Source organism: Aeromonas sp. R6-1 (genome assembly GCF_040908165.1).
Lineage (GTDB): Bacteria > Pseudomonadota > Gammaproteobacteria > Enterobacterales > Aeromonadaceae > Aeromonas > Aeromonas caviae.
Map to the genome: position 1 here is coordinate 171,167 of NZ_JBFODF010000046.1, position 57,202 is coordinate 228,368.

General features: G+C 63.7%; 46 protein-coding genes (1 of these 46 only partly in view). 19 read left to right on the forward strand and 27 right to left on the reverse strand.

Annotation, left to right across the window (positions count from 1 at the left end; all coding sequences use genetic code 11):
- Positions 1-1,048: the start of an FAD-binding and (Fe-S)-binding domain-containing protein gene (locus AB5Y68_RS15810; protein ID WP_039038764.1), read on the reverse strand. It extends 2,009 nt beyond the left edge of the window; the window shows 1,048 of its 3,057 coding nt (coding positions 1-1,048); the start codon lies at positions 1,046-1,048; its stop codon lies beyond the left edge, outside the window.
- Between the two features lie 169 nt (positions 1,049-1,217).
- Here AB5Y68_RS15810 and AB5Y68_RS15815 point away from each other — a divergent pair, with 169 nt between their 5' ends.
- The 4 genes from AB5Y68_RS15815 to AB5Y68_RS15830 all read left to right on the forward strand — a co-directional run bounded on the left by AB5Y68_RS15815 (position 1,218) and on the right by AB5Y68_RS15830 (position 6,397).
- Positions 1,218-2,144: a cation diffusion facilitator family transporter gene (locus AB5Y68_RS15815; RefSeq protein WP_039038765.1), complete on the forward strand. Its 927-nt coding sequence runs from the start codon at positions 1,218-1,220 to the stop codon at positions 2,142-2,144.
- A gap of 299 nt (positions 2,145-2,443) precedes the next feature.
- Positions 2,444-3,985, forward strand: coding sequence for a TerC family protein (locus tag AB5Y68_RS15820; RefSeq protein WP_368207339.1), 1,542 nt, complete (start codon positions 2,444-2,446; stop codon positions 3,983-3,985).
- A gap of 175 nt (positions 3,986-4,160) precedes the next feature.
- On the forward strand, positions 4,161-5,270 hold the full coding sequence (locus tag AB5Y68_RS15825) for an alkene reductase (protein ID WP_039038767.1): 1,110 nt from the start codon (positions 4,161-4,163) through the stop codon (positions 5,268-5,270).
- Positions 5,271-5,410: 140 nt separating this feature from the next.
- Positions 5,411-6,397 (forward strand): zinc-binding dehydrogenase, encoded by a 987-nt coding sequence (locus AB5Y68_RS15830; protein ID WP_039038768.1) that lies wholly within the window; start codon positions 5,411-5,413, stop codon positions 6,395-6,397.
- Positions 6,398-6,471: 74 nt separating this feature from the next.
- Here the strand turns inward: AB5Y68_RS15830 and AB5Y68_RS15835 are convergent, their stop codons facing one another.
- A complete protein-coding gene (locus AB5Y68_RS15835) occupies positions 6,472-7,491 on the reverse strand; it encodes an adenosine deaminase (RefSeq protein WP_039038769.1) in 1,020 nt (339 codons plus the stop codon).
- Between the two features lie 201 nt (positions 7,492-7,692).
- Between AB5Y68_RS15835 and AB5Y68_RS15840 the strand changes: the two genes are divergently transcribed.
- The 5 genes from AB5Y68_RS15840 to AB5Y68_RS15860 all read left to right on the forward strand — a co-directional run bounded on the left by AB5Y68_RS15840 (position 7,693) and on the right by AB5Y68_RS15860 (position 12,246).
- The gene (locus AB5Y68_RS15840) at positions 7,693-8,442 is read left to right on the forward strand and encodes an HAD-IIA family hydrolase (protein ID WP_010675115.1); all 750 of its coding nucleotides are present in this window, start codon (positions 7,693-7,695) and stop codon (positions 8,440-8,442) included.
- 141 nt (positions 8,443-8,583) lie between these two features.
- Positions 8,584-8,952 (forward strand): cupin domain-containing protein, encoded by a 369-nt coding sequence (locus AB5Y68_RS15845; protein WP_039038770.1) that lies wholly within the window; start codon positions 8,584-8,586, stop codon positions 8,950-8,952.
- A 206-nt stretch (positions 8,953-9,158) separates the two neighbouring features.
- A complete protein-coding gene (asnB, locus tag AB5Y68_RS15850; RefSeq protein ID WP_010675117.1) occupies positions 9,159-10,823 on the forward strand; it encodes an asparagine synthase B in 1,665 nt (554 codons plus the stop codon).
- A 170-nt stretch (positions 10,824-10,993) separates the two neighbouring features.
- The gene (locus tag AB5Y68_RS15855) at positions 10,994-11,494 is read left to right on the forward strand and encodes a thioredoxin family protein (protein WP_039038771.1); all 501 of its coding nucleotides are present in this window, start codon (positions 10,994-10,996) and stop codon (positions 11,492-11,494) included.
- 128 nt (positions 11,495-11,622) lie between these two features.
- Positions 11,623-12,246, forward strand: a complete 624-nt coding sequence (locus AB5Y68_RS15860) for a glutathione S-transferase family protein (protein ID WP_039038772.1) — start codon at positions 11,623-11,625, stop codon at positions 12,244-12,246.
- A 72-nt stretch (positions 12,247-12,318) separates the two neighbouring features.
- On the opposite strand, the gene maiA is transcribed toward AB5Y68_RS15860, so the two are convergent.
- From maiA to AB5Y68_RS15890, 6 genes are all read right to left on the reverse strand, one after another.
- Positions 12,319-12,957, reverse strand: coding sequence for a maleylacetoacetate isomerase (gene maiA / locus AB5Y68_RS15865; protein WP_010675120.1), 639 nt, complete (start codon positions 12,955-12,957; stop codon positions 12,319-12,321).
- Positions 12,958-13,026: 69 nt separating this feature from the next.
- Entirely contained in the window at positions 13,027-14,025 is a 999-nt protein-coding gene (locus AB5Y68_RS15870) for a fumarylacetoacetate hydrolase family protein (RefSeq protein WP_039038773.1), read from the reverse strand.
- Positions 14,026-14,035: 10 nt separating this feature from the next.
- Positions 14,036-15,184: a homogentisate 1,2-dioxygenase gene (locus tag AB5Y68_RS15875; protein ID WP_039038774.1), complete on the reverse strand. Its 1,149-nt coding sequence runs from the start codon at positions 15,182-15,184 to the stop codon at positions 14,036-14,038.
- Entirely contained in the window at positions 15,177-16,331 is a 1,155-nt protein-coding gene (gene hppD, locus AB5Y68_RS15880) for a 4-hydroxyphenylpyruvate dioxygenase (protein ID WP_039038775.1), read from the reverse strand. Before hppD ends, AB5Y68_RS15875 begins: the two co-directional genes overlap by 8 nt.
- Before the next feature lie 239 nt (positions 16,332-16,570).
- Complete coding sequence (locus AB5Y68_RS15885; protein WP_039038776.1) at positions 16,571-17,224, reverse strand: HAD family hydrolase; 654 nt, start codon at positions 17,222-17,224, stop codon at positions 16,571-16,573.
- Complete coding sequence (locus AB5Y68_RS15890; protein ID WP_039038777.1) at positions 17,221-17,865, reverse strand: TIGR01621 family pseudouridine synthase; 645 nt, start codon at positions 17,863-17,865, stop codon at positions 17,221-17,223. The genes AB5Y68_RS15885 and AB5Y68_RS15890 overlap by 4 nt, the downstream gene beginning before the upstream one ends.
- A gap of 88 nt (positions 17,866-17,953) precedes the next feature.
- Here AB5Y68_RS15890 and AB5Y68_RS15895 point away from each other — a divergent pair, with 88 nt between their 5' ends.
- Complete coding sequence (locus AB5Y68_RS15895) at positions 17,954-19,546, forward strand: GGDEF domain-containing protein (RefSeq protein WP_039038778.1); 1,593 nt, start codon at positions 17,954-17,956, stop codon at positions 19,544-19,546.
- A 103-nt stretch (positions 19,547-19,649) separates the two neighbouring features.
- On the opposite strand, the gene AB5Y68_RS15900 is transcribed toward AB5Y68_RS15895, so the two are convergent.
- From AB5Y68_RS15900 to AB5Y68_RS15910, 3 genes are all read right to left on the reverse strand, one after another.
- Positions 19,650-21,203, reverse strand: a complete 1,554-nt coding sequence (locus AB5Y68_RS15900) for a PAS domain-containing methyl-accepting chemotaxis protein (RefSeq protein WP_039038779.1) — start codon at positions 21,201-21,203, stop codon at positions 19,650-19,652.
- Between the two features lie 121 nt (positions 21,204-21,324).
- Positions 21,325-22,983 (reverse strand): fatty acid--CoA ligase, encoded by a 1,659-nt coding sequence (locus AB5Y68_RS15905; protein ID WP_039038780.1) that lies wholly within the window; start codon positions 22,981-22,983, stop codon positions 21,325-21,327.
- A gap of 59 nt (positions 22,984-23,042) precedes the next feature.
- Positions 23,043-23,624 (reverse strand): alpha/beta hydrolase, encoded by a 582-nt coding sequence (locus AB5Y68_RS15910; RefSeq protein ID WP_039038781.1) that lies wholly within the window; start codon positions 23,622-23,624, stop codon positions 23,043-23,045.
- A 298-nt stretch (positions 23,625-23,922) separates the two neighbouring features.
- Here AB5Y68_RS15910 and AB5Y68_RS15915 point away from each other — a divergent pair, with 298 nt between their 5' ends.
- Positions 23,923-24,975 carry an AraC family transcriptional regulator gene (locus AB5Y68_RS15915; RefSeq protein WP_042882909.1) on the forward strand — a complete coding sequence of 351 codons (1,053 nt, stop codon included), beginning with the start codon at positions 23,923-23,925 and terminating at the stop codon, positions 24,973-24,975.
- 238 nt (positions 24,976-25,213) lie between these two features.
- Here AB5Y68_RS15915 and AB5Y68_RS15920 read toward each other — a convergent pair whose 3' ends face one another.
- From AB5Y68_RS15920 to AB5Y68_RS15975, 12 genes are all read right to left on the reverse strand, one after another.
- Positions 25,214-27,748 (reverse strand): RND family transporter, encoded by a 2,535-nt coding sequence (locus AB5Y68_RS15920; protein WP_080769866.1) that lies wholly within the window; start codon positions 27,746-27,748, stop codon positions 25,214-25,216.
- Between the two features lie 71 nt (positions 27,749-27,819).
- Positions 27,820-28,905: a YCF48-related protein gene (locus AB5Y68_RS15925; protein ID WP_039038782.1), complete on the reverse strand. Its 1,086-nt coding sequence runs from the start codon at positions 28,903-28,905 to the stop codon at positions 27,820-27,822.
- A gap of 142 nt (positions 28,906-29,047) precedes the next feature.
- A complete protein-coding gene (locus AB5Y68_RS15930; protein WP_231959455.1) occupies positions 29,048-30,409 on the reverse strand; it encodes a DUF1329 domain-containing protein in 1,362 nt (453 codons plus the stop codon).
- Between the two features lie 26 nt (positions 30,410-30,435).
- The gene (locus AB5Y68_RS15935) at positions 30,436-32,367 is read right to left on the reverse strand and encodes a DUF1302 domain-containing protein (protein ID WP_052258778.1); all 1,932 of its coding nucleotides are present in this window, start codon (positions 32,365-32,367) and stop codon (positions 30,436-30,438) included.
- Positions 32,368-32,925: 558 nt separating this feature from the next.
- Positions 32,926-33,555 carry a CoA transferase subunit B gene (locus tag AB5Y68_RS15940; protein ID WP_039038783.1) on the reverse strand — a complete coding sequence of 210 codons (630 nt, stop codon included), beginning with the start codon at positions 33,553-33,555 and terminating at the stop codon, positions 32,926-32,928.
- A 187-nt stretch (positions 33,556-33,742) separates the two neighbouring features.
- A complete protein-coding gene (locus tag AB5Y68_RS15945) occupies positions 33,743-34,444 on the reverse strand; it encodes a CoA transferase subunit A (RefSeq protein WP_039038784.1) in 702 nt (233 codons plus the stop codon).
- Positions 34,445-34,645: 201 nt separating this feature from the next.
- Positions 34,646-35,665, reverse strand: a complete 1,020-nt coding sequence (locus AB5Y68_RS15950) for a YeiH family protein (protein WP_039038785.1) — start codon at positions 35,663-35,665, stop codon at positions 34,646-34,648.
- The gene (locus AB5Y68_RS15955) at positions 35,653-36,633 is read right to left on the reverse strand and encodes a DsbA family protein (protein WP_080769867.1); all 981 of its coding nucleotides are present in this window, start codon (positions 36,631-36,633) and stop codon (positions 35,653-35,655) included. The genes AB5Y68_RS15950 and AB5Y68_RS15955 overlap by 13 nt, the downstream gene beginning before the upstream one ends.
- Positions 36,630-37,949 carry an MFS transporter gene (locus AB5Y68_RS15960; protein WP_039038786.1) on the reverse strand — a complete coding sequence of 440 codons (1,320 nt, stop codon included), beginning with the start codon at positions 37,947-37,949 and terminating at the stop codon, positions 36,630-36,632. Before AB5Y68_RS15960 ends, AB5Y68_RS15955 begins: the two co-directional genes overlap by 4 nt.
- 204 nt (positions 37,950-38,153) lie before the next feature.
- A complete protein-coding gene (locus AB5Y68_RS15965) occupies positions 38,154-39,203 on the reverse strand; it encodes a 3-keto-5-aminohexanoate cleavage protein (protein ID WP_039038787.1) in 1,050 nt (349 codons plus the stop codon).
- A gap of 52 nt (positions 39,204-39,255) precedes the next feature.
- Positions 39,256-40,104, reverse strand: a complete 849-nt coding sequence (locus tag AB5Y68_RS15970; protein WP_039038788.1) for a TauD/TfdA family dioxygenase — start codon at positions 40,102-40,104, stop codon at positions 39,256-39,258.
- Positions 40,105-40,178: 74 nt separating this feature from the next.
- A complete protein-coding gene (locus AB5Y68_RS15975; protein WP_039038789.1) occupies positions 40,179-41,159 on the reverse strand; it encodes a quinone oxidoreductase in 981 nt (326 codons plus the stop codon).
- A gap of 381 nt (positions 41,160-41,540) precedes the next feature.
- On the opposite strand from AB5Y68_RS15975, the gene prpB reads away from it, so the two are divergent.
- From prpB to prpF, 4 genes are all read left to right on the forward strand, one after another.
- Positions 41,541-42,425, forward strand: a complete 885-nt coding sequence (prpB, locus tag AB5Y68_RS15980) for a methylisocitrate lyase (RefSeq protein ID WP_039038790.1) — start codon at positions 41,541-41,543, stop codon at positions 42,423-42,425.
- Between the two features lie 64 nt (positions 42,426-42,489).
- Positions 42,490-43,647, forward strand: coding sequence for a 2-methylcitrate synthase (prpC, locus tag AB5Y68_RS15985; RefSeq protein WP_039038791.1), 1,158 nt, complete (start codon positions 42,490-42,492; stop codon positions 43,645-43,647).
- A gap of 58 nt (positions 43,648-43,705) precedes the next feature.
- Positions 43,706-46,324, forward strand: coding sequence for a Fe/S-dependent 2-methylisocitrate dehydratase AcnD (gene acnD / locus AB5Y68_RS15990; RefSeq protein WP_200886003.1), 2,619 nt, complete (start codon positions 43,706-43,708; stop codon positions 46,322-46,324).
- A 157-nt stretch (positions 46,325-46,481) separates the two neighbouring features.
- On the forward strand, positions 46,482-47,681 hold the full coding sequence (gene prpF, locus AB5Y68_RS15995; protein ID WP_039038792.1) for a 2-methylaconitate cis-trans isomerase PrpF: 1,200 nt from the start codon (positions 46,482-46,484) through the stop codon (positions 47,679-47,681).
- Between the two features lie 104 nt (positions 47,682-47,785).
- Here prpF and AB5Y68_RS16000 read toward each other — a convergent pair whose 3' ends face one another.
- The 3 genes from AB5Y68_RS16000 to AB5Y68_RS16010 all read right to left on the reverse strand — a co-directional run bounded on the left by AB5Y68_RS16000 (position 47,786) and on the right by AB5Y68_RS16010 (position 51,473).
- Positions 47,786-48,046, reverse strand: coding sequence for a DUF6719 family protein (locus AB5Y68_RS16000; RefSeq protein WP_039038793.1), 261 nt, complete (start codon positions 48,044-48,046; stop codon positions 47,786-47,788).
- Positions 48,047-48,181: 135 nt separating this feature from the next.
- Complete coding sequence (locus AB5Y68_RS16005) at positions 48,182-49,228, reverse strand: alpha/beta hydrolase (RefSeq protein ID WP_039038794.1); 1,047 nt, start codon at positions 49,226-49,228, stop codon at positions 48,182-48,184.
- Between the two features lie 97 nt (positions 49,229-49,325).
- Positions 49,326-51,473, reverse strand: a complete 2,148-nt coding sequence (locus AB5Y68_RS16010; RefSeq protein WP_200886006.1) for a TonB-dependent siderophore receptor — start codon at positions 51,471-51,473, stop codon at positions 49,326-49,328.
- A 139-nt stretch (positions 51,474-51,612) separates the two neighbouring features.
- Here AB5Y68_RS16010 and AB5Y68_RS16015 point away from each other — a divergent pair, with 139 nt between their 5' ends.
- The 4 genes from AB5Y68_RS16015 (at position 51,613) to AB5Y68_RS16030 (ending at position 56,244) form a co-directional block, all read left to right on the forward strand.
- A complete protein-coding gene (locus AB5Y68_RS16015; RefSeq protein WP_039038796.1) occupies positions 51,613-52,551 on the forward strand; it encodes a helix-turn-helix transcriptional regulator in 939 nt (312 codons plus the stop codon).
- 163 nt (positions 52,552-52,714) lie between these two features.
- Complete coding sequence (locus AB5Y68_RS16020; protein WP_010675134.1) at positions 52,715-53,371, forward strand: Bax inhibitor-1/YccA family protein; 657 nt, start codon at positions 52,715-52,717, stop codon at positions 53,369-53,371.
- A gap of 264 nt (positions 53,372-53,635) precedes the next feature.
- On the forward strand, positions 53,636-55,777 hold the full coding sequence (gene yccS / locus AB5Y68_RS16025; protein WP_039038797.1) for a YccS family putative transporter: 2,142 nt from the start codon (positions 53,636-53,638) through the stop codon (positions 55,775-55,777).
- A 122-nt stretch (positions 55,778-55,899) separates the two neighbouring features.
- Positions 55,900-56,244: a TusE/DsrC/DsvC family sulfur relay protein gene (locus tag AB5Y68_RS16030; protein ID WP_039038798.1), complete on the forward strand. Its 345-nt coding sequence runs from the start codon at positions 55,900-55,902 to the stop codon at positions 56,242-56,244.
- A 105-nt stretch (positions 56,245-56,349) separates the two neighbouring features.
- Here AB5Y68_RS16030 and dedD read toward each other — a convergent pair whose 3' ends face one another.
- Entirely contained in the window at positions 56,350-57,153 is an 804-nt protein-coding gene (gene dedD, locus AB5Y68_RS16035) for a cell division protein DedD (protein WP_029314728.1), read from the reverse strand.
- Between the last annotated feature and the right edge of the window lie 49 nt (positions 57,154-57,202).

The window sequence follows — 57,202 nt, forward strand, 5'->3', positions numbered from 1 at the left end:
TGTTGAGCCCCTGCAGATCCTTGCCCGGCACATCCTGGATGAGATCCTTCACCGAGTGCCAGATGATGTCGGCGCGGGCCAGTCCCAGCACCCGGGAGTCCACCGTTTCCACCGACAGCGCATGGGCCTGTACCATAAAGGGGGCGTTTCTGAGCGCGGAGGGGAAGCTGTCGTACTTGACGTTGACGAGCGTGCGGTAGCGCGGGATAGGGGTGATGTTGAGCCTAGCTTCGGTGATAAAACCCAAGGAGCCTTCCGAGCCGCACAGCACCCGGCTGACGTCCAGGGTGTCGCTCTCGGGTTGATAGAGGTGCTTGAGATCGTAACCGGTCAGAAAGCGGTTGAGCTTGGGGAAGGTGGCTTCGATGTCGGCGCGCCGCTCGCGGCCGATGCGATAGAGGGTGCGATAGATCTCCCCCTCCCGGTTCTCCAGCGCCAGCTTGTCCGCCAGACGCTGGCCGGTCACCGGCTCGGTGGCCATGATATCACCGTTTTCCAGCACGGCCTTGAGGCCGAGCACGTGATCCGAGGTCTTGCCGTACACCAGCGACCCCTGCCCCGAGGCATCGGTGTTGACCATGCCCCCCAGGGTGGCCCGGTTGGAGGTGGAGAGATCCGGCGAGAAGAAGTAGCCGTGGGGCTTCAAATAGGCATTGAGCTGGTCTTTGACCACCCCGGCCTGGGCCCGCACCCAACCCTCTTCCAGATTAATTTCCATGATCTGGTTCATATGGCGCGAGAGATCGACGATAATGCCGCCGCCCAAGGATTGGCCATTGGTGCCGGTACCGCCGCCGCGAGGGAAGAAACTCAAGGTCGCGTACTCAGGCCCCTGGGCCAACTTGAGCATCACTGCAATATCGTCCGCACTGCGCGGATAGAGAACCGCCTGAGGTACGACCTGATAGACGCTGTTATCCGTCGCCATCGCCAACCGGCTTGCATAAGACTTTTCGATATCACCACGAAATGCTGATCGCGCCAGCAACTCAAGAAACTGCAGGGTTGTAGGTGACAAACTGTCCTGGTAATCGAGTCTCGGGATCATGAATCCTTGTTCCCATCCTTTGCTTGATGCCGGCATTCCGGCGACAACGACCGTTCGGACCTGCTTCTTTGCGGGTGTCCGAACCAGTCCGCTCACATGTGAGCGGGCAGTATATCAGCTAGAAAACCGCTTGCGCGCGCAATCTTCACCATTTGAAAGGAGGACTTTTATGGCTCACTACAGCCATGTTATCAGTACGCTTATTCGCACCGAAAAACAGGCCCTGACCCTGTCGCTGTTTGGTTGCATCACCTTTGCCATTTTCGGGATCGGCTATGGTCTGTTCGTCGGTTCCAACGCCATCATGCTGGACGGCATCTTCACCCTGTTCAGCATGGGCATGACGGGCCTTGGGCTCATCACCGCCTACCTGGTCACCCGCCCCTCCGACGCCCGTTTCCAATACGGCTACGCCCACTTCGAACCCATCGCCAACGTCATCAACGGCGCCATCATTCTGCTGCTCTGCCTCGGCGCCCTCTATGGCGGCATCACCTCCCTGCTGGCAGGAGGACGGGAGATCGATCTCGGCCACGCCCTCATCTATGCCGTCGTCTCCACCTTCTTCTGCGGCATCCTCTATCTCATCGAGGCCGACGTGGCCGAGCGGATCAACTCCGAGCTGGTGCGGGTGGACTCCAAGGAGTGGCTGGTGGATACCCTGCTCAGCGCCACCCTGCTCATCGGCTTTCTGGTCGCCATCGGGCTCGATACCCTGGGTTACGGCCACTACAACCGCTACATAGACCCGGTGCTGGTCTCGCTGCTGGCCCTGTGTGCCACCCTTATTCCCATCAAGGTGCTCGGTCGCAACCTGCGGGAAGTGCTGAAGATTGCCCCCAAGGGGGGTGTCTCCCGGCTGGTGGCCAGCGAAGTCGAGGCCCTGCGCCTGCGCCATGGGGTCGAGTGCTACAGCCACCTGGCAAAAAGCGGCCGCCGCTTCGATCTCGAGCTCAACATCCTGGTGGCCCCCGGCCAGGAGTGGCCCGTCGAACGCCAGGATGCCCTGCGCCAGGAGCTCTGGTCCCGCCTCGGCGATACCCTGGGGGATGCCTGGCTCTCGGTCTGCTTCACCCGGGAAAAACGCTGGTTGTAAGCCGCAAGACGGGGCTTCCCTGGCAAGCCCCGCCTGTCCCTGTTGCCCTGTTGGGCGAGCGCCTCCCCCTGCGCGTCCAGACCCCCTTGCCAAATGGCGGCGAGTCGTTATCATCAGGGCTCACTTTTGACCCGAGGTTTTATTGCCCATCATGGACAATCCCCGAAGTAGCTCTTCGTCTTTTCCCATCAAAGCCTATCTGTACCTGCTCAACCAACGCCTCTGAAGCGATCGTCTCCGTCACCACGGCCACGCCGTGACCACGATTCACTGCATCTGTCTTCATTGAGGTCAATCACATGGAATTCTTGCTGGACCCGTCAATCTGGGTCGGTCTGCTTACCCTGATCATCCTGGAAATCGTTCTCGGGATCGACAACCTGGTCTTCATCGCCATCCTGGTGAAAAAACTGCCCCCCGCCCAGCGGGACAAGGCGCGCATCATCGGTCTCTCCCTGGCCCTGCTGATGCGCCTGGGACTGCTCACCATCATGTCATGGCTGGTCACCCTCACGGCGCCTCTGCTGCACATCTGGGATCACCCCTTCTCCGGTCGGGATCTCATCCTGATGGGAGGCGGCCTCTTCCTGCTGTTCAAGGCCACCTCCGAGCTGCATGAGCGACTCGAGGCCAAGCCCGAGGAGCAAGGCGGCACCGGCGTCTATGCCGGGTTCGGGGTGGTGATCGCCCAGATCTTGGTGCTGGATGCGGTCTTCTCCCTGGACTCCATCATCACCGCCGTCGGCATGGTGGATCACCTCGGCGTCATGATGGCGGCCGTGACCATCGCCATGGTAGTGATGGTGCTCGCATCCAAGCCCCTGACCCGCTTCGTCAACGCCCACCCCACTGTGGTGGTGCTCTGCCTGAGCTTCCTCTTGATGATCGGCTTCAGCCTGGTGGCGGAGGGCTTCGGCTTCCACATTCCGAAGGGCTACCTCTACGCGGCCATCGGCTTCTCGGTGCTCATCGAGTTCTTCAACCAGCTCGCCCAGCGCAGTGCCCTGCGCCATGAGGCGCGCCAGCCCCTGCGCGAGCGCACCACCGCCGCCATCTTCAAGCTGATGGGGGGGAACAAGCGCTCAGCCCACCCGCAGGAGGACGAAGAAGAGGTGCAGGCTCAGCCCCTGCCCCCTGGTTTCGGTGAAGAGGAGCGTTACATGGTGAGCGGCGTGCTGTCGCTGGCCGAGCGTTCCATTCGCACCATCATGACCCCGCGCTCCGAGATGGAGTGGATCGACGTGAGCGACAGCGAGGACGAGATCCGCGCCCTGCTGCAACGGGCCCCCCACAGCCTGTTCCCGGTCTGTGACGGGGAGCTGGACGAGATCATCGGGGTGGTCAAGGCTCGGGATCTGCTGTTTGCCCTCAACGAGGGGCAATCCCTGGCAGCACTAGCCAGACAGAACGAGCCCGTCATCGTGCCCCAGACCATCAACGTGATCCGGCTGCTGGCGGAGCTGCGCCAGGCCAGGGGCAGCCTCATCCTGGTGGCGGACGAGTTTGGCGTCATCCAGGGGCTGGTCACCAACCACGATCTGCTGGAGGCCATCGTCGGAGAGCTGCCGGACGAGGACGAGACCCTCGATGTGGTGCGCGAGGGCGAGCATTGGCTCATCCACGGCACCACCAACATCCATCAGGTGGAGCAGGCCCTGAACTGCGACGGTCTGGTGAGCGAGAGCGACGAGTACGTGACCCTGGCGGGCATGCTGCTCTCCCACTTCGGCAGCCTGCCCGACGTCGGTCAGCAGTTGCACCTCGGCCAGTTCTGCTTCGAGGTCATGGCCGTGAGCGAGCGGCGCATCGAGCGAGTACGGGTCACCCCACTCTCCCCCTGATCATCGGTGGCAATGCAGCAAAAGAGGGCCTTTGGCCCTCTTTTTTCTGGCCCGAGCCCGGCCCCTCCCGCGCCATTGCTGCGATAACGGCAATTCTCTTCTGCAATACCCCCTCTTTTTCACAATAACAATCCCCTCTAAAGTCACCTCACTCCCAAAGATTGAGGAATCCATCATGCACCACGATCCCCTGTTCTGCCCCCTTCGCCTCGGCCAGCTGCACCTTGCCAACCGCATCGTCATGCCCCCCATGACCCGCTCCCGCGCCAGCCAGCCCGGGGACGTGGCCAACGCCATGATGGCGACCTACTACGCCCAGCGTGCCGGGGCCGGCCTCATCATCAGCGAAGGCACCCAGATAGACCCCCTGGGCAAGGGCTACGCCTGGACGCCGGGCATCCACAGCGCCGAGCAGGTGGCAGGCTGGAAGCAGGTAACAGACGCGGTCCACGCCGAGGGGGGCATCATGTTCGCCCAGCTCTGGCACGTGGGCCGGGTCACCCATCCTGACAACATCGGCGGCGCCCAGCCCCTCTCCTCCTCCGCCATCCAGGCCAAGGGAGTGAAGGTGTTCGTCGACAACGGCAGCGATGCCCCGGGGTTTGTGGAGACCGTCACCCCGCGCGCCATGACCCAGGCCGACATCGACGCCGTGGTGGGGCAGTTTCGCCAGGCCGCCCGCAACGCCATGGAGGCGGGCTTTGACGGCATCGAGTTGCACGCCGCCAACGGCTACCTCATCAACCAATTCCTCGACTCCGAGTCCAATACCCGCACCGACGGCTATGGCGGTTCGCTCGAAAACCGGCTGCGTTTCCTCAAAGAGGTGACCGAGGCGGTCTGTGACGAGATCGGTCCCGACCGGGTCGGGGTACGCCTTGCGCCGCTCACCACCCTCAACGGCACCGTGGATGCCAACCCCCAGGAGACCTATCTGGCCGCCGCGCGCCTGCTGGGCAAGCTCGGCGTGGTCTATCTGCACGTCGCCGAAGCGGACTGGGACGACGCCCCCCTGATGGCGGAGAGCTTCAAGCAGGGGCTGCGCGACGCCTTCCCCAACACCCTCATCTACGCCGGCAAGTACGATGGGGAACGCGCCCGCGCCGCCATCGAGGCAGGCTGGGCCGACATGATTGGTTTCGGTCGCCCCTTCGTGGCCAACCCCGACTTGCCGAACCGCCTGCGCCACGGCCATCCGTTCGCTCCCCATGATCCCGCCACCCTGTTTGGCGGCGGCGAGAAAGGGCTGACTGACTACCCCGTCTATGGGGCAGAGCGGGCATAAGGCGGCTCGCGCCGAACGCCTTACCGGGCGGCCCCCACCAGCGTGGGGTCCGCCTGGTTGTCTTGCCAGTGCAACAACAACTCAAGACATTGTTACGCCATATGACTCAATCTGCGCTCCCTCTCTTTCAAGGAGTCACCATGACCCATACCCAGGCCTGGTGCTGGCACGCCCCCGGCGAACCGGACCAGCTCACCCTCACCCGGCAAGCGCTCCCCGCCCCCGGCCCCGACGAGGTCCTCGTCGCCAACCGGATCATCGCCGTCAATCCGGTGGACTGGAAACTCATCGAACAGGGTCATCCCCACTGGCAGCCAGGCCATGTGCCCGGCGTCGATGGCATGGGCACCCTGGTGGCACTGGGGGCCAACGTCACCCACCTGCGCCCCGGCACCCGGGTCGCCTATCACACCGACTTGCGCCACGGCGGCAGCTTTGCCCGCCACACCCTGGTGCCGGCTCGCGCCCTGATGCCGGTGCCCGATGCCCTGAGCGACGAGGCGGCCGCCGCGCTCCCCTGCCCCGGCCTCACCGCCTGGCAGGCGCTGGCCAAGCTGCCTCACCTGCACGGGGAGGCCCTGCTCATCACGGGGGCTGGCAGCAGTGTCGGCCGCTTCGCGGTGCAACTTGCCCTTAAGCAGGGGGCCCGCGTCTTTGCCAGCGCCAGCCCGCGCCACCACCAGTGGCTCAAACAGCTAGGCGTGCAGGGGGTGGCGGACTATCGGGATCCCGACTGGCTGGCCCAGTTGCAGGCCGCCAACGGCGGTGAACCCTTCGAGGGGATCATCGATCTGGTCTCCAGCCAGCAGGCAGAAGCCTTGCTGCCTGCCCTTGGCTATTACGGCCACATGGTGACGGTGCTCGGGCGCATCGCGCGCAACCCGCTGCCCGCCTTTAGCCATTGCCACTCATTGCACGAGATTGCCCTCGGCGCCCAGCACGCCTTTGGCTCGGATAAACAGTGGAGCCGTCTGGTGGCGGCCGGTGTCGCCATGATGGCGCAGATGGCGAGCGGCGAGCTGACCCTGCCGCCGCTGGTGGTGGGCGACTTCGACGCCCTGCCCGCCCTGCTCACCCACGTCAAGCAGGAGGGACAAGGGGAAAAGTATCTGGTGAGGGTGGGTTGATACCCGCCCAACGATGGCACAAAGAGGCCCGCCATGGCGGGCCTCCTCCATTCAAGGTGTGCAAGGCGGCCTGCTCAGTGCAGGCTCACCCCGTGCAGGGCGGCATGGAGGCGAATGTCCCGGGTCAGGCGCACCTTGTCCGCAAGGCTCAGCCAGCTCGCCTCCACGGCATTGAGACTAAGGCGGCACAGCTGCTCCTGGCTGGCGCCAAGCCCGTCGGCCAGGGCCTGAAAGTTGGCCCCCAGGTATCCCCCGAAATAGGCGGGATCGTCGGAGTTGACGGTGACGCAGAGCCCCTGCTCCAGCAGCCTCAGCACATTGTGCTGGGCCATCTGGTCAAACACCCTGAGGCGCACGTTGGAGAGGGGGCAGACGGTGAGGGGCAGCCGTGTATCCGCCAGATAGCTCAGCAGCGCGGGATCCTCGACGCAGCGCACCCCGTGATCGATGCGCTGCACCCCGAGCTCCCGGATCGCCTGCCAGATGTAGTCCGCAGGTCCCTCCTCCCCCGCGTGGGCCACCACAGGCAACCCCAGTTCCCTGGCCCGGGCAAAGACCCGGGCAAACTTGCTGGGCGGGTTGCCCTGCTCCCCTGAATCGAGGCCGACCCCGTGCAGGCGCGCCAGGTGCGGCATGGCCTCTGCCAGGGTGGCGAATGCCGCCTCTTCACTCAGGTGGCGCAGGAAGCTCATGATGAGCCGCCAGCTGATGCCAAAGGCTGCTTCGCCAGCCTGCAACGCCCGCTCGATGCCCCCCAGCACGGTGGCAAAAGGCACCCCGCGGGCGGTGTGAGTCTGGGGGTCGAAAAAGATCTCCACGTGCACCACGTGATCGGCAACGCAGCGCTCGAGATAGGCCCAGGTGAGGTCGAAGAAGTCCTGTTCGTGGATGAGCACGCTGGCACCGAGGTAGTAGAGATCGAGGAAGGATTGCAGGCCGTCGAACTCATAGGCGGCGCGCAGGCTGTCGACATCGGGCCAGGGCAGCGCCACCCCGTTGCGCTGGCCGAGGGCGAACATCAGCTCGGGTTCGAGGGTCCCCTCGATATGCAGGTGCAGTTCCAGCTTGGGCAAGCCGGCAATAAAGTGCTCCATGATGACGGCTCCATCGTCAGACTCCGTGCGGACACCACCGGGGCGGCGCCCTCTCTTCGCCTTCATTGTGCACCCATCTGGCCCGCCGGAGGAGACTTGTCATCAAAGGGCCTTATAATGGCGGCACAAAAACCATAACCGATTGAAGAGACGAACAGAGGGATGCCCTGTCCCCGCTCTTGCGCCCTACAAGGAGAATTCATGAAGAAAAACGTCATCTGTGACATTGACGGCGTCATCCTGCACAACAACGATCTCATTCCCGGCGCCGACCGCTTCGTCCACCGCCTGCTGGAGCAGGGCAGCAAGCTGCTGTTTCTGACCAACTACCCGGCCCAGACCCAGAAAGATCTGCAAAACCGCTTCCGCTCCGCCGGAATAGAGGTCCCCGAGGAGTGCTTCTACACCTCCGCCATGGGCACCGCCGACTTTCTCAAGCGCCAGGATGGCAAGAAGGCCTATGTGATCGGCGAAGGGGCCCTGACCCACGAGCTCTACAAGGCCGGCTTCACCATCACCGATATCGACCCGGACTTCGTGGTGGTGGGGGAGACCCGCAACTACAACTGGACCATGATGCAGCAGGGCGCCAAGTTCGTGGATCAGGGGGCCCGCTTCATCGCCACCAACCCCGATACCCACGGCCCCCTGATGTACCCGGCCTGCGGCGCCCTGTGTGCCCCCATCGAGCGGATGACCGGCAAGAAGCCCTTCTATGTCGGCAAGCCGAGCGCCTGGATCATTCGCGCGGCCCTCAACCGGATGGAGGCTCACTCCGACGACACCATCATCATCGGCGACAACCTGCGCACCGACATCCTGGCAGGCTTCCAGGCCGGTCTCGAGACGGTGCTGGTGCTCTCCGGGGTGAGCAAGGTGGCGGACATCGACCGCATGCCGTTTCGACCGAACCACATCTTCGACTCCGTGGTGGACATCGACATCGTCTGATCCCGGGTGCCGCCCTTCCGGTAGCCTTCAGCCTGCACGGGCCCCCTTGGCAAAGGGGGCCCGTTTCGTTTAACGTAAGCGCAACATCGTTAAACAAACTAAACGGGAGCAGGATGCTCCTTCGCCACTCAAGGACGCACCATGAAGAGCCTGAACGACTGGATCCTGCTGGACAAGCACACTGTCTCCCCCACCCCGATGATGCCCGCCCCCGAGCGCATCAGGGCCGGAACGCCGAGCCAGACGGCATGGAACCACTACTCCGACCCGAGCCAGCAGTTTCACGTGGGCTTCTGGGCTTGCGAGCCGGGCTGCTGGGCCGTTCACTATACCGAACACGAATACTGCCAGATGCTGGAAGGGGAGGCGGTGATCCACGATGAGCAAGGCGGCCGGCTGCACCTCAAACCGGGGGATCAGTTCGTCATTCCCGCCGGTTTTGTCGGGCAGTGGGAGACCCTCACCCCTTGCCGCAAGCTCTATGTGATCTTCGAACCCGCCGCGACTTGACGCGCACGTCAACCCTGACCCTCTCTCTTCAGGCGGCCGGACGGCCGCCATTCCCTGGCGCAACTTGACGCTTACGGCATGATTTTCTGCGGTTTTCCCGCTTGCAAAAGGGTTTTCCGCTAGGCATTGTGATTGGCGAGGAATGTAAATGGAATTTCGAGCCCAAACGTGGGGGGCTCATATAAAAATCAAGAGGATTACCGCCAATGTGTTCTATTTTCGGCATTCTGGACATCAAGACCGACGCCACTGCCCTGCGCAAATCGGCCCTGGAGATGTCCAAGCGACTGCGTCACCGCGGGCCTGACTGGTCCGGCGTCTACAGCTCCGACAAGGCCATCCTGGTGCACGAGCGCCTGGCCATCGTCGATCCGGGCAACGGCGCACAGCCTCTCTACAACCCCGAGCGCACGCACGTATTGGCCGTCAACGGCGAGATCTACAACCACAAGGAGCTGGAGAAGAACCTCAAGGTCGACTTCCAGTTCCAGACCCACTCCGACTGTGAAGTGCTGCTGGCCCTCTACAAGGAGAAAGGCCCGGCGTTCCTGGACGATCTGAACGGCATCTTCGCCTTCATCCTCTATGACGCCGAGCAGGATGCCTACCTGATTGGTCGCGACCACATGGGGATCATCCCCCTCTATACCGGCCGCGACGAACACGGCAACTTCTACGTCGCCTCCGAGATGAAGGCGCTGGTGCCCGTGTGCAAGAGCGTCGAAACCTTCCCGCCGGGACACTACCTGTGGAGCAAGGATGGCGAGCTCAAACAGTGGTACAAACGGGACTGGATGGAATACGCGCCGGTCGAGCACAACGTCAGCGACAAGGCCGAGCTCAAAGCGGCCCTGGAAGCGGCGGTCAAGCGCCAGCTGATGTGCGACGTGCCCTATGGCGTGCTGCTCTCCGGTGGTCTGGATTCGTCCGTCATCTCCGCCATCACCAAGCTCTATGCCGCCCGCCGGGTGGAAGACGATGGCAAGAGCGAAGCCTGGTGGCCCCAGCTGCACTCCTTCGCCGTCGGCCTGGAAGGGTCGCCGGATCTCGCCGCCGCCCGCAAGGTGGCCGATCACCTGGGCACCATCCACCACCAGATCCACTTCACCGTGCAGGAAGGGCTGGATGCCCTGCGGGACGTCATCTATCACCTCGAGACCTATGACGTCACCACCATCCGCGCCTCCACCCCGATGTATCTGATGGCCCGCTACATCAAGGCGATGGGGATCAAGATGGTGCTGTCGGGAGAGGGCTCCGACGAGCTGTTCGGCGGCTACCTCTACTTCCACAAGGCCCCCAACGCCCGTGAGTTCCACGAGGAGAACGTGCGCAAGCTCGCCTCCCTGCATCTGTATGACTGCCTGCGGGCCAACAAGTCCATGGCCGCCTGGGGCGTGGAAGGCCGCGTGCCCTTCCTCGACAAGGAGTTCATGGACGTGGCGATGCGCCTCAATCCCGCCGACAAGATGTGCGGCAAGGGCAAGATCGAGAAACACATCCTGCGGGAAGCCTTCGAGGATCTGCTGCCCCACGAAGTGGCGTGGCGCCAGAAGGAGCAGTTCTCCGACGGCGTGGGCTATTCGTGGATTGACAGCCTCAAAGCCATGGTCGAGGAAGAGGTGACGGATCAGATGTTCGAGGCCGCGGCCTTCCGCTTCCCCGTCAATACCCCGCTCACCAAGGAGGCGTACTACTACCGCGCCATCTTCGACGAGCACTTCCCGCTGGAGTCCGCCGCCCGCACCGTGCCCTACGGCAAGTCGGTCGCCTGCTCCACCCCGACCGCGCTCGAATGGGATGCCAAGTTCAAGGAGATGGCCGACCCCTCCGGTCGCGCCGTGATGGACGTCCACCAGCAGGGTTACTGATCGCCCCTGACCTGAATACAAAGCCCCTCTTGAGGGGCTTTGTTGTTTTCTGCCATTCCATTGCCGCTTTTTTTGCCTTCCCCTTCCCTGTTTGCGGCTTGGCGCAGGAAACGCCTCGTGTCACATTGTCTGCGCCTGGAAGCAAAGATAACGACACAAGGAAGAGACCCATGAAACGACTGTTACTGCCCCTGATGCTGGGCTCCCTCCTTTTCAATGGCGCCGCCTGCGCGGGCGACCACCTCTGGAGTCAGAGCCTGCCCGATTACAGCCAGGGTTATGACGAGACGCGGGATCCGGCCCGCGATCTCGCCGCCGCTACCGCCAAGGCCAGTGCCGAGGGCAAGAAAATCCTGCTGCTGGTGGGGGGCGAATGGTGCAGCTGGTGCCAGGAGATGAACCGCTTTCTGGACCGGGAACCCGATCTCGCCGGCCAGCTCAACCGCACCTTCGTGGTGGTCAAGGTGAACGTCAGCGAGCAGAACAAGAATGAATCCTTCCTGAAAGCCTATCCCGAGTATCTGGGGGTCCCCCACTTCTACGTGCTGGATGCCAAGGGCAGGCTGCTCGAGTCCTTCAACACCGGGCTGCTGGAGAAGGGGAAGAGTTACGACGGGGAGAAACTCGGCAAATTTATCGCCTATTTCCAGCCCAGGCCCCCCCACGGCTGACTCGCCAGTCAATAAAACAGGGCCCCGCACGGTCAGTGACAGTGCAGGGCCCTGATGGCTACGCAAACAGGGAAGTGGCATGTCTGCGACAAACAGGCCATCCATCACCCCGGACAAGGACGAAAAAGATGTTGCGAATACTGGGCAAGGCGTCGTCAATCAATGTGCGCAAGGTACTGTGGACCTGTGCCGAGCTGACCCTCCCGTTCGAGCTGGAGGAGTGGGGATCCGGCTTCAAACCCACGGATACCCCGGCGTTTCTGGCGCTCAACCCCAATGCCATGGTGCCCGTCATTCAGGATGAGGATTTTACGCTGTGGGAGTCGAACACCATCATCCGCTACCTGGCGACGCGCCATGGTGCCAATGCACTCTATCCCGCCGAGGCGAGAGCCAGGGCTCGGGTCGATCAATGGATTGACTGGCAGGCATCGGACTTGAACACCGCCTGGCGCTACGCCTTCCTGTCGCTGGTGAGGCGCTCCCCCCAGCATCAAGACCATCAGGCCCTTCACGCAGCTTGCCTGCAGTGGTCTCACTGCATGGAGATCCTGGAGAGACAGCTTCAAACAACCGGAGGATATGTGGCCGGTCCGCACTTCTCACTGGCAGACATTCCCATCGGGCTGTCAGTCAACCGCTGGCTGGAGACGCCCTATGATCGCCCGTCGCTACCCGCCGTGGACGACTACTACCAGCGACTGAAAGAGCGGCCGGGGTTTCGACGCTATGGGGCCAATGGCACGCCCTGAGGCGAGCAAGATAACCCGGGCAAGGAAAGAGACGGCAGACCGGGCCAACGCGCTGGCCCGGTCTGCACAGCTTCAGGGCTGGGCATCCGGCTGATTGGCGGGGGCGGCCTTGATAAAGGCCTGCAACTGCTCGCAGTTGGCGACGATGCGCGCAATGGTGGGGTAGTCATCCAGAGTCATGTCGAAGCGACGGGCGTTGTAGACCTGGGGCACCAGCATGCAGTCCGCCAGGGTGACCTCGTTGCCCACGCAATAGATGCCGGCGGTGGTCATGAGAAGCTGCTCCAGCGCGGTGAAGGTCTCGTCAATCCAGTGGCGATACCAGGCATCCCGCGCCATCTTGCTCTGCCCCAACTCCTGCTCCAGGTAGTGCAGCACGCGCAGGTTGTTGAGGGGGTGGGTGTCACAGGCGATCATGTTGACGATCTGGCGCACCCGGGCACGTTCGATGGGGGCGGAGGGCATCAGGGGGTAGGCGGGATAGGTCTCGTCGAGGTACTCCATGATGGCCACCGACTGACCCAGATGCACGTCATCGTCCACGAGAAACGGCACCAGCCCCTGGGGATTGACCCGGCGGTAGGCCTTCTCCTTCTGCTCACCCTGCCGCAAGTTGACCGGGTGCTGCTCATAATCGAGCCCCTTGAGTTGCAGTACCAAACGCACGCGAAAGCTGGCCGATGAGCGCCAATATCCAAACAACTGCAGCATAATGTGTCCCTGTGGTGGCAGGTGTCTGCCACCTGCCGTGTCGCCCGCCCCTCCCGGGGTCGGGCTCTCCTAGCTCGCCCGCTCGGCCGTTGCTTGCGTGACCCGCTGCAAAATGGTGCCAAACAGACTCATCCCGTTGCGATCCTGCATCGCGATGGACACTGTATCACCAAAGCGCAGAAAGGGTGTAGTGGCTTGACCTGACTCGATAATTTCCAGCATCCGCCGCTCGGCAAGGCAGGAGGATCCCCGGCTTCTGTCGTAGTTGGATACGGTGCCCGAGCCGATGATGCAGCCCGCCCCGAGCGGCCTTGTCTTGGCGGCATGGGCAATCAGCTCATCAAAGTTGAAGGTCATGTCCACCCCGGCGTCGGGCTGCCCGAACAGGGCGCCGTTGAGGTAGGTCACCAGGGGCAGGTGGACCTTGCCATCGCGCCAGTCATCCCCCAGCTCGTCCGGGGTGATGGCCACCGGCGAGAAGCTGCTGGAGGGCTTGGACTGGAAGAAGCCGAAGCCCTTGGCAAGCTCCCCGGGGATGAGGTTGCGCAGGCTCACGTCGTTGACCAGCATCAAGAGCTTGATGTGGCTCGCCGCCCCCTGCGAACAGGTGCCCATGGGCACGTCGTCGGTGATGACGGCGACTTCCGACTCGAAGTCGATACCCCACTCCTCGGAGCCCATCACGATGGGGCCACGGGGCGGCAGGAAGCTGTCAGAGCCTCCCTGATACATCAGGGGATCGTGCCAGAAGCTTTCTGGCATGTCGGCGCCGCGCGCCTTGCGCACCAGCTCCACGTGATTGACGTAGGCACTGCCGTCAATCCACTGGTAGGCGCGAGGCAGCGGGGAGAGGCACGCCTCCTCATCGAAGGGGAAGGCGTCGGGGCAGGCGCCCTCGTTGAGTCGCTGATAAACCTTCGCCAATTGCGGCGCCACTTCGCCCCACTGGTCGAGGGCCGACTGCAGGGTCGGGGCAATGGTCGTCACATGGACGGCGCGCGCCAGATCGCGGCTCACCACCACCAGGGCGCCGTCGCGCTTGCCATTGTTCAGGGTTGCCAATTTCATATCGAATTCCTTATTTGCCGAGCGTCTCTGGACGCTGCCAGCTGGTGACATAACCGGGGTGTTCGACCCCTTCGCAGATGGGGCCGACGACCAGGGCATCACGGGTGTCTAGCATCACCGCCACCTCGTCGGTGAAGGTCTTGGCATGGGCCAGCCCCGCCGCAAAGGCCTTGGGATGGGGACCATGGGTGAAGCCGGCAGGGTGGAAGGTGACCATGCCCCGCTTGATGTTGTCCCGGCTGAAGAAGTCCCCGGCGTGGTAGAAGAGCACTTCGTCGAAGTCGTCGTTGCTGTGGTAGAAGGGCACCCGCAGGGCGCCTGGATCGCTCTCGATGGGACGCGGCACGAAGGTGCAGACCACGAACCGGCTCGCCACGAAGGTGGAGTGAGCCGAGGGAGGCAGGTGGTAGCGGTGGCTCATCAGCGGGCGGATATCCCGCCAGTTGAGGCGCACCACGCACAAGTCCCCGTGCCACCCTTGTGCATCCAGCGGGTTGAACGGCCAGGTGACGACCGAGACCTGATCGTGGCGCTTGATCTGCAGCGACCAGGGGTTTTCATCCTGCTGGGCCAGGAAGCGCTCGTTGATGGCGGGCACGTCCAGGGCCGCCGGATCGAAGATGGCGTGATTGCCCACCAGTCCCTTGTCCGGCAGCTGATAACTGTCTTCCGTCGCCTCTATCATCAGGATGAAGAGGGGCGCGGTGGGCTCGATGCGCCACATGGTGCCACGGGGGATCACCACATAGTCGCCATCTCTCAAGATGAGGTGCCCGTAGTCGCAGTAGAACTCGCCTCCCCCCTCGTGAATGAACAGGAGCTCGTCGCCATCGGCGTTTCGCACCAGAAACGGCATGGGCTCATGCAGGCGCCAGATGCGGTAGCGGCAGTGGGGGTTGCTGAGAATATCCGGCATCACCCAGGGGGAGAGGGAGCTCACCTCCTCCTGCAGATCGTTCAAGTCAAACGCCCGTGGCCGAAGCGGCCCTTCCCAGTTGACCCAGTCGGTGGGAGCATGCTTGTGGTGCATGTGGGTGGCCGGACCGAAGAAGCCCGAGCGCCCCAGCTCGCGCTCATAGATGGCCTGCTCCGGCAGATCGGCATGGGCCTGGCGGGAGTGGGTTCCCTCCCGATGGGGGAAGCTTATCCAGTTACGCATCGCTCGGTTCTCCGTTTTTCTGGCCCTGCGCGGCACTGTTCACCTCCCCTTGCGTGGATCCGTCCAGCACGCCACGGCGGATCTGATCCAGCTCGATGGATTCGAACAGTGCCTGGAAGTTGCCCTCACCAAAGCCCTCGTTGCCCTTGCGCTGGATGATCTCGAAGAACACGGGCCCGATCACGGTATCGGTGAAGATCTGCAGCAGAATGCCGTCCTTCGTCGGCGAGCCGTCGATGAGGATGCGCAGCTCTTTCAGCGCCGCCAGATCCTCCTGATGACCCGCCACCCGGCTGTCCACCTTCTCGTAGTAGGTGTCCGGCGTCGGCATGAAGCCGGTTCCCCGCCCTCTGAGCGTGCGGATGGTGCGATAGATGTCGGCAGAGGCGAGCGCGATGTGCTGGATCCCCTCCCCCTTGTACTGGCGCAGGTACTCCTCTATCTGGGACTTGTCGTCCGCCGACTCGTTGATGGGAATGCGAATTTTGCCGCAAGGGGCCGTCATGGCGCGCGAGTGCAGTCCGGTCAGCTTGCCCTCGATGTCGAAGTAGCGGATTTCCCGGAAGTTGCCGATCCGCTCGTAGAAATTCGACCAGAGGTTCATGTTGCCGCGATGGACGTTGTGGGTCAGGTGGTCGATCTCATAGAGCCCCGCGTCCACCTCGGCCATGCGGGCCTGCCAGTCGGGGTAGAAGATAAAGTCCACGTCATAGATGGAGCCCCGCTCGCCATAGCGATCGACAAAGGAGAGGGTACTCTCGCCGATGCCGTAGATGGCGGGGATGTTGAGTTCCATGGGGCCTATTTTGCCCACAAACGGCTTGGCCCCCTGGCCGATGGCGTACTGCTGGGCACGGCCGGCATCGCTCACCCGAAACGCCATGCCGCACACGCTCGGACCATGGGCCCGGGCAAACTCCTCCGCCTGGGAGTGGGGCTCGGCATTGACCACGAAGTTGATGTCCCCCTGGCGATAGAGCCAGCACTGCTTGTGCCTGTGCTTGGCCACTTCGGCAAAGCCCAGTGAGACGAACAGCGCCTTGAGGGCCGCAATGCCCTTGAGATCCGGCGCCGTGTACTCGACAAACTCAAACCCGTCGGTGCCAAGGGGGTTGATGGTGTGAGTACGGGAAGAGGGGGTGGTCATGATGCGCTCCTTGCGATGAACTGATAACGAAACGGGTCACGCCGCAAGGGCTCGACAGGCAGCCCGCACGGCATTGTTAACAACTTGTTTCATTAGAGTGGCGAGCGCAGGGAATGAGAAGGGGCGGCGTTCAGATAGTTTGGCGGGGGTCCGCGCCAAAAAATGTAAATGAAATGTGACATCACAGCCCCAGCCTTGCACTGCGCTCGTTAGCGTCCCGCAAGGCTGTCAGCTTTGCCTTACAACGACCAATAACGGGGTTCGATATGGGGCAGTACCGCCCTCGCCTTTAGCAATCGAGTCCTTTGCGGATTGATGAGCCAGGCCTGCTCCCCCAACGCCAGCAGGGGCAGATCGTGCAAGCTGTCACTCAGGGTGAGTGCGGCCTCCAGGGTCAGGAGCTCGGGCAGCAGCTTGTGCCTGCCATGGCAATAGAAGCGCGGCACCAGGCCGCCGAAACGGTAACCCATCCGCGAGCCGATGATGCGGTGAGGGAGCCTTGGCAGTTGACGATGGAGCTGGGCACGGACCAGGGCGCGGGGACTGGCGGAGATGACCCAGCAGCGGTGCCCCTCCCCCGTCAGGAGGGCTCGCGCCTCCCGATACAGACCGGGCCGGGTCAGGCTGTACTGCCGTACCAGGGCGCGCCAGGCCAGGGGGGATAGCCCGAGGGTGATGGCCCACCAGATGAGTGCAATGCCGCGACTGCGCTGACCTGGCAGCAGATAGATCACGGCGCCGAGCGCCATCAGTGGCCACAGCAGCAGCGGCCAGATACGGCGGCGCAAGATGAAACGCAGCAACCCCGCATGGCTGTCATCCGGCGCCAGCGTGTCATCGAAGTCGGCCAGGATCCAGCCGCGGGCTGGGACTCTCGCGGCTACAGCGCTCATTCGGAGATCTCCGCGATGACGGCATGCAACTCGGGCAGGAGGAACAGCGCCCCCTCATCGGGCGGACAGACGAGATCGAAGCTCTCACCTGCCAGGGTGAAGGCGAGGCGCCAGGCGTGCAGATAACCGCGATCCGCCGCCGTGCCGCCGTAACGCTCATCTCCGAGGATGGGGGCTCCCACGCTCTTCAAGGCCACCCGGATCTGGTGGGTCTTGCCGGTCCGGGGCTTGATACGATAAAGGCGCAGCCCCTCGCGCACCGAAACGGAGTCGAACCAGCTGATGGCCGGGTTATCCTGGGTGCGGCTCAGCATCCAGCTGCCGCCTCGCCCTTTCTCCATGTCCCCCTTCACCCAGCCCTGCTTCTTCTTCGGCTTGCGATCGGAGAGGGCCAGATACTGCTTGCTCACTTCCCGCGCCGCGAAAGCCATGCTGAGGGCGCGATTCGCTTCGGGGGTGCGGGCCAGCAGCACCAGCCCAGAGGTCATCTTGTCCAGTCGATGGACCGGATAGAGGTCAAGACCGGTATCCATTCTGACCCGATTGACGAGACCCGGCTCGCCGGCATCATCGTGCATGCCAATGCCCGGACGCTTGTTGATCACCATGAAATCTTTGTGCTGCAATTGTATCCGGTACATGTATAACCCTTTAGAATGTTATTTGTTAACAACTTGAATGCAGGCCTGCAGGCCATCTTCATGGACCCTCAGCACAAGAATCGCACGAATGAAAAAATGCCTGTTTTGGCTGTTGTTGCTTGGCATCACTTGCTTCTCGCCCCTCCAGGCCAGTGAACGGACACGTGATCTGCCGGAGAAGGTGGTATTGCAGTTGCGCTGGCTGCATCAGCCCCAGTTTGTGGGCTATCACATGGCCAAGGCCAAGGGGTATTACGCCGACGCTGGTCTGGATGTCGAGATAAGGCCAGGTGGCAAGGGAATAAGTCCGGTTCAGGAGGTGCTGGCCGGACGCGCCGACTTTGGCGTCGGCAACACCGAGGTGCTGACCCACTACGCCCAGGGCAAGCCGCTGCTGGCGCTGGCCAGCGTCTACCAGCACTCTCCCTCCATCTTCCTGGCACGCCGCGACAGCGGCATTCTCACCGTTGCGGACATGCGTGGCAAACGGATCATGATGTTTCCGGGTCATCAGGATGCCGAACTGCTGGCCACCCTCTACTATCAGGGGCTTCACGAGCGCCAGCTCATCCCGGTACCCACTTCGGTCAACATCGACGATCTGATCGCCGGCCGGATAGACATCTTCAACGCCTATCTGAGCAATGAGCCCTTCTATCTGGAAGAGCGCGGCATCTCGGTGTCCGTCATCAACCCTCGCAACTACGGCATCGATTTCTACAGCGACATTCTCTTCACCACCCAGGCACAGGAGCGGCTCAATCCGGAGCGGGTGGCACGTTTTCGTGCAGCCAGCCTCAAGGGATGGCGCTATGCCCTCACCCACCCCGAGGAAGCCATCGCCCTGCTGCGCACGGAGTATGGCGTCAACCGCAGCCAGGCCCACATGGAATACGAGTTGCAGATGAGCAAGGAGATGATCCAGCCGCTCTATGTGGAGATCGGGTATATGAATCCGGATCGCTTCGCTCACATCATGCAGCAGCTGGTGGAGATAGGCCTCCTTGCCAAACCGGTCTCCCTGACCCGTTTCCTCTATCAGGTTCCCTCAGAACAGTGGATCTTCTGGCGTCCATGGTTCCTGCTAAGCCTGGGTGTTGGTGGTCTCATCCTGCTGCTCTCCCTCTATCTTCTGATGAGCAACAAGCGGCTCAACCAGGAAGTGGCCCTGCGCAAACAGCGAGAGCAGGAGATACTGCAACTGGCCCGCCTCGATCCCCTTACCGGACTGCCCAATCGCCTGAGCCTGATGGAGCAGTTGAAACACCAGGTGCAAAGCGACAATCCGGGCTGCCTGCTGTTTTGCGATCTCAATGACTTCAAGCGCATCAACGACAACTTCGGCCACAGCCAGGGGGATGCCATCCTCTGCCAGCTGGCCCGACGGATCCACGACGCCATCGGCCACCAGTGCTATTTTGCCCGCTTGGCGGGGGACGAGTTCATCCTGCTGCTGCCTGGCTACGATATCCGTCAGGCAGAGGAGGTCACCGCCGTGATCCGCCAGGCCATGCAGGCCCCCTTCGTGGTCAATGACCAGCCGATGCAGGTGGGCATCAGCATCGGCGTCAGCCACTACCAGCATGACTGGAGCCCGGAGCAGTGGCTCATCCAGGCCGACAGGGCCATGTATTGTGACAAAGGTGGCCGCGTCATTACGCTGGCGGAGCAGTCCGGCTGACTGGCTCATCTCCCGGCACACAGAGCCGATACCCCCATGAAACCAATAAACAAGAAGGCCACCCCAGGGGTGGCCTTCCTGCATTGCATGAGTCTGACCGCTCTTACCCGAAGGTCTGCCCCAGGGATTTGAGCTGGCGAGCCTTGGTGAGCAGGATGTCGCTCGAGGCGTCCATGTCCTGCATCTTGTTGCTGTTGGTGTGGGAGTGCTGGGAGATGGCGTTGACGTTGCGGCTGATGTCCTCCACTACCGCCTGCTGCTCCTCTGCCGCCGTCGAGATCTGGGCCGAGAGGTCCACCACCCGTTCTATTTCCGCCAGCACCTGATGCAGGCTCTCTGATCCCTGGCGGGTCAGGGTCACGCAGGATTGGGTCTGTTGCAGGTTCTGCTGCATCATTCCCTTCCAGCCGTTCAGGGTACGCTGGATCTGGCCTATGCTGCTCTGGATCTGCTCGGTCGCCTTGTGGGTGCGCGTGGAGAGGGTTCGTACCTCGTCCGCCACCACCGCAAATCCTCGCCCCTGCTCCCCTGCCCGCGCCGCCTCGATGGCGGCGTTGAGCGCCAGCAGATTGGTCTGATCCGCAATGCCCTGGATCTCGCTCATCAGCACACCGATGCGATCCGACTCCTCCGCCAGTGCCACGGCGGCCGTGAAGGCATGCTCTGCCTGGGTGGCCAGCTCCGTCACCCTGTGCTGGGTATCTTCCAACTGCTGGTCGGTGTGTTGGCAGTGCGCCTTGGCCTGAGCTATCTGGTTGTCCGTCTCCAGGATATTGCGGGCAATCTCGTGGGCTGTCGCCGCCATCTCGGTGATGGCCGTCGCCACCTGCTGGGTCTGGACATCCTGTTCGGCGATGTCGGCGCTCGCCTCGCTGGAGGCTGTTTTCAGATGCACCGCGAGATCCTGCAGGGAGAGGGTCGCATCGTCCACTCGTCCAAGGACGGTGCGGATCCTGGCCTGCAACAGCTTGATGTGGAAGTCTGCAATGGCACTGGCATCCTCCCCCGAATAGATGAGCCGGGTCAGGCTGTCATATTCGTCCGCGAGCTGTCGCAGATAACGGGGGGTAGTGATGAGGGTGTCACGATAGATCAGGGCCAGCCACAAGAGGGGCAACAGGGTGAACAGCGGCCCCCAGGGCCCCATCAGATAGGCTCCCCCCGCCAGCATCAGCAAGACACCGACGATGGCCAGCCCGTGGCGCATCGGGCGCAGGCTCAATCCGCCCTTTCGCTCCCCCCGCTCCACGCTCTTCAATCTGGCATAGGTGCGCCCGGCCACGGCTTTCATCTCCGGCGCGGCGCGACTGCGGACCGACTGGTAGCCATTGATCCGCCCCTGCTCGAAGATGGGGGTGACATAGGCATCCACCCAATAGTAACGCCCATCCTTGCAGCGGTTTTTCACCATGCCGCGCCAGGGTTTGCCCTGCTTGAGCTTGCCCCAGAGGTCAGCAAAGGCGGCCTTGGGCATGTCCGGGTGGCGAACCATGTTGTGGTGCTGGCCTATCATCTCTGCCCTGCTGTATCCCGCCACCCGGCAGAAGTGGTCATTGGCATAAGTAATGACCCCCTGAAGATCCGTGGTGGAAACCAACTGTTCACTGGACGGAAAATCCACCTCTTCATCAACGAGATGAATCTGGGTTCTGTTCATGGCGCACGCCTCTTGTGTGATAACTCAGTTATCGTAGTCAAGCCATGGCAGCCCGGCCAACAAGGCCCCTCAGACAGTGGGGATGACTGAGAGGCCGTCCTCTGGATCTATGACGGCGCCCTCAGTTCTCCACCGCCGGATGGCACTCGCGCTCCCGGATCAGCTTCTTGTTCACCTTGCCGACACTGGTCTTGGGGATCTCCTGCACTATGCGGATCTGGCGCGGAATGGCCCAGCGATTGATGCGACCACTGTCGACGAACCCCTGCAGGTGCGCCTTGATGGCCTGGGGATCCAGGTTCGTCCCCTCCTTGCCGACCACCAGGGCCAACGGGCGCTCCCCCCACTGCTCGTCCGGCACCCCCACTACGGCCACCGAATGCACCCCGCAATGGGCGCTGATGAGGCTCTCCAGCGCCAGCGAGCTTATCCACTCGCCACCTGTCTTGATCACGTCCTTGATGCGGTCCTTGATCTCCACCGTGCCGTCCGGGGTGATGGAGGCCACGTCCCCGGTGTGCAGCCAGCCGCCATCCCACAGCTCAGCCCCCTTGGCGGGCTCCTTCAGGTAGCCCTGGGCCAGCCAGGGGGCGCGCACCACTATCTCCCCCATGGCCTCACCGTCGTGGGGCAGATCCTTGCCCTCGGTATCGACGATGCGCAAGTCCACCAGGCCGATGGGCTTTCCGGTCTTGATCCGCAGCGGCAGTTGCTCCGCCATGGGCAGCGCCAGCTCCTCGGGAGCGAGGTGCACCACGCACAACAGCGGGCAGGTCTCCGACATGCCGTAGCCGGCGTGCACCCGTATCCCCTTCTGGCTCGCCTGGGTCGCCAGCCCGAGCGGCAGCGCACTGCCCCCCAGCAGCATCTTCCAGCCCTCGAACGAGGTCTGCCTGGCCTCCTCGCAGTCCAGGATCATCTGCAATATGGTCGGCACGCAGTGGGAGAAGCTCACCCCCTCGTCGCGATAGAGCTTGACCAGCTTGTTCGGCTCGTAGCGCCCCGGGTAGACCTGCTTCACCCCCAGCATGGTCGCCACATAGGGGACGCCCCAGGCATGGACGTGGAACATGGGTGTGATGGGCATGTAGACGTCGTCGGAGCAAAGCAGCGACTGGCCCGCATGGGCCGCCAGGGTGCCCAGCTCGTTGAGGGTGTGCAGCACCAGCTGGCGGTGACTGAAGTAGACCCCTTTGGGATCCCCGGTGGTGCCCGTGGTGTAGAACAGGGTCGCCACCGAATATTCGTCGAAGTCGGGGAAGTCGAACTGGTCGTCCGCCCCGGCCAGCAGCGTCTCGTACTCCCCGAGCAGGCGCAAACCGGTAGAGGGCGACTCCCCATCGGTCAGCCGGATGTAACCGCGCACCGTGGGCAGCTTCTCCTGAATGGAGTCCATCATGGGCAGGAAGTCGTCATGAACCAGCACCAGGTGATCCTCGGCGTGGTGCATGGTGAAGGCGATCTGCTCCGGCGACAGGCGCACATTCACCGTGTGCAGCACGGCGCCTATCATGGGTACCGCGAAGAAGCACTCGAGGGAGCGGTGGCTGTCCCAGTCCAGCAGGGCCACCGTGTCCCCCGGTCCAATGCCCGAGGCGGTCAACAGGTTGGCGAGGCGGTGGATGCGCTGATTGAGGGTGCGGTAGTCGTAGCGCAGCCTGTCTGCGTAGACGATCTCCCGGCCCGGGTGATGGCGCCCCCCGGACAACAGCAGGCTCTTGATCAGCAAGGGATAAGCATGGGCTCCCTGGGCTGGCGGTATGATCCTTGTCTTCACCATACGGACTCCTTCCGATTCGTGTTTGGGCGCAGGGGAGCCGTCTCCCCTCACCATCTGAGTTAGCGGGCGTCGAGACGCCCGAGCAAGGCCTCGGCCTCTGGCCAGGGGCCAAATCCGCTCGCCGGATTGAGGTGTCCCACCGCCCCGGCATCCACCAGCTCGCTCCCCCACTCCCCGGCCAGGGCACGCACCGCCGCAGGGCTCGCCAGGGGATCGTTGTGACTCAGCACTACCAGACTCGGGAACGGCAGCGTCATACGGGGCAAGGGGTGCCAACCGCCGGCCGCCATGGCCTCCTTGCTGGGATAGTGGGAGGGCCAGTCGGCATCCAGATCCGGTGGCGTCACCAGCAGGGCGCCCTTTATCCTGTGCTGACTGACAGCGCCGTACTGGGCAGCCCAGTGGGCCACCATCAGCACCCCGGCGCTGTGGGCCACCAGGATCACCGGGCCCTCGATGGCGGCGATCGCCGACTCGATGGCCTCGACCCTGGCCTGGCAGTTGAGCTTGTCCGAGGCGAGCGGCGGCACCGTCACCACCTTGTCAAGCCTCTCGGCGAGCAGGGTCTGCCAGTGATCCGCCACGTGTTCACGCAGGCCGGGCACGATCAATACGGTGGCCTCGGGCTGACATTCCTTCATGTATCTTCCCCTGTTCAGGCGCTCCGGCGACGGCCGGATGACATCGGGACCACAGTAAGGTGCCGGGCCCCCGGCTGCTTTACCTTGGATGCCATGAAGTTGTCTTTTTGCGACAGAGACTCGGCCGGACAAGGCGGTGATCGCTGGGCCTGGATGCCATCGGAAGCGGACTGTGAGCGAGCTCACCCCCTGGGATCTGCGACTAACAGATAGGTTAATAAGCCTTCCCACGATGTAAGCAAAATGATAAAAAACGGTTAACAACCAGCAGATGAGCTGTCGCCATGGGAACTGCATCATGACCCTTCTTGCCAGAGCCGCTACCCTCACCAACTACCTCGATGTCGCCCGCCAACTGGGCCTCAATACCCCCCACCTGTTGTCGCAAGCCGGCCTCAGTGCCTCCATTCTGGATGTGCCCAATCAGCGCATCCCGGTTTCCACCATCATCAACTTGCTGGAGCTCACCGCCCGCACCGGCGACTGCCAGAGCCTGGGGCTGCGCATGGCGGAGCATCGCCAGCTGTCGGACTTTGGCGAGGTGAGCCTGCTGCTGAGCTATCAGCCCAACCTGCGCGAGGGCTTGCAGGTGATGGTGCAATACATCCATCTGTTCAATAACGCCCTGGCCATCTTCATCGAGGAGGCGGGCAAGGCGGTGATCATTCGCGAGGAGATCATCACCGACGCCCCCATGCCCTCGCGCCAGGCCACCGAGCTTGCTGTCGGCGTCATGTATCGCTTCTGCGCGGCCCAGGTCGGGGTCGGGGCGAACTGGCATCCCATCAGCGTCAACTTCACCCATGACGCGCCGGCGGATCTCTCCATCCACAAGCGGCTGTTCGGCTGCAAGCTGGAATTTGGCAGCGAGTTCAACGGCATCGTCTGTCAGTCAGCGGATCTGGACATCCCCAACCCCCTGGCCAACCAGGCCATGGCCCGCCATGCGCGCCAGTACCTCGACACCCTGCTGGTGGAGACCCAGCAATCCCTGATGACTGACGTGCGCAAGGCCATCTACCTGCTGCTGCCCATGGGGCGCGCCACCATAGAGCAGATAGCCCGCACCCTGGGCATGAACGTGCGCACCCTGCAGCGCCATCTGGAGGAGAGCGGTGCCACCTTCAGCGAGCTGGTCAACGACGTGCGCCGGGATCTGGTGATGCGTTATCTGCAAAACTCCGGCTATTCGCTGGGCCACATCGCCGACATGCTGGGTTACTCCATGCCGAGCTCCTTCACCCGCTGGTTCAACGCCCAGTTCGGCATGCCGCCCGCCACCTGGCGCTCCCGCCACAAGGGCGTGCCCAAGGTGACCCAGAGCGCGCACACCAGCCTTGCCTACGGCTAGACCCCATTCCTTCGCCAGACGTTGAATTAAAGAGGGAGGCTGCGGCCTCCCTCTTTGCATTCCGCTTTCCATCATGTGGGGCACTCGCCATCGACAGCGAAACGAGTGGGATGCCATGAAAGCCAGCAGCGCGACACTCCCGCATCCCTTTGCCATCCAACCCGGCCCCTCAACAGATCACGCCAAAAAAGAAGAAGGAGGCTTGTCGCCTCCCTCTTCACATCTCGGCTTGCCGCCCCTAGCGGACATCGGCCGGCAGCTGTTCCGCCTTCATCCTCCCCTGGGGCGCGGAGGCGTCGACGCTCGCACGGGGCGCAGCAGCCTTCTCAACGGCTTCGGCCAGAGCGGGCTGGGTGCCGCGCAGCAGGAAGTAGGAGAGTGCCGGCACCCCTATCAGGGCCCCCAGCATGTTCCACAGGAACATGAAGGTGAGCAGTATGCCCATGTCGGCCTGGAACTTGATGGGGGACCAGACCCAGCCCACCACGCCGGCGGCCAGGGTGATGCCCACCAGCCCCACCACCCGGCCGGTGAAGGCCACGGCCTGGCGATAGGACTCCACCAGCGACATGCCCTGGCGTTGATGGTGCAACTGCACGCTCAGCAGGTAGAGCGCGTAGTCCACCCCGATGCCGACCCCGAGCGCAATCACCGGCAGGGTCGCCACCTTGACGCCTATCCCCATGAAGACCATCAGCGCCTCGCACAGCACAGAGGTGAGCATCAGCGGCACCAGGGCCACCACGGTCGCCCGCCAGCTGCGGAAGGTGATGAGGCAGAAGACGGTCACCGCCAGGTAGACGTAGAGCAGCATGGTGCGGTTCGCCTCGTGCACCACCAGGTTGGTGGCCGCCTCGATGCCCGCCGAGCCCGCGGCCAGCAGGAACTGGCGATCCGGCGACGAGTTCTCCCGGGCAAACCGCTCGGCGATGGCCACTACGCCGCTCAGGGTCTCGGCCTTGTGATCCCTCAGGTAGGCGATCACCGGCATCAGGGAGCAGTCGGTGTTGAACAGCTCGGGGCTGTTGACCGAGGCCTGCTGGGCCGCGTAGTTCAACACGTTCTGGTTGCGCTGGATGCTGGCGAGCCTGGGGTTGCCCTCATAGGTGCCGGCGGTGATCTGGCGCACCGCATTGACCAGGGAGCTGGTGGCCTGCACCCCGGGATGCTGCTGCAGCTCCCAGCCCAGGCGATCCGCCAGGATCAGGGTCTGGTAATTGAGACACCCCTCCGGCGCCGTCTTGATCATCACCGCGAACAGATCGCTCGAGAGCGCATAGTGGCTGGTGATGTAGCCGTTGTCCTTGTTGTAGCGCGAATCGGCGCGCAGCTCGGGTGCGCCGCTGTCCAGATCGCCAATCTTGAGGTGCAGGCTGACCAGGTAGCCGCCGATCCCCATGGCCAGGCCCAGCAGCACCACAAAGGTGGCCCACTTGCGCTCGGTGCAGCGGTCCAGCAGCGTCCAGAGCCTGCCGAAGCCCTGGTTGGCGGCGGCGTTATTTTCAATGGCCAGCGCCCGCTCGGCCGCCTTGTGGCCCACTCCCACATAGGAGAGCGCCACCGGCATCAACAGCAGGGAGGTGAAGATGAGCACCGCCACCCCGATGCTGGCGGTGATGGCGAGATCCTGAATGACCGGGATGTCGATCAGCATCAGCACCGCGAAGCCCACCGCATCGGCGAGCAGCGCCGTGACTCCGGCCAGGAACAGCCGGCGGAAGGTGTAGCGCGCGGCGATCAGGCGATGGGTGCCGCGGGCGATGTCCTGCATGATGCCGTTCATCTTCTGGGCCGCGTGGGAGACCCCGATGGCGAAGATGAGGAAGGGCACCAGCACCGAATAGGGATCGATGGCGTAGCCGAGCCAGGCGACGAGGCCGAGCTGCCACACCACGGCGATCAGCGAGCAACCCACCACCAGCAGGGTGCTGCGCACGCAGCGGGTGTAGAGGAAGATGATGAGAAGCGAGGTCGCCACCGCCAGGGCGAAGAACATGATCACCTGAATGAGGCCATCGATGAGATCGCCGACCAGCTTGGCAAAACCGATGACCCGGATCTTGTACTGACCCGTCCCCTCCTCTCCCGCCTTGTGGGGCTTGCCGTCGAACTCGATCTGGCTGCGCAACTTCTCGATGCGCTGGGAGAACTCGTGATAGTTGAGGGGCTTGCCGGTGGCCGATGCCTTGTCAAGCAGGGGCACGATCAGCATGGTGGATTTAAAATCGCTCGCCACCAGGCTGCCGACGATACCGGCCCGGTTGATGTTCTGGCGCAACTGCTCGATGTCGGCGGGCTTGCCCTGATAGGCGTCCGGCATCACGGGGCCGCCCTGGAAGCCCTCCTCGGTCACCTCGGTCCAGCGCACCGCCGGACTCCAGAGGGACTTCATCCAGGCGCGGTCCACCCCCTCGGTGAGGAACAGCTCGTCATTGACCCGCTTGAGCACGCCAAGATAGCCGGGATCGAAGATGTCCCCTTGGGTGTTCTCCACCACCACCCGCACCGAGTTGCCGAAGCCACGCAGGGACTGGCGGTTCTCCAGGAAGTTTTTGATGTAGGGCTGGCTCTGGGGGATCATCTTCTCGAAGCTGGGCGCCAACGCCAGGCGAGTCGTCGCCATGTAGCCAAACACCAGGGTCGCCAGCGTCATCACTAGCATGAACAGCGCTCTGTGGTTGAACACCAGCCGCTCCAGCAGGTTGCCGGAGCGCCTGTCGAACTGCGCCAGCTCGCGGATCACCGGCATCGCATCTTGCTTCACATGGCCCATGTCTGGATCCTCGTTATCGTTATTGGGCCGTCATCCGGTGACGGCCTGATTTGGCAATACTTGTGACCGCCTTAATTCACCGCCAGGGTGCGCACACCGCGGCTGCCCACCAGTGCCAGGGTGCCCTGGGGCGTCAGCAGGGCGCCCGCCACCGGGGATGGCTCGGCCAGGGGTTCCAGAGTCAGCGGCTCGTTGCCCCGTTGCCGCAGCATATGGCCGGCCTGGGTAAAGAGGCGGAACTGGCCATCTGCCCCCTGCATAGCAGTGCTGAGGCTGATGGGCAGCGGACTGGCCAGTCTCGCCCAGTGCTGGCCGCCATCCGTGCTGCGATAGGCATGGCCCCGCAGCCCATAGACCAGCAGCTCGCCGGGCCGACCGATGAGGCCGAAGAAGCTGCCGTCATAGGGGCTTGGCAGTGAGACGAAGCGCTGCGTCCCCGGATCCCACTTGCGCAGCAAGCCCTGCTCGCCGACGAGATAGAGGCTCTCCCCGGCCAGGGCGATGGCATTGAGATGCAGCCCATCCGGGTTGTCGGTGCGATCCTGCATCGGCGTCCAGTGCTGACCGCCATCCTGGGTGCGCAGAATGAGGTTGAACACCCCGACCACGTAGCCAACCCTGTCGTCTTGGAACCAGACGTCGAGCAGGGGCTTGTCGGCCCCCTCCTCCACCAGGCGCTGGCCCTCTTCCACCAACGCGGCCCACTGCTCGTTGTCCGGCTCGGACTGGGCCTTGGCCGAGTAGTATTGCAGCACCAGGTCGCCTATCTGGCGGCCATCCAGCTGTTTCTGCCAGCTGGCGCCACCGTCCTGGCTGTGCAGGATGACCCCGTCCCCCCCCACGGCCCAGCCCTGCTCGGGACTGGGGAAGACGACGGCATTGAGATCCGAGCTCACCGGCACCCTGGCCTGCTGCCAACCCTTGCCTTCGTCGTCGGAGTAGAGGATGTGACCCCGCTGCCCCACCGCCACCAGCCGGCTGCCGGCACGGGCCAGATCCAGCAAGGGGCTCTGCTTGGCCAGCGCGCTCGGCTTGGCCGGCAAGTCCAGCACGTCCACATAGGCCGTCGCCGCCGTGATCGTCTCCGCGCTCTGCGCGGGCCCTGCCATCAGCAGGGCGCCGCACAGCCAGGGCGCCAACTTGTTGAATGAACCCATACCACTTCCTTGTCTTCAAAACCCATCGGATGGTCGCAACAACCCCACCCCGGCCCTCCCCTTGGCAAGGGGAGGGCGCACTTCACTCCTCCCCCTTTCGAAGGGGGAGGCCGGGAGGGGGGTCAGTGGAGATCATCAACGCTTAGCGGATACCCGCGCCCGCCAGGGACTCCGGCGACCACTTCGCCTTGGACAGCGAATCGCCGTACTTGATGCCGCCATGGGGTCCCACCACGCCGTTGATGTTGTAGGTCCCCGCCACCAGGTCATAGATCATGAAGGGGGTGGCATCCGGGGTCTGCTTGTCGTAGCTCTGGCTCAGGAAGGCGAAGGAGCCGCGATAGAGCTGACCACGGGCGTCGTACTGATCCGAGGCCAGGGCCACCCAGCTGTCTTCGTCCAGATAGAAGCGACGCTTGGCATAGATGTGGCGCTCGCCGGCCTTGAGGTTGCCCTCCACCACCCAGACCCTGTGCTTCTCCCAGCGCACGTGATCCGGCGACAGGAAGTTCGGGGTGGTCAGCGCCCGGGCATCGGGCTCATAGGTCAGCTTGTAGGTGTTGTAGGGAACTATCATCTCCTGCTTGCCCACCAGCTTCCAATCGAAGCGGTCCAGCGCGCCGTTGAAGACGAAGACGTCGTCATAGGTGCCGGCGCCCGAGGTGCCCGGGTTCGGGGTATCGTAGGCCAGGTTCGGTGCCAGCTTGACCCGGCGCTGCCCCGGCAGGTACTGCCAGGCCTTGCGCGGCTGCTCAAGGGGGTTGGCGGCATCGCGCAGCATGATGGCTTCACCGGCACGGCGGGCGGGCCCGGTGTAGTAGAGCTTCATCTGGTAGTAGGTGTCCTTGGCCGCGATGGGCTTCTTCATGTCCTCGTAGATGGCGTAGTTGATGAACGCCTGCCCCGTGGTGGAGAGCGCCGCTACCCCGGCGGAATCGACGTTCCAGGAGTCGTATTTGGTGGCGATGTTCACCCCCTGGTAGCGCAGCAGGAAGTTCCACATCGCCTCGGCGCCGGTCTGCGGGATCGGGAAGGGAATGCCCGGCAGCACCTGATCCACCGCCATGCCCCCTTCCAGGGTCTTGGCGTTCAGGGCGTTCTGCCTGGTGTTGTCCAGCACCGCCTGGGGCAGCGCCACGCTGCGGTGAGTCGGGTAGACATCGACTCTGAAGTCCGGGAAGCGGCTCAGCAACTCGGCGGTGGTGGCGGTCAGCTCACCCTTGTACTTGGCCACGTTCTTGCCGTCGATCACCAGCTGCGGCTTGTCGCCCGCATAAGGATCCGGGCGCATGCTGTCACCGGCCTTGAAGCCGGCGGGCGCCGTGGTCAGGCCGCCGGTATAGGCGGGGATGGAGCCGTCGGCGTTGGCCGCGGCATCGGCGCCGACCTGGGTCAGGCTGGTGCCCAGCTTGCCCGCTTCGCTGGCGGAGACGGCCGCCTGGGCCTGACTGGTGAAGGCCAGGGCGAGGGACAGGGCCAGCATGGTCTGTTTATGTTTCATCATCTTGTTCTCCGACTCGGTCGCTTGACTCAATAAGTGGTCTTGAGGGTCAGGTAGACGGCCCCTCTGTCTTCCGTGGTGGCGCCGCCACCGGAGAAGGAGGAGTAACCGCCGGCATAACAGGTGTTGCGCTGGGTCGCATCCAGGGCGTTGGGGGTGGAGCCATCGGTGGCGCCGTCGTTACAGTCGGCAGACTTGCCGAAGGAGTCCACGTACTTCAGATCGACGAAATACTGGTTGTAGATGGTAGCGCCGAGGCCAAGGGCGTAGTTGCCGGTGTCCTTGGCACCGCCGCCCTGCACGGGAGACACCCCCGCCAGGCCGAGGTTGATCGACAGCGGCATGCTCATGTCCACGCCGGGGAACACCTGATACCAGGTCGGGGTGAAGTTGACCGCCAGGCCCCAGTTGTCGGTGGTCGACTTGTCGAGCCCCTGGTAGCTGTCCTCGCCCTTGTAGAGCGCCTTGTTGTGATCGTTGAGGCTCAGCAGGTTGCTGTAATAGAGCTCGGCCAGCAGGGCGGCGCCGTCGAACAGCGGGGTGTCGGCCATGGTCATCAGGCCGTTGAGGGTCCAGTGCAGGGTCTCGCCGGTGGCGCTGTAACCGTCGCTGTCGTCGGTGATCACCCCGGTGCTGTCATTACGGGCAGGCAGTGCGCCGAGCCCCTGTTTCAGCCCGAGTGGACCCGAGGCACTCAGCAGCGCCGGGATGCTGGAGAGGGGCATGTTGTGGCGATAGTTCAGATCGCTGCCCACGCTCACCCCGGCGATGTCCTTGGACAGGCTCAGACCCAGGATGTCGATGTCCTCGCCGTAGGCCAGGGAATAGCTGGTGTTGGCAATCGAGTTACGCAGGTTGGGAATAGCCCCGGCCGGCAGGGGATTCGTCCCGCGGACGCTCAGACCACGGGCGTCCAGTACCGCCTGGGGCAGGATGTCGGCGGTGCGACGGTAGTAGGCCCCCAGGGTGGCATCCAGCGCCTCGGGGGACCACTTGGTCATGAAGCCCCAGTCACCGTGCTTGCCCGGCTCTATGTCTGCGCCGCGGCGAATGTTGCTGAGGGTGCCGTTCGGCCCGGCGAGGCCCGGACCGCCGGTGTGACCCAGCAGGAAGGCGCGGGCACCGTAGCCCACCAGATCGGAGCCACCGTAGAAGGTGCCGGCCTCCGGCAGACGGGCCGCGTCCCAGTCGAAGAAGTACTGGGCGGCGAAGGTCCACTCCGGGTTCAGGGTGAAGGAGGCGGAGATCTGCTTGCGGGGCATGAACAGCTCTTTTGCCTCGGTGCCCGGGGACGCCGCGAGCTTGGCGAGATCCAGGCCAGACTGGCCGTAGCTGATGGAGTGCACCGGGTTGAGCAGGGTCTCGCCCCAGAAGATGTTGTGCTGGCCTATCTTGACGCCGAGCAGCGACTCGTCACCTATCTCCATGTTGTGGAACACGAAGGCGTCGAGGATCTCGCCGGAGGGGCCGTTGTAGTAGCGATCGGCATAATCGCTCAGTCCCGGCTGGCCAAACATGGTCGACCTTGCGGGGTTGGCGCCCCAGCCCGGGATGCCGGAGGCATCACCATTGTTGTTCAAAAAGGGGTTGTCGCTCGCGCCGACGTCGTCATAGGCATAGTCGTACCAGCTCGCCGCACTGATGCGAAAACCGGTATTGCCCTTGTTCACCACGTCCAGCTCGGTCAACAGATCGAAGCGGGTGGTGACGGTGTCGCCGGCATCCTTGAAGTTGTAGTCCCCATCGTTGCTGTTCGGGGTGGCGAGCATCCGCTCGTCGGCGCTCTCGGTGCGCATGCCGTAGTTGAACTTGCCGGTGTTGTCGAAACGCACGGACCACTCTTCACTGTCCGTGTCGATCTCGACCGCCTGAGCGGTGGGCAGGAGCACGGCCGCAATGGCCGTCGCCAGCAGGCTGAGGCGCAGGGCACCGCAACCATGACTCGTGTGCTTGTAATCCATTACAGTCTCTCCGAGTGTCGTCATCTGTTGTTTGTTGTTCTGTGTCTAGTCGCCGTTTCCGTTGGCTTTATTGTCTGGCTTTATTGTCTGGCTTGTTGCTTGGCTTCTTGCCTGGCTGTTGTGCCAGTGTCGGCGCTTCCCTTGGGGATGAGGGGGCGCTCTGTTTGCCTCCTCCCCTTGCGGGTTCCTCCCCCGGGTGCGCTCTGTGTTGTTGCTACCGACTCTACGGCCAGCCCAACCCCCTTGCTTGCCATTGAACGTCAGCCACTTTTCATTTGATGACAGGGAGTGGCGGCGCCGAACAAGCGGCGCGAAAGGGGTGTCGGACGGCATCCGCGCAGGGATTCGCGGGGCTCAGCCAGGGACCATGGTGAAGGACAGAGGTCCGCCAAGGGGCTGGCGTGTCCAGTGAGTGGGTGGGTGATGGCAGTCTGTTATCGGGGCGAGAGGCAGCAGGCAGAGCATCAGCGCCGTCACGGAGAGCATAAAAGCGGCGGAGCAGGCCCAAGCATCCTCACTCCGCCGTGAAAATGGCCGACGAGTCGGCCCACACGCGATTCAGCGGCAGATGCGGCAGCCGGTGGCGGCCTGCAACTGCTCAAATTCGATGCCGGGGGCCAGCTCCACCAGCTTGAGGCCGCTTGGGGTCACGTCCAGCACGGCGAGATCGCTGATGATGCGATCCACCACCCCGACCCCGGTCAGGGGCAGGTTGCACCACTCCAGTATCTTGTGCTCACCGTTCTTGGCGCAGTGCTCCATCAGCACCACCACCCGCTTGACCCCGGCCACCAGATCCATGGCCCCCCCCATCCCCTTGACCAGCTTGCCGGGGATCATCCAGTTCGCGAGATCCCCGCGTTCCGAGACCTGCATGGCCCCGAGCAGCGCCAGGTTGATGTGGCCACCGCGGATCATGCCGAAGCTCTCGGCGCTGTCGAAGAAGCTGCTGCCGGGCAAGGTGGTGATGGTCTGCTTGCCGGCGTTGATGAGATCGGGATCCAGCTCCTCTTCACTCGGGAAGGGGCCTATGCCGAGCAGGCCGTTCTCGCTCTGCAGCCACACCTCCATGGCATCCGGGATGTAGTTGGCCACCAGGGTCGGCAGGCCGATGCCGAGGTTCACATAGAAGCCGTCCTGCAGCTCCTTGGCGGCGCGCTGCGCCATCTCTTCACGGGTCCAGGCCATGACTTAGCTCCTTACTGCAGGCTGTTGAAAACAGGAAGCCACCGGCAGTTCCTGGGTGATGCACAGCGCCCTCTCTTCACGGGTCCAGGCCATGACTTAGCTCCTTACTGCAGGCTGTTGAAAACAGGAAGCCACCACCAGCGCCTGGGTGATACACAGCGCCCTCTCTTCACGGATCAAAACCATCTTATTTCTTCTCCATGACGGTGCGCACTTCGATGCGTTTCTCGGGATTGGGGTTGTGCACCAGCCGCTGCACATAGATGCCGGGCAGGTGGATCTCGTCCGGGGCCAGCTCCCCCACCTCGACTATCTCCTCCACCTCGGCCACGCAGACCCGGCCCGCCTTGGCGCAGAGCGGGTTGAAGTTGCGCGCCGTCTTGTTGAACATCAGGTTACCCGCCTTGTCGGCCCTGGCGCCCTTGATGATGGCGAGATCCGCGGTGAGGGATCGCTCCATCACGTACCAATCCCCATCGAACTGACGGGTCTCCTTGCCCTCGGCGATCAGGGTCCCGTAACCGGTGCGGGTGAAGAAGGCCGGAATGCCGGCGCCGCCGGCGCGAAGCTTCTCGGCGAGCGTCCCCTGGGGGGTGAACTCCAGCTCCAGCTCCCCTGCGAGATACTGGCGCTCGAACTCCTTGTTGCCCCCCACGTAGGAGGAGATCATCTTCTTGATCTGGCGGCTATGGAGCAGAGGCCCAAGGCCGAACTCGTCCACCCCGCAGTTGTTGCTGATGATGGTGAAGCCGCGTTTGCCGCTCTCCTGCAGCGCCTCGATAAGCTGCTCCGGGATGCCGCACAGGCCGAAGCCCCCCGAGGCGATGGTGATGTCGTCCTGCACCAGATCGCTAAGAGCGGCCTGGGCGCTGGGGTAAACCTTGTTCATAACTACCTCTCTGCTCTCTGGCTAGTCCGTTGGCCACAGGGGCGCGTTCGTTTATTGCGGTTTTTCTGATTGATCTCGTATCGCGATCGTCCGATTACGCCGCTACGCGGCTAATCGAACCTACGCAGTCAATTGAGTTGGTAGGTTCGGGTAGCGAAGCCTATTCGGACGTTCGCGGCATTCATGACATTCCTGATATGCCTAAGGCTTGATGCCCCAATGCATCAGGGTCAGCACCAGGGCGACCAGGAAGGCGGTCTCCCCCACCATCAGCAGGATGGGTTTGATGCCGACCGCCGCCAGCTCCTTGAGCTGGGTCTTCATGCCGATGGCGGCGATGGCGATCACCAGGCACCAGCGCGACAGCTCGTTGACCCCCCCCTGAACCAGGGCGGGCACCCAGCCTGTGCTGTTGATGCAGGCCAGCACCAGGAAGCCGACCGCAAACAGGGGCAACAGGGGCGGCCGCTTGCCGGACGCGGGATCTGCCCCCTGCATCCGGGTGATCATGGCGGCGACCAGGATCACCGGCAGCAGCATGGCGACCCGCATCAGCTTGACCACTGTGGCCACGTCCCCGGTCTCGGTGGACATGCTGTAGCCGGCCCCCACCACCTGGGCGACGTCGTGAATGGTGGCACCGAGAAAGACCCCCGCCTCCACCGGCGTCAACTCGAAGAAGCGGGCGATCATGGGGTAGAGGATCATCGCCAGCGTCGAGAGCACCGACACCCCGATCACCGTGAACAGGGTGGCGCGCTCCTTCTGGGGATGGTTCGGCAGGGAGGCGGCCAGGGCCAGGGCGGCGGAGGCACCACAGATGGCGGTAGCGCCCCCGGTCAGCATGCCAAACAGGCGCTGGAAACCCATCGCCTTGGCCACCACCACCGACAGGCTGATGGTCACCACCACCAGGGTGACCACCAGCAGCACCGGCATCCAGCCGAGTTCGGCGATCTGGCCGAGGGTGATGCGCATGCCGAGCAGGGCGACCCCGATGCGCAAGACACTTCGCGCCGTGAACTCGATGCCCGCCTTGCAGCTTCCCTCGCCGCTGAGGAAGTTCAACCCCATGCCGAGCAGCAGGGCGAACAGCAGCACGGGGGCGCCGTAGTGCTCCGACAGGAAGGTGGCGGCGGCCGCCACCGTGATGCTGACCGCCATGCCGGGGGCCAGTGTCCGTACCCGCTGTAAGCGATCCGTCATGGTCAGGGTGAGCATGGGATGGCCTCCTGGGACTCGATGACGATGGACAACCCCTCCCCCGCCGGCTCGACCGGGTAGCGGCGCACCCTGAGCTGGGTCGAGTTCAGCAGCAACCCGGTCGTCAGGTTGAAACGCAGACCGTGGGCAAGGCACTGGATCACCTCCCCCTCCAGCCGGCCGCCGCACAGGGACGCCCCCTGGTGGGGACAGCCGTCATCGATGGCATGGAAACGGCCATCGACGTTGAACAGCACCAGGCTCTTGCCCGAGTCCTCGATGAGGACGCGCTGGCCCGGCGCGGGCACCCGCTCGGCCGGCACCAAGACTCGCGCCTGCGCCCGGGTCATCGCCGCGACGGCCTGGTGCAAGCCGGCAAGCAACTGCGCCACGGGCTGGGCACCGCTGAGGACGCGCCCCTTCCCCAGCACGAAGCTGGGCACCCCCTGCCGAGCCGCCTCTGGCTGATCGCAGAAAAAGGGGGTTCCGTCTCCCTGCAGGCTGCCCACCAGATCGGCAGGCGAGAAGCCCACCGCCTCGGCCAGCCCCAGCAAGGTAGCACCATCCCCCAGATCCCCGCCGTGCAGGAAGTGGCAGGCAAACAGCCACTCCAGCAGACTCTCCAACTGTGCCGGCGATCCCAGCTGGCAGGCCCGTTGCCACAGGCGGTGGGCATCGGCCGTGTTCGGCATACGGGGGATCTTGTCAAAGTCCAGCTCAACGCCGACGCTGGCCGCCGCCTGCCGCACCTGAGCCTGGCGCAGGCGCATCCCCTGTTCGCTGCCAAGGCGCCGCAGATAGAAGGCGTGAAAATCCTCCCCCTGCATCGGCAGCGCGGGCAGCAGTTGCACCCCGCGCCAGCTCACATCGACCCGCACCTCGGGCCGCTCCACCCGCAGCTGGGCCAGCGCCTCATCCAGCTGACGCTTGCCGATGAGGCACCAGGGGCAGATGAAATCGAAATAGACCTCGATGCTGAGCCTCATGCCCTCACCTCGCTGCCCTGGGGGCCGGCGACGACCTGGCGGGCGTCCCCTTCAATCTTGGCCACGTCCTTGTGGTAGTGGCGCTTGCCGTAGAAGAAGACCGCAGCCGCCGCGACGCTGATGAGGGGCACCAGCTGGAAGGCGTTGTCCAGCCCGATGTGATCGGACACCTTGCCGGTGATAAAGGGACCGGGGGCCAGCCCCAGCAGGTTGTTGGCAAGGGTCAGGGTCGCAAACGCCGTACCGTGCACGCTGGCGTGGGTGAGATTGGCCACCATGGCGCCGGCGGGGCCCGAGGTGCCGGTGGCGATGAACATCCCCAGACCGATCAGCACCAGCTGGGGGAAGCCGGCCGGCAGGGCAAACGCCAGGGAGAGCAGGAGACAGCTGCCGAGGCAATAGGCGATGGCGAGGCTTATCTTGCGATCCGGCCGGTTGCGGCACAGCCGATCGCTCAGCATACCGCACAGGATCATGCCGGCACCGCTGCACAGCACTATGATGGCGGCCATGAGTCCCGCCTTGTCCGTGTCCAGCCCGTAGTAGCGGTTGAAATAGCTCGGCATCCAGACGATGACGGTGCCGCCGACGAACAGCTGCAGGCCGCTGCCCACGTAGGCCGAGATCACCGAGCGGCTGGAATAGAGGCTGCGCAGGGGGTTGCGGCCCGCCTTGCTGCCCTGGGCCGCCCGGCTGGCCTGGGAGATCCGCGCCTCCTTGACGATGAGGGGATAGATGGCCGCCAGCACCAGACCGAACAGGGCCATGCCGGCGAAGGCCCAGCGCCAGCCGAGGAGATGCGCCAGCACGCCCCCGCAGGCCATGCCGAGCACAGAGCCGAACATGCCGCCGGAGATGAAGGCGCCGGAGAGGGTGGCCCGCATCTCCCGCGGGAACACCGAGACCACCACGGCGATGCCGACACTGCCGTAGGCGGCCTCCCCCACTCCCACCAGGAAGCGGGCGATGAACATCTGCTCGTAGTTCTGTGCCAGGGCGCAGCCCAGGGTCGCCAGGCTCCAGAGCGCGGCCATCATGGCCAGGCTCTTGACCCGGCCGAACCGGTCCGCCAGCAGGGAGAGCGGGAAGGTGAGCAAGCCGACCATGAGCGCGACTATGCCGCTGAGCAGGCCGAGCTGGGTGTCGGAGAGTGCCCACTCCCCCTTGAGCATGGGGAAGACGGCGTTGAGCACCTGGCGCGACATGTAATCGGAGATGAGCAGACCGAAGGTCAGCGCAAACACTATCCAGGCATAACGACGGGGCACGGCAACCTTGCCGGCCTCGGGGTCGTCATCGATATGAAACGTAGCCATACATTCCCTCGCGCTACTGCAAATTGGGTTGGGTATTCGGTCAACCAGCCGGTGGAAAGGCCCCCGGCCAGACAATATTGACTCATCACTCAGTTGCCCTGCGTGCTGCATAGTGCAAGGACAACCGGCGTTTGGCAAACAGGTTCTTAGGGCGCTTGGCTTGGGGCCTTGCGCCCTGACACGCAGATCTGCGTGGGTATTACATCACTTCTTCAGGAAGCCCTGCTGACCGCCCTTTGGATTCGGGGCGAAGCCGTTGGCTGCAAGGGTTTCTTCAACCGTCTCATAGAAAACACCGATTTTGAGGATCTCGCGGGCTTCCTTACCGTTGGCAACTGGACGGCCGATCTCTTTGGCAAGGCGCACCAACTGTTCGATCTGCTCGACGGAGGTCATCTTACGCGAACGGTCCTGGGTCCAGAGGTTATCCTCAATACCGCAGCGCACGTGCAGGCCCATCGCCATGCCCATCAGGTTGATTGGCAGGGTGTTGAGCATGGAACTTTCCACCGTCAGCATGGTGCCGTCAGGAATGGCGCGCAGGAAGTTGGCCATGCTGTAGATATGCGGCTGGTCCATGCCACCGCCAATCGCCACCCAGTTGCATACCAGCGGACCCTTGTAGACACCGCGGCGGATCAGCCGCTCCACCGACTCGTAGCTGTTGATGTTGTAAAACTGGAAGGCACTCTGGATGCCGGCGGCACTCAGACGCTTGACGTGCTCCTCGATGAAGCCAGGGCCGGAAGGCACGATCATCTCGCGGTAGGCTTCGTAGGTATCGGTCCCCATGGAGGTGCCGGCGTAGTCACGCTTATCCATCTGCTCGACCACGTTCATCTGCGTGGTGTTGACGGTCACAGTGACTTGGTCGGGTTTGGGCTCGAGTTCGGCGAGCATGTGCCGAGTGTCGTCATGCAGCCACTTGGCGGCCGCGCCATCTTCTGGCGGCGCGAAGGAGATAGAGCCGCCGACCTGGATGATCATGTCCGGCACGGCCTTGCGCACACCAGCGATCAGTTCGTTGAACATCGACAGGCGCTTGGAGCCCTTGCCGTCCAGTTCACGCACGTGCAGGTGCAGTACGGCGGCGCCCGCTTCGTAGCAGTCGACCGCTTTCTGGATCTGCTCTTCCATGGTCACCGGGATGTCTTCCGGATAGTCAGAAGGGAACCATTCAGGGCCATACGGGGCTACGGTAATAACCAACTTGTCCTGATTTTCAGGGAAGAGAGAACCGTCAAGGAAGTTCATGTCTATTGCCTCAAGTTATTGAAAATTAGCGGTATCACTGGGATGTTACGACTCAGTAAGGCGTGTCGCCCATGATCCCGGCCCGCTCCATCTTGCGATGGCAGGGGGCGTAATCCATGGCGGCGTAGTGCTGGGTGCTGCGGTTGTCCCAGATGGCCACGCTGCCCGGTTGCCAGCGCCAGCGCACCTGGAACTCGGGGATATAGGCCTGGCTGATGAGGTAGCGCAGCAGATCGCTGCCACCCATGGTGTAGTCCTGGCCGACACGGACATTCGCCGGGGTGTGGTAGTTGGTGAAGTGGGTCGCGAAGGCGTTGACGAACAGGATCTTCTCGTCGGTCTCCGGGTGGGTGCGCACCACGGGGTGCTCGGCGTCCGGGAACATGGCCTTCAGGGCGAGCCGCTTCTCCATCGGCATGGCCGCCCCGAAGCTCGCCTCTATGCTGTGGCGGGCGCGCAGGCCGGCGATCTTCTGCTTGATCTCCTCCGGCAGCGCGGCGTAGACCGCCGCCATGTTGGCCCAGAGGGTGTCGCCCCCCACCGGCGGGCACTCCACGCAGCGCAGCACGCAGCCCATGGGCGGTTGCTCGCGCCAGGTGGCATCGGTGTGCCAGGCGTTCTCGTAGCGATCGTTGGGCACATCCGGCGACTTGTAGATGCGCACCAGGCCGGGGTGATCCGGATCGCTGCCCGCCACCGGGTGATCCTCCAGCTCGCCGAAGCGGCGGGCGAAGGTCACGTGATCGGCGCGGCTCATCTCCTGATCCCGCAGGAACAGCACCTTGTGCCTGAGCAGCTGGGCGCGGATCTCGGCAAACAGCCCTGCGTCGTGGGCCGCATCCGCCAGCTGGACGCCGCTCAGTTCGGCGCCGATATGGCAGGTCAGTTGTTCTACACGCATGTCTCTCTCCCTGAATGACAAGTCGGTGCGCTCAGGCGCCGCCATCGAGTGCGGGCTGGCCTGAGATCCTTGGCCTAGATGATGAAGACGGAGGAGCCCGTGGTCTGGCGCGACTCCAGATCCCGGTGGGCCTGCGCCGCGTCCTGCAGCTCGTACTTCTGGTTGACCTCGATCTTGATCCGCCCGCTGGCCACGTGATCGAACAGCTCGCCGGCCAGGGCCTCCTTCTCGGCCGGGTCGGCGATGTAGTCCGCCAGGGCCGGTCGGGTCAGATAGAGGGAACCCTTCATGGCCAGCAACTGGGGGTTGAAGCCGTCGATGGGGCCGGAGGCGGTGCCGACGCAGACCATGAGGCCGCGGCGCTTGAGGGAATCAAGCGAGCCCAGGAAGGTACTCTTGCCGACGCTGTCAAACACCACGTCAACCCCGCCGCCGCCGGTCAGGGCGCGCACCCGGGTCGCCACATCTTCCCGGCTGTAGTCGATGGTGAAGTCGCAGCCGTGGGCACGGGCCAGCTCGGCCTTGGCGTCGCTCGAGACGGTGCCTATCACCGTCAGCCCCAGCAGCTTGGCCCACTGGGCGACGATGAGGCCGACCCCGCCCGCCGCGGCGTGCAGCAAGATGCTGTCACCGGGCTTGAAGGCGTGGATGCGGCGCATCAGGTAGGCGGAGGTGAGGCCGCGCATGGTCATGGCTGCGGCGGTCTCGCAGGAGATGCTGTCCGGCAGGCGAATGAGCGGCGCGGCCGGGATCAGGCGCTCGGTCGAATAAGCGCCGAGTGTATTGATGAAACCGGTGTAGGTGACGCGATCGCCGACGTCGACGTTGGTGACGCCCTCGCCCACCGCCTCCACCACCCCGGCCGCCTCGACGCCGAGGCCATTGGGCATGGGGATGGGGTAGGTGCCGTTGCGAAAATAGGTGTCGGCATAGTTGAGGCCGACCGCGGCGTGGCGCAGGCGGACCTGGCCAGGCCCGGGCTCGCCCACCGCCACTTGTTCGTAGCGCAAGACCTCGGGGCCCCCGGTTTCATAAAAGCGAATGGCGTTGGCCATGGCGGTTCTCCAGATTCATTCGTGGGTGAAAACATCGTCCAGAGTGAATCTAGGGATTAACGTAAACGTCCGCTTTGCATCGGGCGACAGCCACTTTTCATCTCATGACACCCCCCTTCGAATCCGTTGCCCCCCCTCGGGGAAGAGGCCAGAATCGGCCCTGTTCCCCCATGACGGCGAGGTGACAGTGGCCGGGCATGAATCAAATTGGGAAGCTACTTGATTGAATTACATGAAGTTATACAGGAAGCAGCCGCTGGTGCCCGCCCATTGACGGGCCTTGGACTTAAGCATGATTGACGTTAACGTCAACGTAGTGTGAGATGAACCTGTTCACAGCCAGCATCCGCAGCAGACAAGCACCCCATGAAAGGAGTCACGATGTCCAACCTATCCCCCTCGGCCGGCACGCGTTTTCGCACCGCCCTGGCCAATGAGAAGCCCCTGCAGATCGTCGGCACCATCAACGCCTACATGGCGCTGATGGCCGAGCGCAGCGGCTTCAAGGCTCTCTACCTCTCCGGTGCCGGGGTGGCCAACGCCTCCTTCGGCCTGCCGGATCTCGGCATGACCTCCATGAACGACGTGCTGATCGATGCCGAGCGCATCACGGCCGCCACGCAAGTGCCGCTCCTGGTGGATATCGACACCGGCTGGGGCGGTGCCTTCAACATCGCCCGCACCGTCCGCGCCTTCGAGCGCGGCGGGGTGGCCGCCGTCCACATGGAGGATCAGGTGGCCCAGAAGCGTTGCGGCCACAGGCCCAACAAGGCCGTGGTCTCCCTGTCCGAGATGGTGGACAGGATCAAGGCGGCGGTGGATGCCCGCCAGGACGAGAGCTTCGTCATCATGGCCCGCACCGACGCCCTGGCGGTAGAGGGGCTGGGCTCGGCCCTGGAGCGCGCCGCTGCCTATGTGGAGGCGGGCGCCGACATGATCTTCGCCGAGGCCGTCACCGAGCTGGATCAGTACGACCGCTTCAAGCAGGCGGCAGGGGTGCCGATCCTCGCCAACATGACCGAGTTCGGCAAGACCGAGCTGTTTGACAAGGAGGCGCTCGCCTTGCATGGCGTCGACATGGTGCTCTACCCGTTAAGCGCCGCCCGCGCCGCCAACCAGGCCGCCCTCAACGTCTATCAGCAGTTGCGCCGCGACGGCCACCAACGCGCCGTGGTCGACACCATGCAGACCCGGGAGTCTCTCTACGACTTCCTCGGCTACCACCACTACGAGCAGACCCTGGACAGACTGTTCACCAAGGAATAAGCCCGCGACCAGCCGCCTCATGCTGGCGGCTGGCGCTTCAACGGACTGAATGAGGAAACATGTGATGAGCGCCATTCCCGAAACCACCGGCTTCAAGCCGAAAAAATCCGTCGCCCTCTCCGGCACCGCCGCCGGCAACACCGCCCTGTGCACCGTCGGCCTCTCCGGCAACGACCTGCACTACCGTGGCTACGACATCCTGGACGTGGCCACCAGCTGCGAATTCGAAGAGATAGCCCACCTGCTGGTGCACGGCCATCTGCCCAATGTGGCGGAGCTTGCCGCCTACAAGGCCAAACTCAAGGCCCTGCGCGGCCTGCCCACCGGGGTCAAGACCGCCCTGGAGCAGCTGCCCCCAAGCGCCCACCCCATGGACGTGATGCGCACCGCCGTCTCCGTGCTGGGGTGTCTGTCGCCGGAGAAGGACGATCACAACCACCCGGGCGCCCGGGACATCGCCGACAAGCTGATGGCCTGCTTAGGCTCCGTGTTGCTCTACTGGTACCACTTCAGTCACAACGGCAAGCGCATCCATGTGGAGACCGACGACGACTCCATCGGCGGCCACTTCCTCCACCTGCTGCACGGGCACAAGCCACGCGACTCCTGGGTGCGCGCCATGCACACCTCCCTCATCCTCTACGCCGAGCACGAGTTCAACGCCTCCACCTTCACCGGCCGCGTCATCGCCGGCACCGGCTCGGACATGTTCTCCTGCATCACCGGCGCCATCGGCGCCCTGCGCGGGCCCAAGCACGGCGGCGCCAACGAGGTGGCCTTCGAGATCCAGAAGCGCTACGACAACCCCGCCGAGGCGGAGGCCGACATCCGTGCCCGCATCGAGAAGAAGGAGGTGGTCATCGGCTTCGGCCACCCGGTCTACACCGTCTCCGATCCGCGAAACAAGGTGATCAAGGAGGTGGCCCGCGCCCTCAGCCAGGAGCAGCACAACACCAAGATGTTCGATATCGCCGAGCGGCTGGAGTCCACCATGTGGGAGGCCAAGAAGATGTTCCCGAACCTGGACTGGTTCAGCGCCGTCAGCTACCACATGATGGGCGTGCCCACCGCCATGTTCACCCCGCTGTTCGTCATCGCCCGCACCTCCGGCTGGTCGGCCCATGTCATCGAGCAGCGCATCGACGGCAAGATCATCCGCCCGAGCGCCAACTACGTCGGCCCGGAAGATCTGGTGTTCGTCCCGCTCAAGGAGCGCAAGTGATGAACAACGCCCACTATCCCGCCCGCGTGCACGCCGAGAAGAATCAGGAGCGCAAGTGATGATCAACGCACAATACCGCAAGCCCCTGCCCGGCACGGCACTGGACTACTTCGACGCCCGTGCGGCGGTCGAAGCCATCCAGCCCGGCACCTGGGACAAGCTCTCCTACACCGCCCGCGTCCACGCCGAGAACCTGGTTCGCAAGTGCGATCCGGCCATCCTCACCGAATGCCTCGGCCAGATCGTCTTCGGCAAGCGTGAGCGCGACTTCCCCTGGTTCCCGGCCCGCGTGGTCTGCCACGACATCCTGGGCCAGACCGCCCTGGTGGACCTGGCGGGCCTTCGCGACGCCATCGCCGAGCAGGGAGGAGATCCCGCCCAGGTCAACCCCGTGGTGCCGGTGCAGCTTATCGTCGATCACTCGCTCGCCGTCGAGTGTGGCGGCTTCGATCCCCAGGCGTTCGAGAAGAACCGCGCCATCGAGGATCGCCGCAACGAGGATCGCTTCCACTTCATCAACTGGACCAGGCAGGCATTCAAGAACATCGAGGTGATCCCGCCAGGCAACGGCATCATGCACCAGATCAACCTGGAGAAGATGTCCCCGGTCATCCACGCCGATCGCGGCCTGGCCTACCCGGATACCTGCGTCGGCACCGACAGCCACACCCCCCACGTGGACGCCCTCGGCGTCATCGCGGTGGGGGTGGGCGGGCTGGAAGCGGAGAACGTGATGCTGGGGCGCGCCTCCTGGATGCGGCTGCCGGAGATCGTCGGCGTGGAGCTGACCGGCAAGCCGCAACCCGGCATCACCGCCACGGATCTGGTGCTGTCGCTCACCGAATTCCTGCGCCAGCAGAAGGTGGTCGGCGCCTATCTGGAGTTCCGTGGCGAGGGCGCAGCCGCCCTGACGCTGGGCGACAGAGCCACCATCTCCAACATGGCGCCGGAATATGGCGCCACCGCGGCCATGTTCTTCATCGACCAGCAGACCCTCGACTACCTCAGACTCACCGGCCGTGACGACGACCAGGTGAAACTGGTGGAGACCTACGCCAGGGAAGCTGGCCTCTGGGCCGACGCCCTGGTGGACGCCCAGTACGAGCGGGTGCTGCACTTCGACTTGTCGACCGTGGTGCGCACCCTGGCCGGCCCCTCCAACCCCCATCGCCGCCTGCCGGTCTCCGCCCTGGCGGAGCGCGGTATCGCGGTGGATCTGGACAAGGCTCGCGCCCAGGAAGCGGACGGCCTCTTGCCCGATGGCGCCGTCATCATCGCCGCCATCACCAGCTGCACCAACACCAGCAACCCGCGCAACGTGATTGCCGCAGGCCTGTTGGCCCGCAACGCCAACCGGCTCGGCCTGATGCGCAAGCCCTGGGTCAAATCCTCCCTCGCCCCCGGCTCCAAGACGGTCGCGCTTTACCTGAAAGAGGCGGGGCTGATGGATGAGCTGGCACAGCTCGGCTTCGGCGTGGTGGCCTTCGCCTGCACCACCTGCAACGGCATGTCCGGCGCGCTGGATCCCGCCATCCAGCAGGAGATCATCGAGCGGGATCTCTACGCCACGGCGGTGCTGTCGGGCAACCGCAACTTCGACGGCCGCATCCACCCCTACGCCAAGCAGGCGTTCCTCGCCTCCCCGCCGCTGGTGGTGGCCTACGCCATCGCCGGTACCATCCGCTTCGACATCGAGAAGGATGTGCTGGGGGTGGTGAACGGCAAGGAAGTGCGCCTCAAAGACATCTGGCCGAGAGACGAGGAGATCGACGCCGTGGTGCGCGCGGCGGTCAAACCGGCGCAGTTCCGTCAGGTCTACATCCCCATGTTCACCATAGAGGAAGACCTGGGCCCGAAAGTGGCGCCCCTGTATGACTGGCGTCCGCAGAGTACCTATATCCGTCGCCCCCCCTACTGGGAAGGGGCCCTGGCGGGCGAGCGCACCCTCAAGGGGATGCGGCCGCTGGCGCTGCTGCCGGACAACATCACCACCGACCACCTCTCCCCCTCCAACGCCATACTGCGCAGCAGCGCGGCGGGGGAATATCTGCACAAGATGGGCCTGCCGGAGGAGGACTTCAACTCCTATGCGACCCACCGCGGCGATCACCTGACCGCCCAGCGCGCCACCTTCGCCAACCCCCAACTGGTCAACGAGATGGCGGTGGTCAACGGGGCGATGAAGAAGGGATCCTTGGCCCGGGTCGAGCCGGACGGCAAGGTGATGCGTATGTGGGAAGCCATCGAGACCTACATGGCGCGCAAGCAGCCCCTCATCATCGTGGCCGGTGCCGACTACGGTCAGGGCTCGTCCCGTGACTGGGCGGCCAAGGGGGTGCGCCTTGCCGGGGTGGAGGTGATCGCGGCGGAAGGCTTCGAGCGCATTCACCGCACCAACCTCATCGGCATGGGGGTGCTGCCGCTCGAGTTCAAACCGGGCACCACCCGCCTCACGCTGGGCCTCGATGGCACCGAGACCTATGACGTGGTGGGGGAGCGCCAGCCGCGCACCGATCTCACCCTGGTGATCCGCCGTCGCAGCGGCGAAGTGATCCAGGTGCCCATGACCTGCCGCCTCGACACCGCCGAGGAGGTCTCGGTCTATGAGGCGGGCGGCGTGCTGCAACGCTTCGCCCAGGACTTCCTGGCGTCGACCGCGCAAAAGGCCGCAAGCTAAATCGCAACCCCGCTCCGCCCCTTTGAAAAAGGGGAAGGCATAAAGCACCCTCTCCCTTTGGGAGAGGGTTGGGGTGAGGGGAAATCCCCCACATCCGCCCTTCGGGTACCTTCTCCCAGAGGGAGCAGGATCCATGACTCTTTTCAGGACACTCTCTATGGCCCATATACCACAAGTAAAAATCCCGGCCACCTACCTTCGCGGCGGCACCAGCAAGGGGGTCTTCTTTCGCTTATCTGACCTGCCCGAGCGCTGCCAGCAGCCGGGCCCGGCACGGGATGCCTTCTTCCTGCGGGTCATCGGCAGCCCCGACCCCTACGGCGCCCACATGGACGGCATGGGAGGGGCCACCTCCTCCACAGCCAAGTGCGTCATCCTCTCCAAAAGCCAGCAACCCGATCACGATGTGGACTACCTCTACGGTCAGGTCGCCATCGACAAGGCATTTGTGGACTGGAGCGGCAACTGCGGCAACCTCTCCACCGGCGCCGGGGCCTTCGCCATCCATGCCGGGTTGGTGGACCCGTCCCGCATCCCGGAGCACGGCACCTGCGAGGTGCGCATCTGGCAGGCCAATATCGGCAAGACCATCCTCGCCCACGTGCCGGTGACGAACGGCCAGGTGCAGGAGACAGGCGACTTCGAGCTGGACGGGGTGACCTTTCCCGCCGCCGAGATCGTGCTGGAGTTTCTCGACCCGTCCGACGAGGGTGAAGACGGCGGCGCCCTCTTCCCCACCGGCAATCTGGTGGACGATCTGGAAGTGCCGGATTCTGTTGTAAAGAGCGGCACCTTGAAGGCCACCCTGATCTGCGCCGGCATCCCCACCGTGTTCGTCAACGCCGAGGACATCGGTTATGAGGGCACCGAGCTGCGCGAGGCGATCAACACAGACCCGCAAGCGCTCGCCCGTTTCGAGGCGATCCGGGTTGCCGGTGCCCTGCGCATGGGGCTCATCAAGCGCCCCGAAGAGGCGGCCACTCGCCAGCACACCCCGAAAATTGCCTTCGTCGCACCCGCCAAGGATTACCGCACCGCCAGCGGCAAGGAGATTATTGCCGGCGAGATCGATCTGCTGGTGCGGGCCCTCTCCATGGGCAAGCTGCACCACGCCATGATGGGCACCTGCGCCGTGGCCATCGGCACGGCGGCGGCCATTCCCGGCACCCTCGTCAATCTGGCCGCCGGGGGCGGCGAGCGCGAAGCGGTGCGCTTTGGTCACCCCTCCGGCACCCTGAGAGTCGGAGCCCAGGCAGAGCAGGTAGCGGGACAGTGGACGGTCACCAAAGCGGTGATGTCCCGCTCCGCCCGCATCCTGATGGAAGGCTGGGTGCGGGTCCCTGGAGATGCCTTCTAGCCCGCTGCGGCATCACACCGACCAGGCCAGCCAGACGAAAAGAGCCCCAAGGCGACTGCCTCAGGGCTCTTTTTTGGATTTTTCATGCTGTGAAAATCACATCATCATTGCGGTCTTGCCACACACTCCACCTTTCTTGGCACATTGTGCTTCGCGTCCCCGCCGATGAGCCGCTTGACCTGCCCGGGTGGGCAGCGACCGTCATCCACATAGGCGGTCTCCCCAAGGGGCAGCCTGCCTGGGGGCGGATCCTGACTCAGATAGGTGACGGGAATGGGCGCAGGCGCAAACCCACTGCACCCCGACATCAGGAGTGCGCCGCACCACAGAGCCAGCATGCCTCCCCTCTTTCCTGCAACCGCCATCGCTCACTCCCTGCCTCTGTCGGGGCACCGACCCGGCGCCCCTCGTTTCGGCAGTCTACCCAGGGATGGCGCCGGACCGACACCCGTCTCCGGCGCCGTTGTGACGATTCCAGACACAGGCAAAAATATCGGCTTTCACGGCTTCGACCCGTAGTAGTGGGCCAGCAGGGCATCGGCCTCGTCCACGGGGATCGCCATCTGCGGCCAGCGCGCGGCCTTCTCCCTGATGTCCCGCAGGCTCCCCAGCTCCGGGCGCAGTGCGCTGCCGAGGTGGCGGTTCAGGGCATCAAAGCGGGCGATCACCCCCTGTCGGCTGAAGTGACCGGGCGCCAGATCCAGCCGATAGCCCTGAAACAGCCACTGGAGTCCCTGATAGACGGCGGGGTGGTAGACGCTGTGGTGATCCTCCTCCTCGAAGTAGCGGCTGGTGACGTGCAGGTTTGCGCCGGGCGCTGCCACCACCTGCCGGGCAAACTGCTGCAGGCGATCCCGGTGAAACGCCGAGCGCCCGAATCCCGGGGTGAAGGGGTTGTTGGCCACCGCCATAAACAGCGAGGAGGCGTGCCTGAGCGGCCCGGTCAACTCCGACGCGATGCGCTCGTAATTGCGGGGGTAATCGAACCAGAGGCTGGCGTCGATGGCGATCACCCCCTGGAACTGGCCGCCATCTTGCGCCTGGGCATCGAGTGCCAGCAGGCCGCCGAGGGAGTGGCCCACCAGCAGGGCCGGCGCCCGGGTCCGAAACCTCTCCTCGATGAGGGGGCGCAGCTCCTCACTCAGATAGCGCAGGAATCGGGGCCCGCCCCCCGTCACGGCATAGCCGGGCCCCGCCGGTGACCCATTGGGCAAGGTCATGGTGTGGCTCGGGGTGTAATCCCGCATCCGGTCGGTGTTGTGGACCGCGACGATGATGAGGGGGGGGATCACCGGATTGAGCCCGGCCCGCAGGGCCCGGGTGATGCCGACAACCTCCAGCAGACTCTTCTCCCCGTCGAGCAGATAGAGCACGGGGAACCGAGCCCCGGGCTCGCGTTCATATTCCTGGGGCAGGGAGACGCTGTATTGCCGCGTCTCCCCCAGCAGGGCCGAATGGTGGGTGAAGCGCTGGGCGTAGTGGAGCATGTCTGCCTGGGCAGAAGAGAGTGTGATCATGGTGAGCAGCAGGGTGATGAGTCTTGTCATGGGATGAACCAGGATTGTGTCGCCAGCCTTGGGGATCCCCCGTAGGGCGGCGCACAGAGACGACAGCAGGGCCCGCAGACCCTGCTGTCGTCGGTCGTTACAGCTTGTAGGTGAAGCCTGCCATCAGGTTCGCCGGCTCGCCGTACATGTTGAAGGTGCTGGTGGAGCCGACCCGGTAGAAGTACTCCCGGTCGAGCAGGTTGTAGAGGTTCAGGGTCGCCTGCATCCTGTCGTTGATCTCGTAACGCACCGCCGCATCGAACAGGGCATAGCCCCCCTGGTGGGTCTCGACTCCCTTCTGGTTGAAGCCGTAGTCGCTCACCGCCGTCATGCCTGCCCCGAGGTGCAGCCCCTGCACCCAGTCGGCCAGGTGGTAGTCGGTCCAGAGTGAGAGGGCGTGACGGGGGATGGTGTCGAATTTCGGGTTGTGATCCCCCGCCTTCTCCTCGATGTCGGTGAAGGTATAGCCGGCCATCACCATCCAGTTCTGGCTGAGATAGCCGCTCGCCTCCAGCTCCACCCCTTGCGTCTCCACCTTGCCGGTGGCCCAGTAGGTGTTGGTGATGGCAATGCCCTGATCGTCGTAGGCCTGGGCCGCGATGTTGTCGTCCTTCATCAGGAAGAGGGTCGCCCGGGTGTTGAGCAGGCCGTCACGCAGCGAGGACTTGATGCCGGTTTCCCACTGGCTGCCCTCCCGGGGCTTGAGCAGGTTGCCGCTCTCGTCCTGGCTGGTCTGGGGCTTGAACACCTTGGAGTAGCTGGCATACCAGGCGTGTTCGTCGCTCAGGTCATAGACGGCCCCCGCGTAGGGGGTGAGCTTGCCGTTGAACGCACTGGACTCGCCGCTCTGGGCTCCGGAACTCAGGGTCGTGCTGACGGCATCCAGATCGTACCAGGAGACGCGGGCCCCGGTGATCACCGAGAGCGGCTCCATCAGCCGCCAGGTCACCTTGCCATACAGACCGAGCTCCGACTGCTCCTCATGGTCATTCTTGGTGTAGCTGTAGTCCGGCTTGGCGACCCGGGTCGGGTCGAAATCGAACACATTGATCTTGCCGAGGTTGCGGTTGGTGTAGGTCTGGATGTCCGACTCGTAGCGCTTGTAGTCGGAGCCCAGCACAAACTCGCTCTTGTGCCCCAGCAGATCGAACATCTGACTGTAGTTGGCATCGAAGGCCATGTTCTTCTGCTGGTTCCCCTGGCCGTTGAACATCAGCCCGGTGTTGCCCGCCGCGTCCACGGGGCCGTTGGTGAAGGTCTGCTCCAGCCGCATGTCGTGATCCATGTAGCGGGCCGAGACCTGACCCACCCCGCCGTTGGCAAAGGCGTGTTGCAGCGAGGCCCCCACATCCGTGGTGTCGGCGTCGAAGAAGTCTTCAGCCGACCCCAGGTAGGTGCTGCGGCCGATGTCGAGCAGGGAGCCGTCCTTGTACGCCGGCAGGCCGTTGGTGGGCAGGATGTCCTTGGTCTGGTGCAGGGCGTAGACGGAGAGGCGGGTGCGATCCGAGAGATCGAACTCCAGGGTGCCGTAGTAGGTACCGTTGTCGTTGTTGTTGTAGTCCACCTGGTTCTTGATGTCGGCGTTGGCCACCACGACGCGGCCGCGCAGGGAACCCTCGTCGTTGAGTGCGCCCCCCATGTCCGCCTCCAGGTAATGCCTGTCCCAGCTGCCATAGCGCGCCGTGACCGAGCCCTTGAAGGCGTCGGTCGGACGCTTGAGCACCATGTTGATCACGCCCCCCAGCTCGCTGGTGCTGTTGAAGAGGCCGGAGGGGCCCCGCATGATCTCCACCCGATCCACCGCCGCCAGCGACGGCAGGGTGCCGTACTTGCTCTGCATGGGCGATGGCAGGCCGTTGAGGTTCACTTCGTCGTACTCATAGCCACGGGAGAAAATGGAGGAGCGACCGCTGTCATTGACCAGGGTGCGCAGACCCGGCGTGAACTTGGCCAGATCGTCCACCGCCACGAAGTTGCGCTCCTCGATGTAGTCGTTGGTCAACACGGTGATCGACTGGGGGATGTCTTTGAGGGCCGCCGGCGTCTTGGTGCCGACGGTGGCCGAGTCGACCCCATAGCCTCCCGTCTCCTCCGACGGCGACATCCCGTAGAGTGGATTGCCATAGACGACCAGGGTTTCGTCCGGCTTGATGTCCGGTGTGTGTGCCCCTGCCGGGGCGGCAACGGTGACGGCCAGAGCGGCAGAGATGGCCAGAGCCAGCGGGCTTCGCGCTTTATCCTTCAAGACAACCATAGTAACAGTGACCCCAAGATAGAGATGATAATCATTTTCATTTGATTTTCCGGGGGCTAATATATCACTCCATCTTCCGCCGCAGTTTTGCGGTGTGGTCATTTCACTCTTCGACATGGTCAAATTGCACATGACTGACACAGTGGCAAGGGACACCAGCGCACGCCAGCGAGGCCGCTTCACCGGCAGGGTGGAGAACCTGGTGATCCAGGAGGGTCTTCGCTTTCACAACAAGGACATCGTTCACAAGGCAGACTTCGCCACCGAGCGGGAGTTGCCGCCGCAGTTGATCATCGCCATTCCCCTCGAGAGCCGGGCCCTGATGACCTATGGCGCCATTCACAGGCTCAAGGGGTGCCGCTTTCACGAGTCCGACCCCATAGTGGCAACCGCCATCCTCTATACCGAGCCCGACATCGTGCAGGGGGCGGCCAAAGCCCAGGTGCGCAGCCGCAGCATCGTCCTCTCCCTGGACCAAACCTGGCTCGCCCACAATCTGGCACAGGCGCATCGCAAGGCTTTCGCACAGACCTTCAGCCGCCATCTGAGCCGCGTCGACTGGACCCTGCCCGCTGCCCTTGGACAGATTGCGGAAGCGCTCAATCTCACCAGCAGCCAGAACGCCTCCGAGATGCTGATGCGCAAGGCCTTTGCCCTCAGTGTCTGGGAGAGCCTGATGACCCACCTCCAGCAGGCCGCCTCCCCCTGTTGCCAGCGCCAGAACGAGCAACCGACGCGCCTCAAGATGCTGCTCAGGGATGAAAAAGTGGACGAGATGACCCTGACCGAGATCGCGGCCACCCTCGGCATGAGCGTCTCCACCTTGCAGCGAGCCGCAAAAAAAGAGCTGGGCATGAGCCTGCAGCGCTACCTTCGCCAGCGAAAGCTGCAAGAAGCGCGGGCCAGGCTGGAGGCGCGCAGCCTCTCTCTGCAAGGGGCCGCCGCCCACGCCGGCTATGACCATGTGGCCAATTTCATCACGGCGTTTAGAAAGCAGTTCGGCTTCTCGCCGACGCGGATCGCCAGACAGGGTAAAGAGCAGGAGCAGGCGCCCTCTGCAACGCCTTGAGCCTCCTTGTTCATGCGCAATACATCTTTGCTCTGGGATAGTAGGCATCACGCAGGTGGGGTGGAGCTTGAAATCAGCGCTCGTCATCCACACATTCAGTGCATACAATGCGTTAACGAAGCACAACTGGTCGCTTCACCCCGGAAATCAAGAGGACATCAAGATGGATACCCGTTCTATCTACACTGGCACCCAGGGTGCCGTGCGCGACACCAACAAGGTGCTGCGCAACACCTACATGCTGCTCTCCCTCACTCTTGGCTTCTCAGCCGTGGTAGCCGGGGTAGCGACCGTCATGAACATGCCGCCCCTGCACTGGGCCGTGTTCCTCATCGGTGTCTACGGCCTGATGTTCCTGACCGAGAAGAACCGTGACAACGGCATGGGGCTGGTGTTCACCTTCGCCCTGACCGGCCTGCTGGGCTATAGCCTCGGCCCCATCATCAACATGTACATGAACAACGGCGGCGGCGAGATCGTGATGACGGCGCTGGGCGGTACTGCGCTCACCTTCTTCGGCCTGTCTGCCTATGCCCTGACCACCAAGCGGGACCTCTCCTTCCTCGGCGGCATGCTGTTCGTCGGGTTCTGGGTACTGCTGGTAGCCATGGTCGCCAACATCTTCCTGCAGATGAGCGCCCTGAGCCTGGCCCTGTCCGCCATGTTCATGCTCTTCTCCTCCGGCGCCATCCTGCTGACCACCCAGCAGATCGTGCGCGGCGGCGAGACCAACTACATCTCTGCCACCGTCACCCTGTATGTCTCCATCTACAACATCTTCCTGAGCCTGCTGAGCCTGCTTGGCGGCAACCGCAACTGATGGATGCTTGATATGCACAAGACCCCGCTTCGGCGGGGTTTTTATTGGCGCCCATTTCTGTCAGGATAAGTTGCAAATCAAGGATATGAAGCGAAGTGGCCCTGATCCAAATCAGGGCCGTTTCGTTGTCGACAGGTTATGCTGTCGCTTTCGTTTCGCTCAAGGGTTGCCTTCATCCCATGCCCATGGACTTCTCAGGTTTATTGCGCCGTCTGCTGACCGACAGCCACATCGATTTCACCTCGTTCAAGGGTGGTGCCTAGCATGCCGATGGATTTCTCCGGCCTGCTGCGCCGGCTGCTGACAGACAGCCACATCTATTTCGCTCTCAAGGTTCTGCTCGCCATCGCGGGGCTGCTCGCCTTCGCGCTGGCTACCGGTGACATCCAGCTCACCGTGCTGCTCTCCCTCGGGGTGGTGGCCGGCGCCATCGCCGAGACCGACGACAGCCTCTGGGGCCGGGTCAAGAACCTCGCCATGACCCTGCTCTGCTTCCTGTTCGCCTCATTGTGCGTGCAGTATCTCTTCCCCACTCCCTGGCTCTTTGCCATCGGGCTCGCGGGCTCCACCTTTATCTTCGTCATGGTGGGCGCCCTCGGCCAGCGCTACGCCACCATCAGCTTTGGTTCCCTGCTGATTGCCATCTACACCATGCTGGGGGCCGCCAAGGCGCCGGATCTCTTCTATCAGCCGCTTGCCCTGTGCGCCGGGGCCCTCTGGTACGGCCTGGTGTCCCTGGTCTGGCTCTGGCTGCTGCCCTACAAGACCCTGCACGAGCAACTGGCCCAGAGCTACTTCGCCCTCGCCCGCTACTTGCAGGAGAAATCCCGCTTCTTCCCGGCCGACGAACACGGCGCCCAGGCCATCCGCCACAATCTGGCCCAGCTCAACATCAACCTGGTCAATGCCCTGAACCAGGCCAAGACGGCGCTCAATGCTCGTCTTCATGCCCCCGGCCGCCACGGGGTTGCCCCCGAGCTCGCGGGCCTGCTGCGCCTCTACCTGCTTGCCCTGGAGATCCAGGAGCGGGCCACCTCCAGCCACTACCCCTACAGCAAGCTGGAAGCAGAGCTCAAGCAGGGCATCGTCCTCGACGGCTTCCAGGAGGTGCTGTCACAGCTTGCCGACGCCTGTCAGCAGCTCGGCTACGCCATCCTGGTGCACAAGCCCTACACCCACCACAAACGCATTCACTGGACCCTGGAGGCCCTCGGCGATCAGCTGGAGTTCACCCACCTCAAGCAGCACTACCCCAAGACCCTGCTGACACCGATGAAGTTCCTGCGTCGCAACTTAGCCAGCATCAACCAGTTGCTGCAAAGCGCCGAAGAGCTGCAAAACCCCGCCGCGCCGCCCACTAGCCTGCCTCCCCTGGCACGGCCGGTCGCCCTGCCCTTGCTGGCATTGCTCAGGCAGCACCTGACCCCCAACTCCATGGTGTTTCGCCATGCCCTGCGGCTCTCCCTCGGGCTGGTAGTGGGCTATGGCATTCTGCAGGCGTTTCACCTGGACAAGGGGTACTGGATCCTGCTCACCGTATTGTTCGTCTGCCAGCCGAGCTACAGCGCCACCCGCCGTCGTCTGGTTCAGCGGATGCTCGGCACCTTTGCCGGTATCCTCATCGGCGTGCCCGTGCTCTGGTTCTTCCCCGAGCTGCACCTGCAACTGGGGATCATGGGGCTTGCCGCCTTCCTGTTTTTCACCCAGGTGCGCAGCAACTACAGCGCCGCCGTCTGCTTCATCACCCTCTACGTGCTGATGGCGTTCAACCTGCTGGATGGCATCGGCTTCGCCATCCTGGGACCCCGCTTGCTCGATACCCTGCTCGGCTGCCTGCTCTCCTACGTCCTGGTGGCCTGGCTCTGGCCCGACTGGCAATACAAGCGGTTGCCGACCCTTATCGCCAACTCCCTGTCCGCCAATGCGAAGTACCTCTCGGCGGTACTCGCCAGCCTGCATCGCCAACGGGATGAATCCCTGGACTACCGGGTGGCCCGCAAGTGTGCCCACCTCGCCGACAGCGAGCTGGCCATGGCCTGGCAGAGCATGCTGGTGGAGCCGAGCAAGCGCCGCCGCTTCCTGGATCTCTGCTTCACTCTCACCTGGCGCAACCATGCCCTGCTCTCCTATATCTCGGCACTCGGGGCCCATCGCGACAAACTCGAGCCCATCGAGGGGCTGGAGGAGATAAGCCGCCACATCAGCCAGACCCTGGAGCAGGCCGCCGGTCACCTGGCGGGGCAGATGCCGACGCCGCTCGCGGGAGCCTGTCCAACCATCGCTCCGGAGAGCAGCGAGGAGCAGCTGATGCTGAGCCAGCAGCTCTCCCTCATCAGCCAGTTGGCAGACGAGCTGTTGGTGCTGGCCAACGACGGCCAGTTGCTGACAGGTCAGGGGCGAACCTAGCCGGACATAGCCGCCGGGCCAGTCCCACCCGAGGCAGGCGCCAAGCGCCGCCCCGGTTGCCGGACGGGACGCAAGGCGCTACCATGCCCGCCCCATTGAGATAGCCTTTTCGAGGAAGCGTCATGTCCGAGCCACACCATTTGCAGTTCAACGGCCAACTCATCGAGACCGATGCCCAAGGCTATCTGCGCCACAGCGAGCAATGGAGCGAGGCGCTGGCCTTGGTGCTGGCCGAGAAAGAGGGGATAGTGCTGGAGGATCCCCACTGGGAAGTGGTGCGTTTCGTACGGGCCTTCTATCTGGAGTTCAACACTTCCCCCGCCATCCGCGCCCTGGTCAAGGCGATGGAAAAGCAGTACGGCCCGGAGAAGGGCAACAGCCGCTACCTCTACAAGTTGTTCCCGGAAGGCCCCGCCAAGCAGGCCACCAAGATCGCAGGCCTCCCCAAGCCGGTGAAGTGCATCTAGTGCTCCTCGGCAGCCCGATAGCCACACTGCCTCCCCCGTGTTGGACACAAAAAAAGACCGCGCCCATGTTGCCATGAGGCGCGGTCTTTTCATTTCATCGTCCTGTCAGGGGTTGTAGGCCACCACGGAGCCGCTCAAGCCCGTCATCTGGCTGATCCGGCTCTGCATGCCCTGCAACTTGGCCTTGGAGACATCCGGCCCGATGAAGACCCGGTTGATCTGCCCCTGCACCGGGGTTCTCGGCGACGTCTGGGCCGAGTAGCCCGCCGCCCTCAGCTTGCTCACCAGGGCATTGACGCTGTCTGCATTCTTGAAGGCGCCAAGCTGCAGGATCCAGCTCCCCTGAGCCGGGGCTGCTGCCGGTGCCGTAGTCGGCTGGGCCATCTTGCTCGCGATAAGATCATCCATGGTCTTGATCTGGCCCGCCTGTGGCTTGGCCTCCACCGGTTTTTGCACCTCTACCGGCTTGGTTGGCACCGGCTTGGGTTTGGGCTGCTCCACCGGTTTCTTGGCGATCACTTCCGGCTTGGGCTCGGGTTTGGGCTGGGGCTTGGGTTGCGCCACGGCCTGTACCGGCTGCTGCTGGGTGATGGGAGCCTGACTGGCTCCCGCTGGATTGGCTCCCCCCTGATTGGCCAGGGTCACGGTATCGCCAATCTCCTCTACCTGCCACTGGGTCGCGGCAGAGGCCTGCTGCTGACTCGCCAGATGCTCGGCCGGCAGGGTGCTCGCCGCCGAGACCTGAAGCGCAGGCTTGGCGGGCTCCAGCTCCGGACGCAGGGGGATCTTGGCGAAGGCCTCGTCCTTCTGCTCCAGCTTGTTGCCGTCCATCAGGTCCGGCAGAAAGATGACCACCAGGGCGACCAGGATGACGGTCCCCACCAATCTGTTTTGAAACTTCGAAGCCAAGTTAATTTCCACCCATGTTACTTAGGATCCATTGCAATCTTGCACACTT

What these genes read in the sequence shown, in the direction of transcription:
- prpB (WP_039038790.1), top strand. Translation starts at nt 41,541, where the DNA reads ATGTCCAACCTATCCCCCTCGGCCGGCACGCGTTTTCGCACCGCCCTG.
- prpF (WP_039038792.1), top strand. Translation starts at nt 46,482, where the DNA reads ATGGCCCATATACCACAAGTAAAAATCCCGGCCACCTACCTTCGCGGC.
- AB5Y68_RS15920 (WP_080769866.1), bottom strand. Translation starts at nt 27,748, where the DNA reads ATGGGCCATGTGAAGCAAGATGCGATGCCGGTGATCCGCGAGCTGGCG.
- AB5Y68_RS15900 (WP_039038779.1), bottom strand. Translation starts at nt 21,203, where the DNA reads ATGAACAGAACCCAGATTCATCTCGTTGATGAAGAGGTGGATTTTCCG.
- AB5Y68_RS15940 (WP_039038783.1), bottom strand. Translation starts at nt 33,555, where the DNA reads ATGGCCTGGACCCGTGAAGAGATGGCGCAGCGCGCCGCCAAGGAGCTG.
- AB5Y68_RS15885 (WP_039038776.1), bottom strand. Translation starts at nt 17,224, where the DNA reads ATGAGCGCTGTAGCCGCGAGAGTCCCAGCCCGCGGCTGGATCCTGGCC.
- AB5Y68_RS15915 (WP_042882909.1), top strand. Translation starts at nt 23,923, where the DNA reads ATGACCCTTCTTGCCAGAGCCGCTACCCTCACCAACTACCTCGATGTC.
- AB5Y68_RS15855 (WP_039038771.1), top strand. Translation starts at nt 10,994, where the DNA reads ATGAAACGACTGTTACTGCCCCTGATGCTGGGCTCCCTCCTTTTCAAT.
- hppD (WP_039038775.1), bottom strand. Translation starts at nt 16,331, where the DNA reads ATGACCACCCCCTCTTCCCGTACTCACACCATCAACCCCCTTGGCACC.
- AB5Y68_RS15935 (WP_052258778.1), bottom strand. Translation starts at nt 32,367, where the DNA reads ATGGATTACAAGCACACGAGTCATGGTTGCGGTGCCCTGCGCCTCAGC.
- AB5Y68_RS15825 (WP_039038767.1), top strand. Translation starts at nt 4,161, where the DNA reads ATGCACCACGATCCCCTGTTCTGCCCCCTTCGCCTCGGCCAGCTGCAC.
- AB5Y68_RS15965 (WP_039038787.1), bottom strand. Translation starts at nt 39,203, where the DNA reads ATGAACTTCCTTGACGGTTCTCTCTTCCCTGAAAATCAGGACAAGTTG.
- AB5Y68_RS16020 (WP_010675134.1), top strand. Translation starts at nt 52,715, where the DNA reads ATGGATACCCGTTCTATCTACACTGGCACCCAGGGTGCCGTGCGCGAC.
- AB5Y68_RS15910 (WP_039038781.1), bottom strand. Translation starts at nt 23,624, where the DNA reads ATGAAGGAATGTCAGCCCGAGGCCACCGTATTGATCGTGCCCGGCCTG.
- AB5Y68_RS15945 (WP_039038784.1), bottom strand. Translation starts at nt 34,444, where the DNA reads ATGAACAAGGTTTACCCCAGCGCCCAGGCCGCTCTTAGCGATCTGGTG.
- AB5Y68_RS15890 (WP_039038777.1), bottom strand. Translation starts at nt 17,865, where the DNA reads ATGTACCGGATACAATTGCAGCACAAAGATTTCATGGTGATCAACAAG.
- AB5Y68_RS15895 (WP_039038778.1), top strand. Translation starts at nt 17,954, where the DNA reads ATGAAAAAATGCCTGTTTTGGCTGTTGTTGCTTGGCATCACTTGCTTC.
- AB5Y68_RS16015 (WP_039038796.1), top strand. Translation starts at nt 51,613, where the DNA reads ATGACTGACACAGTGGCAAGGGACACCAGCGCACGCCAGCGAGGCCGC.
- AB5Y68_RS15905 (WP_039038780.1), bottom strand. Translation starts at nt 22,983, where the DNA reads ATGGTGAAGACAAGGATCATACCGCCAGCCCAGGGAGCCCATGCTTAT.
- AB5Y68_RS15830 (WP_039038768.1), top strand. Translation starts at nt 5,411, where the DNA reads ATGACCCATACCCAGGCCTGGTGCTGGCACGCCCCCGGCGAACCGGAC.
- AB5Y68_RS15975 (WP_039038789.1), bottom strand. Translation starts at nt 41,159, where the DNA reads ATGGCCAACGCCATTCGCTTTTATGAAACCGGGGGCCCCGAGGTCTTG.
- yccS (WP_039038797.1), top strand. Translation starts at nt 53,636, where the DNA reads ATGCCGATGGATTTCTCCGGCCTGCTGCGCCGGCTGCTGACAGACAGC.
- asnB (WP_010675117.1), top strand. Translation starts at nt 9,159, where the DNA reads ATGTGTTCTATTTTCGGCATTCTGGACATCAAGACCGACGCCACTGCC.
- maiA (WP_010675120.1), bottom strand. Translation starts at nt 12,957, where the DNA reads ATGCTGCAGTTGTTTGGATATTGGCGCTCATCGGCCAGCTTTCGCGTG.
- AB5Y68_RS15840 (WP_010675115.1), top strand. Translation starts at nt 7,693, where the DNA reads ATGAAGAAAAACGTCATCTGTGACATTGACGGCGTCATCCTGCACAAC.
- AB5Y68_RS16030 (WP_039038798.1), top strand. Translation starts at nt 55,900, where the DNA reads ATGTCCGAGCCACACCATTTGCAGTTCAACGGCCAACTCATCGAGACC.
- AB5Y68_RS15860 (WP_039038772.1), top strand. Translation starts at nt 11,623, where the DNA reads ATGTTGCGAATACTGGGCAAGGCGTCGTCAATCAATGTGCGCAAGGTA.
- AB5Y68_RS15950 (WP_039038785.1), bottom strand. Translation starts at nt 35,665, where the DNA reads ATGCTCACCCTGACCATGACGGATCGCTTACAGCGGGTACGGACACTG.
- AB5Y68_RS16000 (WP_039038793.1), bottom strand. Translation starts at nt 48,046, where the DNA reads ATGGCGGTTGCAGGAAAGAGGGGAGGCATGCTGGCTCTGTGGTGCGGC.
- AB5Y68_RS15875 (WP_039038774.1), bottom strand. Translation starts at nt 15,184, where the DNA reads ATGCGTAACTGGATAAGCTTCCCCCATCGGGAGGGAACCCACTCCCGC.
- AB5Y68_RS15820 (WP_368207339.1), top strand. Translation starts at nt 2,444, where the DNA reads ATGGAATTCTTGCTGGACCCGTCAATCTGGGTCGGTCTGCTTACCCTG.
- AB5Y68_RS15960 (WP_039038786.1), bottom strand. Translation starts at nt 37,949, where the DNA reads ATGGCTACGTTTCATATCGATGACGACCCCGAGGCCGGCAAGGTTGCC.
- AB5Y68_RS15870 (WP_039038773.1), bottom strand. Translation starts at nt 14,025, where the DNA reads ATGAAATTGGCAACCCTGAACAATGGCAAGCGCGACGGCGCCCTGGTG.
- AB5Y68_RS16005 (WP_039038794.1), bottom strand. Translation starts at nt 49,228, where the DNA reads ATGACAAGACTCATCACCCTGCTGCTCACCATGATCACACTCTCTTCT.
- AB5Y68_RS15955 (WP_080769867.1), bottom strand. Translation starts at nt 36,633, where the DNA reads ATGAGGCTCAGCATCGAGGTCTATTTCGATTTCATCTGCCCCTGGTGC.
- prpC (WP_039038791.1), top strand. Translation starts at nt 42,490, where the DNA reads ATGAGCGCCATTCCCGAAACCACCGGCTTCAAGCCGAAAAAATCCGTC.
- acnD (WP_200886003.1), top strand. Translation starts at nt 43,706, where the DNA reads ATGATCAACGCACAATACCGCAAGCCCCTGCCCGGCACGGCACTGGAC.
- AB5Y68_RS15815 (WP_039038765.1), top strand. Translation starts at nt 1,218, where the DNA reads ATGGCTCACTACAGCCATGTTATCAGTACGCTTATTCGCACCGAAAAA.
- AB5Y68_RS15930 (WP_231959455.1), bottom strand. Translation starts at nt 30,409, where the DNA reads ATGATGAAACATAAACAGACCATGCTGGCCCTGTCCCTCGCCCTGGCC.
- AB5Y68_RS15845 (WP_039038770.1), top strand. Translation starts at nt 8,584, where the DNA reads ATGAAGAGCCTGAACGACTGGATCCTGCTGGACAAGCACACTGTCTCC.
- AB5Y68_RS15970 (WP_039038788.1), bottom strand. Translation starts at nt 40,104, where the DNA reads ATGCGTGTAGAACAACTGACCTGCCATATCGGCGCCGAACTGAGCGGC.
- AB5Y68_RS15925 (WP_039038782.1), bottom strand. Translation starts at nt 28,905, where the DNA reads ATGGGTTCATTCAACAAGTTGGCGCCCTGGCTGTGCGGCGCCCTGCTG.
- AB5Y68_RS15835 (WP_039038769.1), bottom strand. Translation starts at nt 7,491, where the DNA reads ATGGAGCACTTTATTGCCGGCTTGCCCAAGCTGGAACTGCACCTGCAT.